A 57,671-nucleotide genomic window follows, 5' to 3' on the forward strand; every position below is an offset into this window, starting at 1 on the left:
ACACGAAGTCACGAGCGAGGGGCCACTTTTTTGTGGAGGAGCCTGCGACGGAACAAAAAAGTGGTGCCTCGCGAGCCGGCGCCGAAGGCGCCCAATAGAAGCAGCGCTGCATCGCCGACCGACGCCCACCCGCCCGCTCCGCTCACGACCCAGGCCCGGTTGCGGGGTTCGGCTTGCGTCTCGGGCTTCCCGCCCGCTCCGCTCACGACCCAGGCTCAGGCTTGAAGTCCGGCTCACGTCCCGGACTCCTCGGCCCCTTATGCTCACAACCCCGGCCCAGGTGCGGGGTTCAGCCCACGACCGGCGCCTTCCGGCCCCCCGCGCTCACGACCCCGGCCCAGGTACAGGCTTCAGCCCACAACCAGCACCTTCCGGCCCGCTCCGCTCACGACCCCGGACCGGATGTGGTGTTCGGCCCGCATCCCGAGCTCCTCGGCCCGCTGCGCTCACAACCCCGGCCCAGACGTCGAGCCCCGCCCACGACCGGGGTCCGGGGTCCGGGGTCCACCAACCCGCCCCGCTCACACCTCGGCCGACTACGCACACCGGCCCCACAACCTGGTCCGGGGTTGCCCGCCCCCAACCCCGTCACGCCCCGCCCGCGATTCGCCGCCGGCCCGCCGAACAGCCGGCAGTTCCCCCTGGCCGGCCGGGTCCGCCGGCCCACAACCCGGCCCGACCCGGCCGGCCCCGCTCACATCCCGGCCAACCGGGTCCCACGACCCCGGCCGGCCCGCCCCGCCGGCCGCACCCGCGACCCAGCCCTCAGTCCTCCAAGTTCACCGAGCGCACGAACGCCGCGCCGATCTCCTCCGCGATGGCGTTCAAAATCTGCGGCTCCACCGTCGTGTCGACCGTGAGGCCGACCAGCGCCTCGCCGCCCTTGGCGGCGCGGGCCACCTGCATGCCGGCGATGTTGACGCCCGCCTCGCCGAGGTGGCGGCCGATCACGCCGACCACGCCCGGCTTATCCGCGTACCGCAGGAAGACCATGTGCGCGGTGAGCACCAGGTCCACGTCGAAGCCGTCCACCTCGACGATCTTCTCGATGTTCTTGGGCCCGGCGAGCGTGCCGGAGACCGAGATCTCGCCGCCGTCGGCGAGCGTGCCGCGCACGGTGACCAGGTTGCGGTGGTCCGGGCTTTCCGAGCTCGTGGTCAGCCGGATCTCCACGCCGCGCTCCTGGGCCAGCAGCGGAGCGTTCACGTAGGAGACCGACTCCTCCACGACGTCCGCGAACACGCCCTTGAGCGCCGCGAGCTCGAGCACCTTGACGTCGTGCTGGGTGATCTCGCCACGCACCTCGACGTCCAGTCGAACCGCGACGCCGCCCGCGAGGGCGGTGAAGATCCGACCCAGCTTCTCGGCCAGCGGCAGGCCCGGACGCACGTCCTCGGCGATCACGCCGCCCTGCACGTTGACCGCGTCCGGCACCAGTTCGCCGGCCAGCGCGAGCCGCACCGACTTGGCCACCGCGACGCCGGCCTTCTCCTGCGCCTCGTCGGTGCTCGCGCCCAGGTGCGGCGTGGCCACCACGTTGTCGAACTCGAACAGCGGGCTGTCCGTGCACGGCTCCTTCGAGAACACGTCCAGGCCGGCGCCGGCGACCCGGCCCTCCTTGAGCGCGGACGCGAGCGCGACCTCGTCGACGATCCCGCCGCGCGCGGCGTTGACGATGCGCACCGTCGGCTTGACCTTGCGCAGCGCCTCGTCGCCGATCAGACCCAGCGTCTCCGGGGTCTTCGGCAGGTGCACGGTGATGAAGTCGGACTGCTCCAGCACCTCGTCCAGGGTGAGCAGCCGCACGCCCATCTGCGCGGCGCGGGCGGGCTGCACGTAGGGGTCGTAGGCCACGATGTTCATCCCGAACGCGGACATGCGCTGCGCGACCAGGACGCCGATCCGGCCCAGGCCGACCACGCCGAGGGTCTTCTCGGAGAGCTCGACGCCGGTGTACTTGCTGCGCTTCCACTCGCCGTTCTTGAGCGCGGCGCTGCCCTGCGGGATGTTGCGCGCGACCGAGATGAGCAGGCCGCAGGCGAGTTCGGCGGCGGTGACGATGTTCGAGGTCGGCGCGTTGACGACCATCACGCCGGCCTTGGTGGCGGCGGGGACGTCGACGTTGTCCAGCCCCACGCCGGCGCGCGCGACCACCTTGAGGCGGCCGGCCGCGGCGATCGCCTCGGCGTCCACCTTGGTCGCGCTGCGGATCAGGATGGCGTCGACGTCGGCGATCGCGGACAGCAACTCACCGCGGTTCGCACCATCGCAGTGACGGATCTCGAAATCGGGTCCGAGGGCATCGACGGTGGCCGGGGACAGCTCTTCGGCGATGAGAACGACGGGCTTGCTCACGGTTTTCCTTCGCGTGCTGCGATGACGGGTGGCCGCGTGGAAGACGCACGACGGGGTGGCCTGACGCGTGGCCGATCCTACCGCCGCCCTTGTGAAGGACTTCACAGATGTCCGATGTGTGGACTCCCAACCCGCAGGTCAATACCTGACCCATCGTCAGATCCACCCGGTCGAACACCCGGAACCCATGCCCCGATCAGTCGGCGGCCAGGAACCACCCGATGGTGACCCGCCGCTGCCCGTTCAGGTCGAGGATGACCACCTCACCCGAGCCGGGACTGGGCAACGGCGCGGTACCCCCGTAGGGCAACGTGCGCGCTTCCCCGTCGTCCACCTGCACCTCGGCCACCGGCGCGTCCTGCGAACCGCGTCGCCAGGTCACCCACCACACCGCGTCGGCGCCGCACTGGAATTCCAGGTGCACCCGGGAAACGAACAACCAATCGGCCGGCGTCACGAGATGGCAGCGGGTCGCGTCGCGACCGACGGCCAACGTCGCCCCCGGTCGACTCGGCGCGCTTGCCATCAGCATGGCAACCGTCGCCGCGTCGTCCGCCCCCGAAGTCGACGCCATGTTGAGATCGAGCACCGGTCTCCTCCCCCACGCTCCTGGTCGTCAGTCAATGCCGCGCGCCCCGACCTGCGGCCCACGCGGTTCGCGTCGTCTCAGTCGATCGATCCACCGCGGCGGGCACACGGGCACGGTTCGCGTCCCACAATGCCGCAGGTGACCGCGGTCTGGGCGATCAGGTCCCAGCCTCCGTGGACATGCGGGGTCGTGTCCAGGTAGTCCGGCCCCAGCAGATGATTCAATTCCGGGCAAAGCAGCGAGCTGTAGAAGTCGCGACGCAGTTCGGTCTTGCACCGCTCGACGGTGGCCTTGGCCATGTAGAGCATGTCGCACAATTCGTCGGTGGTCCTGGGCCGCTTGGTGGCGCGGCCGTGGATCCAGTCGCAGGACATCGCCGCGAGCACCTCCAGGCGCACCCCGCGCAGCTTGTTGCGCAGTTCCTCCGGTCCGACGTCCACGGTCGGCGGTGCGTTCCCGTCCGGCGAGGCGGACGCGCTGGGCCGGATCGGCTGCATCGCCCGCCACCCGAGCAGCACGCTGCGCCGCCGGGCCAGATCGCTGACCAGGATGTTGCCGCTGGTGCGCGCGGGCAGCGGCAGGATCGCGCCGTACGGCATGTCCTGCGAGGTCTCGCCACGCTTGATCCGCACGATCGCCACCGGGGTGTCCCGTTGGCCGCGCGGCCACTCCACCGTCCAGCCCCGGTCCTCGCTGTACTCGAAGACCAAATGCCTGCGCGAGACGAACAGCCAGTCGTGCGGCGTCAACAGCGGGCGGCACGCACTGGGATCGCGACCCACGAACAACCGCGTGCCGGCCACCCCGGGCGTGCGCACGCTCTTGGGGCTCGGCAGCGGATCCCGCTCCGCCTCGCGGCCGTCCTCGATCGCGACGAACGACATGTTCAGTTCGAGCATGATCCCCCCGCCCCCTCCCCGGTCCTACCGCTCACCTGGTACCCGCGTGCGGCGCATCCGCACCACACGGGCAGGGGCCGCGCCCCGTTATGCCGTGCGTGACCGCGGTCTGCGCTATCAGGTCCCAGCCCCCGTGCACGTGCCGCACGGTATCGAGGTAGTTCGGACCGAGCAGGGCGTTCAGTTCGGGGCACAGACCCGAGCTGTAGAACTCGCGGCGCAGCTTGGTCTTGTACCGCTCGACCGTGGCCGCCGACAGGTGCAACAGCTCGCACAGTTCCTTGGTGGACTTGGCGCGCTTGACCGGGCGACCGTGCACCCAGTCGCAGGACAGCGCGGCCAGCACCTCCATCTCCGTCTCGGAGAGGCGGTTCTGCAGGACGAACGGCGCGACGTCCTGGGTCTCGGGCACACCCACGTCCGGTTCGGTGGGCTCCTCGCCCGGGCGTTGGGGCAACGACACCCGCCACTCCACCAGGACCCGCCGACGTCGGGCCAGGTCGGTGACCACGACTCGGCCCGGGCGCAGCGAACCCAGCGGCAGCGTGGCGCCGTAGGGCACCGGTTCGGACACGCCCTCGCGATCGATCTGGACCAGCGCGACCGGACGCGGGTGCGAGCCCTGGAGCCACTCCACACTCCAGCCGCGCTCCAGGGAGTAGACGAACTCCAGGTGCACACGCGATACGAAACGCCAGTCCTTCGGCGTGACCAGGCCACATCGCGACGGGTCCCGGCCGATCGCGATCTTCTTGCCGGGCTCGCTTTGCACCTTCACCGTGCGCGGCCGGGCCAGGTCCGACTCCTGCTGGTCGGCGTCGTCCGACGTCGCCACGGTGAGGATCAGTTCGAGCATCGCCATCCGTCCGGTCTCGTGCCCCGCCCTGGGGCATCGCCCATCTTCTCCCGGTGAACCGTCACCAGGCCGTTCCGCCGTCCGACCGTAGGGCCCCGGGGGTACCCGACGCATCCTCCGGTTGTTCCCGAGGGTCCGCGCCGGAGCGATGTCCTTCGGGTACGGGCAGTGCATCGCATTCGACCACGACCGCCGTCGCGTCGTCGTCACCACTCTCGACGGCCGTCCGGGTCAAGGTCGTTGCCGCGTGGAAGGGGTCGCCGTGCACCAGGTCGGCGACCGTCTCGTCGGGCAGGTGGCCGACGCCGTCCGTGGCGAGGACCACACGGTCGCCCTCGTGCAACTCGATGCGTTGCAGTTCGGGTTCGGGCACCTGCGAGCCGCCCAGGGGGGTGGAGGTGAGCAGCCACGGTCGGCCGAACTCGGCGGCGTTGCCCTGCTCGGTCAGCCGGAACGCCTGCCCGCCGCGCACCAACCAGCACACGCTGTCGCCGCATCCGGCCAGGTGCAGCCTGCCGTGCTGCAGTACGGCCGCCACCACGGTGGTGCGCATGCCCTCGTACTGGGCGACGCCGTGCCGGCGCACCGCGAGGTCGGCCACCGCGATCGCGGCGCTGAGCCGGTCGCTCCAGCCCGCGGACAGGTCGGCGGCGGCCAGTTCGGCCACCAGCGTGCGCACCGCCACATCGGCCGCGTACCAACCGGCGGGGTGGCCGCCGAGGCCGTCGGCGACGATGAACACTTCACCCGTCGCGGCATACCGGTCGTCGTTGTCCCGGGCGGTCAGCTCCGGCCCCAGCCCGCGCCGTTCCCGCCGGGCGGCGCGTCGGCGGCCGGGATGCGAGGAGGTCGACCACGCCGACGCCTGGACACCCAGTGGCGGTCCACTGCGGGCCTGCGGGTCCTCCCCGGCCGCTTCGGCCCGCCGCAGGCTGTCACTGCGCGACGTGGTCGGCACGTCCAACTCGTCCGCATCCTCGACCGGCTCGGACACCGGCTCGGGCATCGGCACGGCGGCCGGCAGCAGTTCGGTCTGCGGCTCGGGCACCGGCGGCGGCGACGTGGGCATCGGCGGCACCGCGGGGGGCGGCGGCACCGGGTGCCCGGCCGCGTACGTCGTGTCGGCGGAGCCACCGACGACCGTGGGCGGCGCGGGAACCGACGGCGGCGGCGCCGGAATCCGCGCGTCCGGGCGGACCGCCCGCGGCGTCACCGTGTGCGGAACCGGGTCGGCCGCACGGTCGTCCCCCTCCGTCCCGGTGGCAAAGGTCTCGGCGGGCCGAGGCGCCTCGTCCCACAACGACCGCGACGCGGCGGCCGCCTTCGGCTCGGGGTCGGCCTCCGCCTCGAACTCCGGCGCGGCGCCCGACTCACGCCCCGGATCGGACGCGTAGTCCCCGTCCGGCGCCGACTCCCCGTCCTCTCCCTCGAACTCGTCGTCGAAGGTGGTCGACCCGGAGGTCGGCTCGTACGTGGGCCGCGGCTGCACCGGTTCGACCCGCTCCACCGGCTCGCGCACCGGCGCGTCCTCGAAGTCGAGATACAGATCGCCGAAGATGTCGTCGTCCGCCGCCGGTGGCCGTTCGGCGCGCAATTCGTCCTGCCGCAGCGTTCGTTCCGGGAAGCCACCGCGAGCCGGCACGGTCGTCTCCCGACCCGAGTCCCCTCTGCCCTTCATGTGTCTCACGCTCCACGATGTCGGACCGGAACGGCAAGTCCGGTGCGGCGATAGCACTGCCTCGTTCAAGCATGCTGCCTCGGATGCGGCCCTGGCATGTGAACCGGAAGGCCAATTCCTTCGGGTTTCTCGGTACGAGGCGGCCGGGGCCGACCCGAACCGACCGCGCTGCGGCCCGAGCCCCTAGCGGCGTCCGGTGCGAACCGCCTCCGAACCGTCCGCGAGCAGACCGGCCAGCGCGCTGCGGCCCCGGGACAGCCGGGCCTTGATGGTGCCCTCGGGCGCACCCTCGTGCGCGGCGATCTCGGCGACCGACAGGCCGCCCATGTGATGCATCACCACCGCGCGCCGCTGGGCCTCGGGGATCTGCCGCAACGCGGTCACCAGGGCGACCGATTCGGGGCCGGGCGCGGGCAGGTCGCCGTCCGGGCCGTGCCGGATCCAGCTCTTGAGCGCGGTACGAGTGCGCCGCCAGCGGCTGACCGCGATGCGTTGGCCGACCAGTCGGATCCACGCGACGGGGTTCTCGTAGTCGCTGATCCGGTCCCAGTCCTTCCAGGCCCGGATATAGGTCTCCTGCGCGGCTTCCTGGGCCTCGCCGAGATCACCGGTCAGCGCGTACAGGTGTGCCACGAGGGCGCCGTAGCTCTCGGCGTAGAACACGTCGAAGTCGGCTCGACCGCCCGTGTCCCGTCCCATCGTTCCCCCGCGTCCCGTCGCGGCGTATTCGTCCTGCCGTGACCCGGTACCTTATCCGGCCCGAGACGCCCACCCGATGTCGGTTCGGCCGCCTCCGGCGTCTCTCCCCCACCCACGCACACGACCGGGTGATCGGTTCCGCGAAGCGGCCACCCGATCGCCCACGACCAACAGCACCAAAACCACCAACCCACCCCCCACCAAGACCCGTCGCCGCCGCCGTCGCGCACTCATCGCCCGGATCGACGCCCCACCACCCCCCACCCGCGCACCCAGAACCCGCCCGACATCCCGCTCCAACACACCGAACGCAACCCCCAACGCCTCCCCGTCCATCACGCCCCCCGTACCCACACCCACGCCTGGTACGGCACACACGCCCACCACGCCCCCAAGGTTGCGCCCCCACCCACGAGGACGCCCCACCGACGACGCGGCCACCCACGGCCGCCCGCGAACCAACCCTCCGCCTGCGGTTCCCCTGCGGGTGGCTCGGGTTGCGCACCCACCCGCTCCACCCGTTACCCCCCGCTCGAACGCTGCGGTTCTACGAGCACCGGAGCGACCCGGTCAGGCCCCCAAGCCACCATCGTGGCCCTGGTCCACCACGATCAACCGGCTGCGGCAACGCATGGGGCCTTCCCCGGGCCCCCGAGTACGGCTGCGGCCCGGCGCGTCAGCGCCCACGACCCGGTCGAGACCTCGTGATCGACGCGCGCAGCGCGGAGAGCGGCGGAGCCGCAAAACGTTGACTTCGTGGCCCGGAGCGAAGCGCAGGGACACGAAGTCACGAGCGAGGGGCCACTTTTTTGTGGAGGAGCCCGCGACGGAGCAAAAAAGTGGTGCCTCGCGAGCCGGCGCCGAAGGCGCCCAATAGAAGCAGCGCTGCATCGCCGAAAGCCGCCCACCCGCTCGCTCCGCTCACGACCCCGGCCCGGTTGTGGGGTTCGGCTCGCGGCTCGGGCCTTCCCGCCCGCTCCGCTCACGACCCAGGCTCATGTATGAGGCTGGGCTCGCGTCTCGGGCCTTCCCCCGCTCCACTCACGGCCCCGCGCGGTTGCCGGGTTCGGCCCGCGGCTCGGGCCTTCCCGCCCGCTCCGCTCACGACCCAGGCTCATGTATGAGGCTGGGCTCGCGTCTCGGGCCTTCCCCCACTCCACTCACGGCCCCGCCCGGTTGCCGGGTTCGGCCCGCGTCTCGAGCCTTCCCGCCCGCTCCACTCACGACCCAGGCTCATGTATGAGGCTGGGCTCGCGTCTCGGGCCTTCCCCCACTCCACTCACGGCCCCGCGCGGTTGCCGGGTTCGGCTCGCGGCTCGGGCCTTCCGGCTCGCTCCACTCACGACCCCGGTCCGGTTGTGGTGTTCACCTCGCGACCGGGGCCTTCCCCCTCGCTCCGCTCACGACCCCGGCCCAGGCGTGGGGTTGAGCCCACCTCTCGGGCCCACCCCCTCGCTCCGCCCACGACCCAGCCCGGTCATGGGGTCGAGCCCACCTCTCGCGCTCACCCCCTCGCCCCGCTCACACCCCCGACCCGGCCACCAAGTTCAACTCACGACCGAAGCCATCCACCTCACTCCGCCCAAGCTCCGGCCCCGCGTCCCACCCTCGGCTGACGCCCCCACCCACCCCCACCTCACTCCCGCCCCAAAGCCTCCTGCGCCCTCCGCTCCCCCGTCGTGAAGTTGTTCCCCACCGTCAGATCGAAGCCCGGGATCTCCCCCTCCCGTCCATGCACCCCGGCCCAGTCCGCAGCGATCGTCTGCATGTACCCCCGCCCCCACGCGTGCTGATCCGCGATCGCCCGGTCCGCCGTCGCCGACGTGTCCACCGCAGCCTGTTGCGCGCTGTAGTCGGTGGTCAGCGCCACGATCCGGGACAGCGGCTCGGACACCATCGTCGGCAGTGGGCTCATCTTGATCGCGCCGCCGACCACGGCGTTGGCGACCTTCCCGTTCCACGCGACCTGGTCGTTGTACTCCTTGTCGCTGAGCACCTGTTGGTTGCGGATCGCCTCCGTCCGCACCGCGTCCAACGCGCCGACCACCTGCGCCGACTGGGCCAGGTGCTGGTCCGCGGTCAGGCCGGCCGGCGGGTCGCCCTTGGAGATGCGTTCCAGGCCCACCGCGATGTACGAGTGCTCGGCATCCGACATCGCCTTGAACGCCTTGGGGTCCTCCGCGACAACGGCCATCGTGCGCAGCAGGTCGTGGTCCGGGGTGCCGCCGAGGAACGTCGCCCGGGCCTCGCCCGAGTTCGGGAACAACGGGTCCGGGCCCGCCGACCCACCCGCGCGGTCGTTGCGCAACTCGTTGTGGATGTCCGGCATGTACGAGGCCATCGCGTTGCCGAAACTGTCCCGGTAGTCGGCGAAGTGGCCGCCCGCACCCTCCTGGCCGATGATGTGCACCGCCTCGGCCATGATCCGGGCACCGCCGTCGGTGTGCGCGCCCCCCGCGCCCGCGCCCGCCGGATGCCCGGTGGTAGCCGCCTCGAACGCCTTCCCGAACGAGTCGGCCGGCGAGCCCACGCCGGTGTCCGCGCCCCAGTCGCGCTCCTTGAGCAGGTAGTGCAGGTTCCCGCCGGCGGGATCGAGCACCGTCTCGGCGGCGCCCGGGTTGCGCCCGAGCGCGTCCATCAGCCCCTCCAACGAGTCGTACCCGCGCCCCTCGTGCCCCTGCGCGTCGTCCATCAGCGGGAAACGCTCGCGGATCACCGGGACCGCCTCGTGCAGGCCCGGCTCGGACCGGTCGAAGGCGACCATGTCCTTGCCGATGTCGCCGAGGAACTGCTTGTCGTAGTCGCCCTGATGCAGCATGTTGCCGAGCAACTGGTAGCCGTACAGGTAGTGCTTGGGCATGTCGTTGAGCACGAACGTGCGGCTGCGGCCGGCCTCCTTCAGGCCCTCCACCCAGCTCTGCGTGACATGCGGCTCGCCCTTGGGCTGCGTCGCGGTGGCCAGGTTGGTGCCCAGCGCGTCCTGGATCGCGCGCAGGTCGTCCATGGTGGCGCCGTCGGCGTCGTGGCCGGTCCACTTCTGGCCCCGGTTGACCACGCCGGCCTGGAGTTCGAGCAGGCCGTTCGGGCCGAGCGTGTTCATCAGGTTGGTGGCGAAGATCGACGACTTCTCGTTCCCGTGCAGCAGGTTGCGCAATTCCTCCAACTCGGCCGGGCTCAGCGTGTCGATCCGCTTGGCCAGCGCCGCCGCCCGGACCGAGTCCGGGAGTTCGCCACCGCCGATCGCCTTCGCGTTGAACGAGGTCGCGCTCGCGCCGATGTCGCCGCGCAGCGCGGACGCGGCGCGGGCGTCCGCGTCGGTCGCGTCGTCCAGGGCGGTCTTGAACTTGCGTTGGAAGTCCTCGGACAGTCCCTTCATCCGGGTGCCGTGCGCCTCGATGTCCTGGGGATCCGGCTGGTGTCCCTGCGGCTTGAGCGGGCCCCAGCTCAGCGACCCGTCGTCGTGCACCACCAACTCGTGTGCCTGCGCGTCGGCGATCGCGTCGGTGAGCTTCTTCTTCGCCGCGCCGATGTCGTCGGCGGCGTCGCGCAGGATCGCGCAGATCGCCCGGTATTCGGTCTTGCCACCCTCGAACACCTCGTCTAGGCCCCGGTATCGGGCCAGCGTGGCCTGCGCGGCCGGGCCGTCCCACTCGCCGGTCACCGTCAACGACCGCGAATCGACCCGGACCAATTGTTGTTTGCGATCCAGCCAGGACGCGAAGTCGTAGAACTCCTGGGCGGATTCGCGCAGAGCCTCGGTCTTGAGATCGCGCAGTTGGGCGAAGCCGACCATGCTCAGATCACCTTCCCGCCGGCGAAGGAGGTGGTCACCGCGTGCTCGTTGCGGTCGTAGTTGTCCGCCATCGTGTACAGACCGTCCGAGATCTCGGACAGATCGCGCCGCAGCCGAGCGGTCTGGTCCTTCCACCGACCCTCGTTCAGCGGGCCGACCAACTGCCAACCGCCGAAGGCGGCCTTGGTGTCGAGTGCGTCCGGTACCGGCAGTTCGGTATTGATCTCGCCGCCCATGAGCAGCAACGTCTTGGCCGAGTTTCGCAGTTGCTGCGCCTCGACCTTGGTGTGGTCCATCGGCCCGCCGGCCCCGCCACCGGGCGGTATCGCGCTCCGAGGCATGCCGGGGTTGAGAATCGCGTCGATCCGCGAGGTGTCACTCATGATCACCGAGTCAAGCGACCCCCGGATGGCGCTCGACACCGACGCATGGTGAATCCCCCGTTAACGGAGCCGTCCCCATCCGGAAAGTGCCTGCCCCGAACCGAACCGAACCGAACCGAAACCGAACCGGAAAGTGCCCCGGACCGAACCGGTCCGGGGCACTCACAGGACTACGAGAACCGCCTTGCCCCGCAGCACACCGAGAAAACCTGCGCGAAAGCAAGCAAGCAGGCAAGCGGCAACCAGGCAAGCAGGCAACTCGTCGAGGATCAGCCCTCGTTCGTCACCCAGCTCATCATCTTGCGGAGCTCCTTGCCGGTGGTCTCCAGCTTGTGCTCGGCGTCCGCCTTCACGTACTCCTTGTACTTCGGCAGACCCGCCTCGTACTCCGCCATCCACGCGGTCGCGAACGAGCCGTCCTGGATCTCGGCGAGCACCTTCTTCATCTCGGCCTTGGTGTCGGCCGTGATGATCCGGGGACCGGTGATGTAGTCGCCCCACTCGGCGGTCTCCGAGATGGACCAGCGCATCTTCTCCAGGCCGCCCTCGTACATGAGGTCGACGATGAGCTTGAGCTCGTGCATGCACTCGAAGTAGGCGATCTCCGGCTGGTAGCCGGCCTCGACCAGGGTCTCGAAGCCCGCCTTGACCAGCGCCGAGGCGCCGCCACAGAGCACCGCCTGCTCACCGAACAGGTCGGTCTCGGTCTCCTCGGTGAAGGTGGTCTTGATGACGCCGGCGCGGGTGCCGCCGATGCCCTTCGCGTAGGAGAGGGCGAGCGCCAGGCCCTGGCCCGACGCGTCCTGCTCGACCGCGACGATGCACGGCACGCCGCGACCCTCTTCGTACTGCCGGCGGACCAGGTGACCCGGGCCCTTGGGCGCGACCATGCACACGTCGACGTTGGCCGGCGGCTTGATGAAGCCGAACCGGATGTTGAAGCCGTGCCCGAAGAACAGCGCGTCGCCGTCCTGCAGGTTGGGCTCCACGGCCTCGGCGTAGACCTTCGCCTGGACCGGGTCGGGAGTGAGGATCATGATGACGCTGGCCTCGGCCGCGGCCTCGGCGGGGGTGACCACGCGCAGGCCGGCCTCCTCGGCCTTGGCCCGGCTCTTCGAGCCCTCCAGCAGACCGACCCGCACGTCGACGCCGGAGTCCCGCAGCGACAGCGCGTGGGCGTGGCCCTGGCTGCCGTAGCCGAGCACCGCGACCTTGCGGTTCTGGATGATGGACAGGTCGGCGTCGTCGTCGTAGAACAGCTCGGCCACTTCGGGGTTCTCCTTCAAGACAGGGTGCTTCCGGGGCCACGCCCCGCTCGTCATCTTTGCAAATCACGAGCGAGACGCGTGCCGCGGTTTGAAATGTGGACCGTGACGGTCCGTCAGAGCCAAAGTCCGGACATGTCCGCCTGGATCAGGGTCCGAACATATCCGTCAGGCCGAGCGTTCGACCGACCGCAGCGAACGGTCGGTGATCGAGCGACCGCCGCGGCCGATCGCCACGACGCCGGACTGGACGAGTTCCTTGATGCCGAACGGCTCCAACATGCGCAACATCGCGGCGAGCTTGTCGGGGCCGCCGGTGGCCTCGACGGTGACCGCCTCGGGCGAGACGTCGACCGTCTTGGCGCGGAAGAGCTGGACGATCTCCACCACCTGGGAACGGGTCTCGTGATCGGCGCGCACCTTGACCAGCAGCAGTTGGCGCTGCACCGACGCGGGCGGGTCGAGCTCGACGATCTTGAGCACGTTGACCAGCTTGTTGAGCTGCTTGGTGACCTGCTCCAACGGCAGTTCCTCGACCACGGTGACCACGATGGTGATCCGGGAGATGTCCGGATGCTCGGTGGTGCCCACCGCGAGCGAATCGATGTTGAAGCCCCGACGCGAGAACAGCGCGGTGATCCGGGCGAGGACACCGGGCTTGTTCTCGACGAGGACCGAAAGGGTGTGCTTGGACATGATCGCTGGACTCCTATGCCTTCCTGATGCCCTGTCGGCCTGTCAGTCGTCCGTGTCGCCGAAGTCGGGACGCACGTCGCGCGCGGCCATCACCTCGTCGTTGGAGGAACCCGCCGCGACCATCGGCCAAACCATCGCGTCCTGGTGCACGACGAAGTCGATCACCACGGGCGCGTCGTTGATCGACATCGCCTTGTGGATGATCTCGTCGAGCTGGTCCGGGCTCTCGCAGCGCAGTCCGACGCAGCCCATCGCCTCGGCGAGCTTGACGAAGTCCGGCAGCCGGCGGCTCTGCAGGTCGGTGTTGGAGTAGCGCTCGTTGTAGAAGAGCGTCTGCCACTGGCGGACCATGCCCAGGGTGCCGTTGTTGATGATGGCGACCTTGATCGGGATGTCGTTGACCGCGCAGGTGACCAGTTCCTGATTGGTCATCTGGAAACAGCCGTCGCCGTCGATCGCCCACACCGTGGTGTCCGGCATGCCGGCCTTGGCGCCCATCGCGGCCGGCACCGAGTAGCCCATCGTCCCGGCGCCGCCGGAGTTGAGCCAGGTGTACGGCTTCTCGTAGCGGATGAACTGCGAGGCCCACATCTGGTGCTGACCGACGCCGGAGGCGAAGATCGTGTCCGGACCCGAGATCGCGCCGAGCCGCTCGATCACCAGTTGCGGCGACAACGAGCCGTCCGCCGGCACGTCGTAGCCCAGCGGGTAGGTGTCGCGCCAGCGGTTGAGCGCGGTCCACCACTCCTGGTAGTCGCCGAACCGGCCGGCCTCGTGCTCGGCCTGGACCGCGACCACCAGGTCGGCGATCACCTCGCGGGCGTCGCCGACGATCGGCACGTCCGCGGTGCGGTTCTTGGAGATCTCGGCGGGGTCGATGTCCGCGTGCACGATCTTGGCGTGCGGCGCGAACGTGTCCAGCCGGCCGGTCACCCGGTCGTCGAAGCGGGCCCCGAGCGCGAAGATCAGGTCCGACTTCTGCAGCGCGGTGACCGCGGCCACCGTGCCGTGCATGCCCGGCATGCCCAGGTGTTGCGGGTGGCTGTCCGGGAACGCGCCGAGCGCCATCAGCGTGGTGACCACCGGGGCGCCGGTCAGCTCGGCGAGGATCTTCAGCTCGGCCGACGCGTGTGCCTTGAGCACCCCGCCGCCGACGTACAGCACCGGACGCTTGGCCTCGCTGAGCAGCCGGGCGGCCTCGCGGATCTGCTTCGCGTGCGGCCGGGTGACCGGACGGTAGCCGGGCAGTTCGGGGGTGCCGTTCCAGATGAACTCGGTGGTCGCCTGGAGCGCGTCCTTGGAGATGTCGACCAGGACCGGGCCGGGGCGGCCGGTGCCCGCGATGTGGAACGCCGCGGCGATCGTCGGGGCGATCTCGGCCGGGTCGGTCACCAGGAAGTTGTGCTTGGTGATCGGCATCGTGATGCCGCAGATGTCCGCCTCCTGGAAGGCGTCCGTACCGATCGCGGCGCTGGCCACCTGACCGGTGATCGCCACGATCGGCACCGAGTCCATGTGCGCGTCGGCGATCGGCGTCACCAGGTTGGTCGCCCCCGGGCCCGAAGTGGCCATGCACACCCCGACCTTGCCGGTGGCCTGCGCATAGCCCTCCGCGGCGTGCCCGGCCCCCTGCTCGTGCCGGACCAGGATGTGACGCACCTTCGTCGAGTCCATCATCGGATCGTAGGCGGGAAGAATCGCGCCCCCGGGAATGCCGAAGACCGTGTCCACCCCTGCGGCTTCCAGGGAGCGGATCAGCGCTTGGGCTCCTGTCACCTGATCGGTCATGCTTTCGTCTCTTCTCGATCTGAAGTCGGCATATCGAGTGGGGCGCGAGGCCCGGACCCGTCGGACTACAACAAAAAACCCCCCGTGCCGTTAGGCAAGCGAGGGGGGCGCGCGAACCGACTCGGTGGTCAGTTCACGCGCTTCTCAAGTACGAGGATGCGGGTCTGCATGCCCGCGACTCTCTCCCCGGGCACCTGTACGTGTCAAGCCGACCCTTCGGGCGTCTCAGTATTCGGGATTATTTGTCCAGGACTGACGGCGCGTCACGGATTTCGGCCAACCCGCGACCCGGGACGAACGCGTCACATCTGCGGTCTGGGCACCTGGACCGGCAGGGCCGGGCGGACCTCCGGCAGCGGCTCGGGCCGCGGGCCGCGCACCGCGCTGTTGCCCGGCGGCGCCTGGCCGAGCACCTCGAAGATCGCGTCCCCGGAGACCGCCGGATGGAACCAGGTTCCCTGTCCGCGCTGGCACCCCATCTCGCGGAGTATGTCGACCTGCGCGTGGCTGTCGATGCCGGCCGCCACCAGGGTCAGTCCGGAGTCCAGGCCGAGCCGCACGATGGTCGAGGTGAGCACGGTCAGATGCGGACACGTGCCGACCTCGGCCACGAACGAACGGTCGATCTTGAGCGCGTCCACCGGCAGTCGGCGCAGGTAGGTGAGCGAGGAGTGCCCGGTGCCGAAGTCGTCCAGCGACAACCGCACCCCGAGCCGGCGCAGCACCGCGATCCGGCCGAGCAGGAGTTCGTCCCCGTCCGGCAGCACGTTGTCGGTGATCTCCAGGGTGAGCGCCCCGGCGGGCAGGTCGGCGCCGAGCAGGGTCTCCTCCAGCACGTCCAGGAAGCCCGGCCCGGTGAGTTGGCGCGCGGCCAGGCCGACCGTGACGCCGATGTCGTGGCCGGCCAGCCGCCAGGTCGCGGCGGCCAGCGTGCTCTCCTCGAGCAGCCTGCGGCCCACCGGCGAGAGTCGGCCCTCGGCGCCCGCGGTCAGCCGCACGTGGTCCGCCCGCCCCGGCACGACGCCGTCCTCGACCCGGCACAGCGCGGCCTCCACGTCGCGCACCCGACCGGTGTCCAGGTCCACCACCGGCTGGTAGGAGATGGCCAGCCGGCCGTCCCGGTCCATCCGGCGGCGGCCGGCGGCCCGAGCGGCGCGGCGCTCCACGTCCGCGTCCATGTCCGGGGTGTAGACCTCGACCCGGCCCTTGCCGCCGTCCTTGGCCCGATACATCGCGGCGTCCGCGTGCCGCATCAGGTCGGCCGGGGCGATCCCGGGCGCGGAGAAGGCGATGCCGATGCTGGCCGCGACACGCACCTCGCCGTCGGCGATCCGGTACGGCGCGGACAGCGTGGACAACAACCGCTCGGCGATCTCCCGGATCGCACGCGGGGAGGGATCGCCGACCAGGAGCGCGGCGAACTCGTCGCCGCCGAAGCGGGCCACCGTGTCGCCGATCCGGACCGCGTGTTCGAGCCGGCGGGCGGCCTGCACGAGCAGTTCGTCGCCCGCGGTGTGCCCGTAGTTGTCGTTGACCGCCTTGAACCCGTCCAGATCCAGGAACAACACCGCGATCGTCGGGGTGATCCCGCGCCGCTGGGCCAGCGCGTGCTGGATCCGGTCCTCGAACAGGGCCCGATTGGGCAGGTCGGTGAGCCGGTCGTGGAACGCGTCGTGTTCGAGCTGGGTCTGCAGCTTGATTCGATCGGTGACGTCGCGACTGTTGAAGATCAGCCCGTCGCCGTAGCGGTTGACCGCCGATTCGGTGTGCAGCCAGGTGCCGGCGGCCGAGCGGATCCGACACTCCACCCGCACCATCGCGGTGTCCGCCTCGCCCATCGGCACCACGCCGTCCAAGAACGCGCGTAGTTCGCGTTGTACGCGCGCGCTCTCCTCGGGATGGATGAGCAGTTCCAGCCGGGTGCCGACCAACTCCTCCGGCTCGAAGCCGTAGACCCGGCGCACCGCGTGGCTGACGTACTGGAGCACACCGTCGCCGGCGGCGATCATGATCACATCGCTGGAGCCCTGCACCAGGGACCGGAAGTGGCTCTCCTTGGCCGACAGTTCCTGGGCCATGAAGACGTTGTCGACGAGCGTGATGCCCTGCCGCAACACCAGCGTGACCAGGACGGTCGCGCCGACCCCGAGCACCACCTTGTCCGGGGCGTGCCCGGCCACCGCGCCGCCGAGCACGCCCGCCGTGCACACCGCGGCGGCGATGTACGGGGTGAGCGCGGACAACATCGAGATGGTGCGATGCCTGGGCCGCTCGTGTGCCTCGACCCGCTCGCCGGTCCACGGCGCGATGGCCAGCAGCAGACTGCCCGCGAACCAGCCCGCGTCCAGCAGACCGCCGGAGCGATATCCGCTGTTCAACCCGGGGGTGGTCCACAACGCGTCGCTCATCACGGTGACCGCGAGGCCGACCAGCGCCAGATTCAGTGCCGCGCGATCTCCCGAACCGGCCCGAAATCGCAAGCCGAGGACCATGCTGATCATCAGGATGTCGAGCACCGGGTAGGCGAGGGTGAGCACGATCTTGAGGATGTCCGAGCGGTCCCCGTTGGTACTGCGGGCCAGCGCGAGACTCCAGCCGAGCGTGAACAGCGAGCCGGCGATCAACCAGCCGTCCAGTGCCATGCAGGTCCAGGCCGCGATGCCGCGCGGGCGCTGGGCCACCAGGATCAGGCCGACGATGGTGGGCGGCGCGAACAGCAGGAAGATCACGTCGGTCGGGCCGGGCGTGGGCACCGGGGCGTCCAGGACGACCTCGTACCAGCCCCAGATCCCGTTGCCGAGCGAGACCATCGTGGCCGAGAAGGCGAACAGTGCCCAGGACAACCGGGCCCGTCCGAATTCGTGCACGGCCTTGAGCGCGCAGGAGATCGCCGCCACGGCCGCGGCGGCGGCCAGGCCGAAGTCGCCCATCGCAAGCGACAGCGTCGGATTGCCCCAGCCCTGGAGCGCACCGATCGCATACACGAGACACAGCGGCGCGATCAGGTACTTGAGCTGCCGCTGGGTAGGGGTGTCGGCCAAGATCAGCAGCCGCACCGGGTCGTCGTGGCTCGGCCACTCCGGCAGTGGTCCCCCGGCATTCCGCACTCCCCTCTGCCCGAAGTCGCCCGCACGGCGCTTCAGGCACTGCACCGGCCCTCACACCCCAGCCGTGAAGCGGGGCGGTCGGCGCCGGCGCGACGGGGGTGCGACACCCGACCGTGCGCGTCTCTCAACGCCCCACGACTCGGACGATACACCAACCCGTCACTGTGAGCTTGTCTTACTCAACACAGAGTAACTAATGATGGTCGGCATGGGAGTCCCTTCCCGCGCATTTGTGACAAACTCCCGACATCCGGCGGAAAAAGGGGCCCTGATCAGGGCAAACCTGGGAGTTTCAGCGGTCGTCGGGCGGTCCGGGGACCGGCCGGACGGCTTCCCGGAGCCCTGACGGGGGCTCGCGGGAGCCTCGTCCGACCGGGCCGCGCGGCAGCACCGCGGCGGCGATTCGATCGCTCGCGGGGAGCGCGATGGGGTCGGATCGGGGTCCGGAGAACTCGGACGGCCGAGCGTGGGAGCGGCGCGAGGGGGAGCGGGTGGGTCGCGCGGGAGTGGCTGCGACCGGCGCTCGTCGGCCGGCCCCGGACCGGATGCGCCCCCGGGCGCTCCGGTTCAGTCGCGCTTGAGCAGGACCGCGCCCGGTTCGCGGGCGACCTCGGTGAAGCCCTGCCCGATCAGATGATCGATCCAGTAGCGGGCCCAGTCCTTGTTGTCGCCCCACACCTCGATCGCCGCGTAGCCGGGGCCGGGCAGGATGGTCGGGAAGTCGGTCACCCGGCGCACCCGCGAGACCAGTTGCGGCGAGAAACTCATCGTGGCCGACACCGTCGCGTCCCCCGGGACCTGATCGAGCACCTTGTGCGCCGAGTGCACCCGGTCCTGGACCATCCAGGTGCGCTTGTGCAGCAGGTCCATCAGCGGGAAGTCGCGCATGAGCGCCAGCGACACCGCGAGCGGGACGATGGCGGCCTTGGCGGCGTACCGGCGCAACCAGTCCGCCCGCGACGCGCGCAGTTTGACCACGCCGTCCACGAAGGCCGCGAACACGATCGGCATCAGCACCGCGCTGTAGTGGAAGTAGGTGCCCCAGTAGAACTCGTTGCTGGAGGTGAACCGCCACAACATGGTGGGCACGATCATCGCCAGGATCGGCGAGCGCAGCGCGATGAACCCGGTGGGCAGCAGCAGGGTGAACAGCGTCATCCATTTCGCGCTGGGCAACACCATCGACTTGGGCAGTTCGATGATCAGCTCGGTGATCGGCACCTGGCCCAGCGACGTGTTGGGATCCGCGTTGCCGGAGCGTTGCGTCGAGTCGAGATTGCCCCAGAACGCATAGGTGTCGTTCGGGTTGATCGCCGGCAGCAGCACGAAGATCGCCAGCGCGAACGCGGAGACCCCGATCAGCACGTGCGCGGCGGCCAGTTTCCAGCGGCGCAGCAGCACCAGCGGCACGGCCGCGGCGGCCAGGGTGAGCCCCAGGTCCTCCTTGACCAGGATCAGCGGCAACCACCAGGCCAGTGCCTGGACGTGTCGGCCGAGCAGGAAACGGTCGAGGCCGAAGGCCAGCAGCGGTACCGCGAACGCGATCTCGTGGAAGTCGAACGAGACGGCCGACTGGATGCCCCAGGACAGCCCGTAGGCGATACCGAGCCCGGCGGCGCCGAGCGTGCCGAACGCGCGGGCGGCGATCCGGGTGATCGGTACCACCGAGGCGGCGACCAGGAACGCCTGGGCGATCAACAGGGTGCTCGGGCCGGGGAAGATCCGGTAGATCGGGCCGAGCAGCGCCAGGATCGGGTGGAAGTGCTCGCCGAGCACGTTGAAGTCGGGCGCCCGGATGTCCGATACCGGCGCCTCGAAGTTCGAGTACGCCTTGACCACCTGTTCGAACAGGCCCAGGTCGTAGGCGTGCGTTTCCATCCGCCGGTGGCGCAGCAGCGAGTGTGCGGCGTAGATCAGGAAGAAGCACACGGCGAGCAGGTACGGCAGCGCGCCGGGGCCGATCCGCTGCCGGGCCCGTTGGACCACGGTGCGCAGACCGACGTCGTGTTCACCCGTTCGGGGGGCGATCACCGCCGGTTCGACGACCGTCGAGGCGCCCGGCGCCGGATTCGCGTCGGCGGTGCCCGATGCCTCGAACCGCTCGTGAACAGCGCCGGGCGCCGTCCCCCTGTCTTCCATGTGTCTCCGTCCGGGTCGGGCATGCGCGGGCACACCGTACCGGTGTCGGCCCTGTCCTGAAGCAGAGCGCAACCTGAGCCGTTTGGTTGCTCAATCCCGCACGATGTTTGCCGGGGCCACCCCTTCGGACCAGCGTTCGAGCTGCGCCCGGATCAGCCGCAGGGCGCGCGGCAGGAAGGCGGACGAGCTGCCGCCGACGTGCGGACTGATCAATACGCCGGGCGCGAAGCGCAGCGGATGCTCGGCCGGCAGCGGCTCGGGTTCGGTGACGTCCAGGGCCGCGCGGAGCCGACCGGTGCCCAGTTCGGCGAGCAGCGCGTCGGTGTCCACGACCGCGCCGCGCGCGACGTTGACCACGAGCGCGCCGTCGGGCAGCCGGGCCAGGAAGTCGGCGTCGACCAGGCCGCGGGTCTCCTCGGTGAGCGGGACGGTGAGGATCACCACATCCGCGTGCGGGAGCAACTCGGGCAGGTCGGCCATCGCCCGGACCGGTCCGTGCGGGCCCGGGCGGGCGCTGCGGGCGATCCGGACCACGTCCACCTCGAAGCCCTGGAGCCGGCGGTCCACCGCCTCGCCGATCGCTCCGTACCCCACGAGCAGCACCCGCTTGTCGGCCAGCGCGGGATAGAAGCCCGCCCGCCACTCCCCCGCGTCCTGGCCGCGGACGAACGTGGGGATGTCGCGCAGCGCGGCGAGGGTGAGGGCGAGCGCGAGTTCGGCGGTGCTCGTCTCGTGGATGCCGCGGCCGTTGCAGAGCAGCACGCCGGGCGGCAGGAACGGCAGGACGTGTTCGTAGCCGGCGGTCAGCGTCTGGATCACCTTCAGCCGGGGCATGTCCGCGATCCGGTCGAGTGTGCGGCGGTCGAACATGTAGGGCAGGACGTAGAACTCGACGTCGGCGGCGGTGTCCGGAACCGGGCCGTCGAGGCCGTCGTAGACGTCGATGAGCGATCGGGCGCCGTCGCCCGGGGCGAGTCGGCCCGGGAGCGGGGCGAGTTGCTCCAGGGAATACGGGACCCAGATCCTGCCGTCGGTGACCATGGCAGGAACTCTAAATGCCGTGTCGCACCCCACCCCCACGGGCTCGGCCTTAGGGTCGGAGCATCCCGAGAAGGTGGTGTTTCCGGTGCGCACACGCCGTCCGAAGCCTCGTTGGCCCTCCCTGGTGCTCGCCGTCGCGCTGGCGGCCGGACTCACCGCGTGCGGCTCCTCCGGCGACTCGTCGGACAAGAAGGGCTCGCCCGGCCCTTCCACCGCGCCGGTGGCCGGCACCCAGCCGCCGTACGTGCCGGCGGGGCCGACCGCGGCCAAGGTCGCCGAGCCGATCGTGGCCGGTGAGATCGCCCGGGACCTGAACACGCCGTGGGGTGTGGCGCTGCTGCCGGACAAGGACGCGCTGGTGTCCTCGCGCGACACCGGCACCATCACCCGGCTCGGTCCGGGCACCGTGACGCCGGTGGTGGTCGGCACGGTGCCGGGTTCGGTGCATCGCGGCGAGGGGGGTCTGCTGGGGATCGCGGTGTCGCCGACGTTCGCGAGCGACCACTTCCTGTACGCCTATCTCACCACCGAGCAGGACAACCGGATCGTCCGGATGACCTATCTGCCGGAACAACCGCTGGGCCCGCCCGAGGTGCTGCTCGCCGGGATCCCGGCCGGTTCGAACCACAACGGCGGCCGGATCGCGTTCGGCCCGGACGGCATGTTGTACGCGGGCACCGGCGAGGCCGGGCAGAAGCCGCTGGCCCAGGACCGGAACTCGCTCGGCGGCAAGATCCTGCGGCTCACGCCCGAGGGCCGCCCGGCGCCCGGCAACCCGTTCCCGAACTCCCCGGTGTGGAGCCTGGGCCACCGCAACGTCCAGGGCCTCGCGTGGGATTCGACCGGCCGGCTGTGGGCGAGCGAGTTCGGCCAGGACACCTGGGACGAGTTGAACCTGATCCGCTCCGGCGCCGACTACGGCTGGCCGGCGGTCGAGGGCACGAGCGACAACCCCGCGTACGTCAACCCGGTCGCCCAGTGGGCCACCGACGACGCCTCGCCGAGCGGCATCGCGATCGTGGGCGACGTGGTGTACCTGGCCGGCCTCAAGGGCGAACGCCTGTGGGAGGCCCCGATCGTGGGCTCCACCGTGACCGAGCCCAAGGCGTACTTCCAGGGCAGGTACGGCCGGCTGCGCACGGTCGTGGCCGTCGGCGCGGGCGAACTGTGGCTGGTCACGAGCATGACCGACGGTCGGGGAACGCCGCGCAAGGGGGACGACCGGATCCTGCGCCTGGTCTCGGGCTGAGGCACCCGCTCCGGCCCGGCCCGGGTGGGCGGCGTGGTTGTGCCGGTTCGGGCGACGTCCGAGGCGGACGTTAGCGTATGCCGCACGAGGGAGGGATTCCGTGGACCGGAGCCTGGTGTTGGTGCTGCGCGAGCTTTCCGAGGCCGATGTGGCGGATGTGTTCACCCGGTTGACGGGGGTGCGCGGGTTCGGCGCGTCGGTGCCGCACGAGGTGTGCCTCTCGGACGCGTTGGTGGACACGATCGCCTACTGCGCGCGTGGCTGGGAGGTCGCCGAGACGGCGGCCAACCCTCGGCTGACGCCGAGTCAACTGTGCCGACTGATCGAGGCCGGCGGCGATCCGGTGGTGGCCGCGGCGTTCCCGCCGGGCGAGGAGAGCGATCCGGGCGGCGACGAGGTCGGCGATCTCGATCGGGCCCGACGGGAGTTGCGCCGGCCCGGCGTCACGGCCGAGCGGGCGCTGGCGCTGTTGCAGGCGTATCCGGTGTTGGCGCACACCGCTCGGCGGGGCGGCTCGGCGAGCGTGTTGCACAGCCCGGATCTGCCGGTGACCCGGACCGAGGCGCTGGACCAGGTCGGCCCCGCGCTGCGGGCCGGGGTGCTCGCGCCGCGCGAGATCCTGGCCCGGATGCGGCCCGCCCGGGTCGCCGCCCAGGTGCTCGCGGTGGTCTCCCGGGAACACTCCTACGTCACCGGCGAGACCACGATCCACGACGTGCTCAGGCCGCAGATCATCGCGACGCTGGGCGCCGATCCGGCCGCGTGGGCCCAACTGGCCCGCAGGCTGGGGCGGTTCGGCGGCACCCTGCCGGAGCTGTTCGCCGAGGCGAAGGCGCACGCGGACAAGCCGACGATCGCGGTGCCGGCCGCCGTGCGCCCGTCGGTGGTCTTCCTGCTCCGCCGGCTGGACGCGGACGAACTGACCGCCCTGATACCGCATCTGGACGACGCGGCGGCGGCCGCCCTGCTCCCGGGCAACGTCCCGCCGTTGCCGAATGTCGCCGAGGCCGCACTGCGCTGCGCACATCCGGCGATGCTCGCGGCGCTCGCCGAGCACCAGACCATCGGGCGGCACTACGCCCGGCTGCTCAAGGACCTCGGTGACGACCGCTTGGACCGTCTCCTGGTCGAGAACCGCTCCGGCGTCACCGCCGAGTTGCGGCGCGAGATCTACGCCGGCCGGCGGGCCGGTCGCCCGCGCGTACCGATGCATCCGGACCTGCGGGCCCAACTGATCAACGAACCGCACTTCGGTGGCGAGCCCGAGTCCTACGCGATGTCCGGCGACCCCGGTGTGGTGGACCACGCGCTGCCCAAGTGCGGGGAGCGCAAGCTGCGTCGGATCGACTGGATCGACATCGTGTTGAGCCTGTGGGAGCGGGCCGACGCGAAGGTGACCGGCGACATCCTGGCCAACCACGGCGCGCTGTTCCCGGACCTGATCCGCAGCACGGCGCAGGCCGCGTTGGCCGCCGACGACCCGACGGCGCTCCGGGAGTTGCGTGCGCGCTGGGATCGCGGGCCGCGGGCCGAACCGCCGGTCCCCGAGCATCGCCGGCCGGCCGTCGACCGGGTGCGCGACACACCGTTGGACCAGTGGCACTCCTGGCTCTCCGCCGCGGTCGTCGCGGGCGAGTTGGACACCGAGGAGGTCGTCCGGCACGCCCGGCCGGCCCGGCACGCGTTCGAGGCGCTGGTGGCGATCGACACCTACCACTGGGCTCCCGGCGACCCGCGCCCGGCGCTCGCGCACCTGGCCAAGCGCATCGGCGCCAACCCCGAGGCGTGGGTCGTCCTCACCGGGCTGATCGCCGAGTTCGAGGGAACGCTCGCCGAACTCGCCGACCTGTCGTCCGCCGCGGCGGGGTAGACCGAGGCCCGGCCTTCGAGACCCGCCGGCTCGTCCGGTCCGGCGGATCGGACGGGCCTAGCCGTCCACCAGGTGCAACCGGTGGGCCACCGCGGCGGCTTCGCCGCGGCCGGTCACCTCCAGCTTGGCCAGGATGTTGGATACGTGCACGCTGGCCGTCTTGACGCTGATGTACAACTCCTCGGCGATCTGGCGGTTGCTGCGGCCGTCGGCGACCAGTCGCAGGACGTCGATCTCGCGGGGCGTCAGGGTCGGCAGCGGTGTGCCGGCGTCGCCCTGGGTGGTGGGGGCCATCCGGGCGCGGCGGGTGAGCAGGTCGATGAGTTCGCGCAGGGTCTTGGCGTCCAGGAGGACGGCCACCTCCGCGGCGGTGGCCAGCGGGAGCGCGGCGGCGTCGCGGTCGCCGGCGGCGAGCAGGGTCTCCGCGTGCCGGAAGCGGGCCCAGGCGGTGCGGTAGACCTGCTCGGTCATTTCCCAGGCGCAGACCACCCGACCCCACAGCTCGGCGTCGTCGGTGCCTGCCGCGCGGGCCAGTTCGGCCTTGACCTGCGACGCGTACGCCGCGTCCAGCGCGCAGTCCACCGCGAGCGTGCCGGCCATCGCCGCGATCCGGTCGGCGATGTCCTGACGGGCCTTGAGCTCGGACTCGCGCGGGCGCACGGTCGAGGTGCGCGCGTCCGCCTCGTTGGCCGCCGCGTCGGCGAGCAGTGGCCACATGTAGCGCTGATGGCCCGGCGGGCAGCCGACCCCGTCCAGGGCCGCGACCAGCGCCTCGCGGGATTCGTCCAGCCGGCCCTGCGCCTCGGCCACCCGGATCTCGGCGCGGGCCAGCGGGATCGAGTATTGCGCCTCGACGTAGCGCGAGCCGGCGGCCAGCCGGGAGCGCTTGAGATGCGCGCTCGCCCCGCGTACGTCACCGCGGGCCAGGCACAGGTCGACCAGTTGAAGTTCGAGGTGGCGGGTGGTCTGCGGCCCCGGGTCCAGGTCGAGGGTCTTCTCCACCAGCGTCTCCAGGTCGGCCCAGTCGCCGGCCGAGAGCAACGACTCGGCGAGGTTGCCCAGCGCGAACGAGCCGGAGGTGCGGGTGAGTCCGCGCTCGGCGGCGACGTCCATCGCGCGCCGCGCGGCCACCGCGCTCTCCCGGTGTCGACCCAGACCCTCCAGGAGCGACGCCTTGTTGCTCAGCACATGCACCAGGCTGTCCGGCTCGCTGCTGTCGATCGCGCCCTCCTCGGCCAGCGCGATCTGTGCCATGCCCTCCTCGACCCGTCCGATCTGCACCAGGCCGCAGGCGAGCGTCTTGCGGGCCTCCGCCTCGATGTCGCGGCCGGCCATGGCCCGGGCGAGGTCCAGCGCGGTCATCGCCTCGGCGATCGCCTCTTCGCCGTCGCCGTCGAGCATCCGGTCCCGGGCGATGTGCGCGAGCACTCGGGCCTGCTCCATCGACGGTGGCAGACCCGCCAGGATCTCTCTGGCCCGGTGCAGTTCGGGCATGCCCGACGAGCGGCACAGGATGCGCAGACTCCGGGCCTTCTCCCGCCACAGGAACGCGGCCAACTCGGGTTCGGCGACCGGGTCCACCAGTTGGATCGCCCGCTTGCAGAAGTGGATGGCCAACTCGCGCTCGCTGCCCAGTCGGGCCGCGGTGACCGCCTCCATGTAGATGTCGATCAGCCGGCGACCGCTCAGTTGCTCCGGATCGGGCACCTGCTCCCACAGCAGCAGTGCCCGCTCCAGCAGCCGGGTGCGTTCGTCGAAGGCATACCGCTCGCGCGCCGCCTCGGCCGCGGCGAGCACCGCCGGCAGCGCCTTGACCGCCTTGCCGGCGTGGAACCAGTAGGTGGCGATCCGACCGCGCAGCTCGTCGGCGCCGACCAGGTCCGGGCAGCGCTCCAACGCCTCGGCGAAGGTGGCGTAGAGCCGGACCCGCTCACCCGGCATCAGATCCTCGCGGATCGCGGTGCGCACCAGTGCATGTCGGAACTGGAACTCCTCGCCGATCGGCACCAGTACGTGTGCCGACACCGCCGTGCGCAGCGCCTCCTCCAGCCGATCCGGATCCAGCCAGGAGACCTCGGTGAGCAGCCGGTGCCCGACGGTGACCCCGCCGATCGCGGCCAGTCGGATCACCTTCTGGGTGTCCTCGGACAACTCCTCGATCCGGATCAGCAGCAGGTCGCGCAGCGTGTCCGAGATGCCGGTGAGTTGGCCGTCGCGGATGCTGCAGGCGAGTTCCTCGACGAAGAACGCGTTCCCCTCGGACTTCTGGAAGATCTGTCGGATCAGCCGGCGCGGCGGGTCCTCGCGCAGGATGCCGCGCAACTGGTCGCCGACCTGGGCCCGGGTGAGTCGGGCCAGGTCGATCCGGGCGACGTTGTGCACCCGGTCCAACTCGGCCAGGAAGGAGCGCAGCGGATGCCGACGGTCCACCGCGTCCGCCCGGTACGTGCCGACGATCAGGATCCGACCGGTGCGCAGCAGCCGGAACAGGAAGCCGAGCAGTTCGCGCGTGGACGAGTCGGCCCAGTGCAGGTCCTCGATCGCGATCACCAGGGTGCGGTCGCCGCCCAGTCGCTCCAGCAGGCCGAGCATCAACTCGAACAGCCGGACCCGGTCGAACTCGCCGTCGCGCGCGATGGTGCCCGGCGCCAGGTCGGGCAGCAGCCACGCCAAATCGCGCTCGCGACCGGCGACCGCCTCGGCCAGCTCGGGGCCGATCCGGCGGGAGAGGGTACGCAGTGCCGCCGAGATCGGCGCGAACGGCAGGCTCTCCGCGCCCAGCTCCAGGCAGCCGCCGACGGCGGTCACCGCGCCCTGTGCCTCGGCCCGCTCCAGGAACTCCTGGAGCAGGCGCGTCTTGCCGACGCCGGCCTCGCCCCCGACGAGTACGACGCCCGGCGTGCCCTCGTCGGCTTCGCGCAAAGCCTGGAGGAACCGCGCCATTTCCAATGACCGGCCTACGAACACGGGAGAAACAGAAGTACTCGCCACAGTGCCGAGCATGTCATGTTCCTTCGCTTCGCAGCCGGGGTTTTCACCCCCGGCGAAACCCGTTTGCGCAGGTCAACAAGGGGGTTTCGAACAGCGTGGCGGGCATCACGTGCTCACCGTGCGCGCAGGTGCAGGCCGGCTACCCGCCACCCGATCAAGCCGCGATCGGAACTGAGGCCGCCGGCGCCCCGGCCGGTTCGGCGCTCCTCGCGCCGGGCCACCCGGGCCGCCTTGGCCGCGAGCCGGCCGGCGCGCTGTGCCTCGCGGACGGCCCGGTCCCGGTCGGCCATCGCCCGCAGCTCGCGCGAACGGGCCTGGAACAGTTCGTACTCCATGGTGTCGACCTCCTGGTCACCCGAGCCGGTCGCTCCGGCTCGTGGTACGAGCTTCGCGTCCCAGGGGGTCCGCCGGCATCGGGCGGATGCCGTATCCCGGGTGCTCAGCTCGTCCACGATCGATCCAAGGCAATCGAGAAGAACCCGATAAGGGGGTCGTACAGACCTGGGGAGAACCCCGGTCGAACATCGCGGCGTCCCGTCGAGGTGTGGGACACACACGAAAGGGCCCCCGATCGCGATGCGATCGAGGGCCCTCCTCGGGGTGAGCGGCCGCCGGCCGGTCAGGAAACGCCCAGGCGCTCCAGGATCAGCTCACGCACTCGTGCCGCGTCGGCCTGTCCGCGCGTGGTCTTCATGACCGCGCCGACCAGGGCCCCGACCGCCTGCACCTTGCCGCCGCGGATCTTGTCGGCGATGCCCGCGTTGGCCGCGATCGCCTCGTCCACGGCCGCGCCGAGCGCCGAGTCGTCGGAGACGACCTTGAGCCCGCGCGCCTCGACCACCGCGTCCGGCTCGCCCTCGCCGGCGAGCACGCCGTCGATCACCTGGCGGGCCAGCTTGTCGTTCAGCTCGCCGCCCTTGACCAGCGCCGCCACCCGCGCGACCTGGGCCGCCGTGATCGGCAGCGTGGCCACCTCGACGCCGCGCTCGTTGGCCCGCCGGGACAACTCGCCCAGCCACCACTTGCGGGCCGCGTCCGCGTCGGCCCCGGCGTCGATGGTGGCCAGGATCACGTCGAGCACGCCGGCGTTGACCATCGACTGCATCTCGAAGTCGTTGACGCCCCACTCGGCCTGCAGCCGGGCCCGGCGCAACGACGGCAGCTCGGGCAGCGTGCCGCGCAGTTCCTCGACCCAGGCACGCGAGGGCGCCACCGGCACCAGGTCGGGCTCGGGGAAGTAGCGGTAGTCCTCGGCCTCTTCCTTGATGCGGCCGGCGGTGGTGCTGCCGTCCTCCTCGTGGAAGTGCCGGGTCTCCTGCACGATGGTGCCGCCGTCGGTCAGCACGGTGGCGTGCCGCTGGATCTCGAACCGGATGGCCCGCTCGACCGAACGCAGCGAGTTGACGTTCTTGGTCTCGCTGCGGGTGCCGAACTTCTCCCGGCCCTTGGGGCGCAGCGACAGGTTCGCGTCGCAGCGCATCTGGCCGAGTTCCATCCGGGCCTCGGACACCCCGAGCGCGCGGATCAGCTCGCGCAGCTCGGCGACGTACGCCTTGGCCACCAGCGGGGCCAGTTCGCCCGCGCCCTCGATCGGCTTGGTGACGATCTCGATCAGCGGGATGCCGCACCGGTTGTAGTCGAGCAGCGAGTAGTCCGCGCCGTGGATGCGACCGGTCGCGCCGCCCATGTGCAGCGACTTGCCGGTGTCCTCCTCCATGTGCGCGCGCTCGATCTCCACGCGCCAGGTCTTGCCCTCGACCAGGACGTCGAGGTAGCCGTCGAACGCGATCGGCTCGTCGTACTGCGAGGTCTGGAAGTTCTTCGGCATGTCCGGATAGAAGTAGTTCTTCCGGGCGAAGCGGCACCACTCGGCGATGTTGCAGTTGAGCGCGAGGCCGATCCGGATCGCCGACTCGACCGCGACCGCGTTGACCACGGGCAGCGCGCCGGGCATGCCCAGGCAGGTCGGACACACCTGGCTGTTGGGCTCCGCGCCGAACTCGGTCGAGCAGCCGCAGAACATCTTGGTCGCGGTGCCCAGTTCGACGTGGACCTCCAGGCCCATCACCGGGTCGTAGGTCTCCAGCGCGTCCTCGTAGGACATCAGGCTGGTGGTACTCACAGGGCGTCGGCCTCCGTCAGCTCGTCCTCGACCTCGCGCATCGCGCGGATCAGCAACGCGAAGCCGGTGACCACCGCGGCGGCGCTGATCACCGCGTCGGCCAGCTCCAGCTTGTCGTTCTTGCCGCGGGCTTCCTTGATCTGCTTGATCACGCCGATCGCGCCGAAGAGCTGCATGCCGACGCTGAAGACCTTGGCGACGTTGCTCTTGGGGGCTTTCTTCTTCTTGGCCATATCGACTCCTCGAAAAGTCAGAGCGCGGGTGCGCGGTCGAGCAGCGGGGCACCCCAGCGGGACAGGTAGGCGGCCTCGACGGCGGCACCCACCCGGTACAGCCGATCGTCCGCCATCGCGGGCGCGATGATCTGCAGGCCGACCGGCAGGCCGTCCTCGTCCGCGAGGCCGCACGGCAGCGACATCGCGGCGTTGCCCGCGAGGTTGGACGGGATGGTGCACAGGTCCGCGAGGTACATCGCCATCGGGTCGTCCGCGCGCTCCCCGATCGGGAACGCGGTGGTCGGCGTGGTCGGCGAGATCAGCACGTCCACCTGCCCGAAGGCCGCCTCGAAGTCGCGGGTGATGAGCGTGCGGACCTTCTGCGCCTGGCCGTAGTACGCGTCGTAGTAGCCCGAGGAGAGCGCGTACGTGCCGAGCATGATCCGGCGCTTGACCTCGGCGCCGAAGCCGGCCTCGCGGGTCAGCGACATGACCTCCTCGGCCGAGCGGTCGCCGTCGTCGCCGACCCGCAGGCCGTAGCGCATCGCGTCGAAGCGGGCCAGGTTGGACGACGCCTCCGAGGGCGCGATCAGGTAGTAGGCCGGCATCGCGTAGGTGAAGTTCGGGCAGGAGATCTCGACGATCTCGGCGCCCAGTTCGCGCAGCAGCTCGACCGCCTCGGCGAACCGGGCCAGCACGCCCGCCTGGTAGCCCTCGCCGCCGAACTCCTTGACCACGCCGATCCGCAGGCCCTTGACGCTGCCGCTGCGCGCGGCCTCGACCACGTCGGGCACCGGTGCGTCGATCGAGGTCGAGTCGAGCGGGTCGTGCCCGGCGATCGCCTCGTGCAGCAGCGCCGCGTCGAGCACCGTGCGCGCGCACGGGCCGCCCTGGTCGAGCGAGGAGGAGAAGGCCACCAGGCCGTACCGCGAGACGCCACCGTAGGTGGGCTTGACGCCGACCGTGCCGGTGAGCGCGGCGGGCTGGCGGATCGAGCCGCCGGTGTCGGTGCCGATCGCCAGCGGCGCCTGGAAGGACGCGATGGCGGCGGCCGAACCACCGCCGGAGCCGCCCGGGACCCGGCTGGGGTCCCACGGGTTGCCGGTCGGACCGTACGCGGAGTTCTCGGTGGAGGACCCCATGGCGAACTCGTCCATGTTGGTCTTGCCGAGGATGACCACGCCCGCGTCCTTGAGCCGGCGGGTCAGCGTCGCGTCGTACGGCGGCTTCCAGCCCTCCAGCATCTTCGACCCGCAGGTGGTCGGCACGCCCTTGGTGGTGAACACGTCCTTGAGCGCGAGCGGTACGCCGGCCAGCGGGCCGAGCCGGTCGCCGCGGGCGCGGGCGTCGTCGACGGCCTTGGCCGCGGCGAGCGCGCCGTCCGCGTCCACGTGCAGGAACGCGTGCACCTTGGCGTCGACGGCCTCGATGCGGTCCAGGTGGGCCTGGGCGACCTCGACGGCGGTGACCTTGCCGTCGGCGATGGCGGAGGCGGTCTCGGCCGCCGTCCAGCGAATGGTCTCGGTCATGGCCGTCACTCCTCTCCCAGGATGCGGGGCACCCGGAAACGCTGCTCTTCGGCGGCCGGCGCACCGGACAGCGCCTCCTCGGGGGTGAGCCCGGGGCGGATGACGTCCGGCCGCATGACGTTCGTCAGCGGCAGCGGGTGCGAGGTCGGCGGGATGTCGTCGGCTGCGACCTCGGCGACGCGGGCGACCGCGCCGATGATGTCGTCGAGCTGCGCGGCGAGGTGATCAAGCTCCTCGGCCCCGAGCTCCAGCCGCGACAGCCGGGCGAGGTGGGCGACCTCCTCGCGCGTGATGCCAGGCATGCAGGCGGGTTCCTTCGGTTTCGTCGGGTGTGGAGGGCCCAGTCTATTGGCCGGGGGCGCGGGATTTTTGTTCCCACCTGTCGGCCGGGGGCGCGGGGTTTTGTTCCCGGCCGCCCACCCGCGGCGTCCGGCGGGGAGGCTGCGGGGGTTCGGGCGGGTGGGTGGCCCACCGGGACCTCTTGATCCACTTCGTGCCGGGTTCGGGCGGCTTCGGGCCGGCCGCTCGGGTACGCGGGTGCGAATAATTCCGGCCGGACGGCACATCTCGTCGAACGACTCGGAAGTAACTTCACTCAAATGCCAACTTCCGTTACCGACTGGGTAAGAGAACTTTGCGAAGCCACTCTCCGGTCTGCGTCCCCCCGCGTCGATCGGCCCTTCGCACGACTCTTGGGCCCGGCGTCCGAGAGCGCGCTCGTCAAGGACTCGGGGCTTGGGAGGGGACACGATGGCCGCCATCGTGCTGGTACACGGGATCGCGCAGGAATACAGGTCGGCCCACACGCTCGAGGAGGAGTGGGTGCCACGACTGGCCCGGGGAGTGAAGGCCGCAGGTTTTCCCGAGGTCGCGGACCGTCTGTGGAAGTACCGCCACACCCGTCGCGGGATCGACGCGCGGATGGCGTTCTATGGTGACCTGCTCCGCCGACACCCGTCGCAGGGCGAGATGATCGACGAGGACATCCAGCACGAGGTGACCGCGCGCATCGGTCGCGAATGGCTGGATCGCGCCGCGCTCCGCGGTTCGGTTCCGCCGGAACGGCAGCGCGCGGCAAGGGAGATCGCCCGCCTGGAGGGCGGGCCGGGGGAGACGGGTCGCACCGTCGTGCTCTCCCCCACGTGTGGGCTCGCCGGGTTGCGCTGGTTCGCCGCCGACGGGCCGGGCTCGGCCGGTGGCTTCGTGAACAAGGCGCTGACCCAGTTGACCCGATATCTGACGGACGATCAGACCCGGAATCGGGTGCTCGATCGGGTGGGTACCGAGATCGGTTTCGACACCAAGGTGGTGATCGGGCACTCGCTCGGAGCGGTGGTCGCCTACGAACTCGCCCACCGGCTGCGCAGACCGCTGCCGCTGTTGATCACGCTCGGGTCTCCGCTCGGCCCGGACACGGTCGTCGACTCGTGGGTGCGGCCCCAGCCCGCACAGCCGCCGGCGTTCGTCGAGAACTGGGTGAATCTGGCCGATCGCGACGACCTCGTGGCGGCGGATCCCACGCTGGGGCGGATGTTCCCGGTGCCCACCGAGGGCGGGCCGGTGATGCGGGGCGGTTACACCGGCGAGCATGGGGCCGAGCCGCACAAGGCGTGTTTCTACCTTCAGCGACGCGAGATAGGTCGGAGTGTGGGGTTGGCCTTCGGAACATGAAACGTGCTGCCGGGCGGGCTGCGCAGCCTGCGATCCTGCCCGCGGCCCGTTGTCCTCGGGCGCCGGACGGGCCACGTGGCCTCGAACGCCGGCCGGGCCGGATCTCGGCCCGGCCGGCGTTCGAGGTTGCCGGTGTCCGCTCGGCGGTCAGATGCCCAGTCGAGCGGCGAGGCCGTCGAGGATGCAGTCGAGGGCGGTCTCGAATTGGCGGCGCGGGTCGTCCTTGTGCCGGGCGGTGCCGAGGTAGTCGTGGAAGGCGGGGTAGCGGCCCGTCTTCATCAGGTAGGTCATCTCCGGGGCCAACTGCGTGCGCAGCGCGTGGACATCGGCCGCACCCCGAACCTCCATCAGCCGCAGGGTGGCCACCTCGGCGGCGGTGCGGCCCTGGACATACGCGCCGACCGCGTCCACCGCGACCATCGCGTCGTCCGGCGACAGGTCGAGCTCGGCGAGCGCGGCCATCCCCCACTCGACCGCCGCCAGCCGGTTCGGGGTGAGTGAGATCGCCGCCCGGGCCGACGGCAACTGCACCAGCCACGGGTGCCGCAGCACGACGTCGCGGGTATCCGTGGCCAACCCGCGCAGCGTCGCGCGCCACCCCGCGCCGGCTTCGGGCGCGGTCAACTCGCCGTAGACCCGATCGACCATCAGCTCCAACAGGTCGTCCTTGCCCGACACGTACCGATACGCGGCCATCGGCGCGACACCCAACTCGGTCGCCAGCCGCCGCATCGTCACCGCCTCGATGCCCTCGGCGTCGGCGACGCCGACCGCGACCTCGGCGATGCGATCCGGGCTGAGCACGGCGCGCGGAGCCGGCGGCGGGTTCTCCAGCCGTTCCCACAGCGAGACGCGCGGCTCGCCGCCCGCGCCGGCGGCGTCCGGTCGCGCCTCGGCCGACGACGACTTCTTCTGCTGGCCGGCCATGACGGTCCTCCGGGGGCTGCGCCGCAACGATGTGTACAACGTATCAAGAGTAGACGACGTACACCTGTCTGTGTACGTTGTATCTCACCGGATACGTTGTACACATCCCATCGAGGAGCACCCATGCCCGCCACCACTCCCCTGCGCCTCGTGATCCTCGTCGGCAGCACCCGGGAGGGCCGCTTCGCGCCCACCGTCGCCGCCTGGATCCGGGCCCGGGCCGCCGAGCACTCCGACCTCACCGTGGACGTGGTCGACCCGGTCGAGACCCCGCTGCCCACCGTCTTCCCGGCCTTCGGGCAGCCGCCCGCGCCCAACACCGCCGAGTTGCTCGCGAAGGTGTCGCCCCGGCTGGCCGCCGCCGACGCGTTCGTGATCGTCACACCGGAGTACAACCACAGCTTCCCGGCCGCGCTGAAGAACGCGATCGACTGGCACAACCCGGAATGGCACGCCAAGCCGGTCGGCTTCGTGTCCTACGGCGGGCTGTCCGGCGGGCTCCGCGCGGTCGAGCAACTGCGGGTCGTACTGGCCGAGTTGCACGCGGTCACCGTCCGGGACACGGTCAGCTTCCACGGGCACTGGGACAGGTTCGACGCGGCGGGCGACGCGATCGACCCCGCCGCGAACGCCGCCGCGAAGACCATGCTCGACCAGCTCGTGTGGTGGGCGCACGCACTGCGCGAGGCCAAGGCCGTCCGCCCGTACGCGGCCTGACCTCGCGCCCGCACCGTCGAACCCGACCGAACTCACCACGGGGGCAACGCCATGCCACAGGAAACCGACACCCCGCCCGGCAGGATCCCCTTCGCCGTCCTCGGCCCGATCCTGGGCATGTTCCTGGGCATGCTCGACGGCACCATCGTGGGCACCGCGTTGCCCACCATCGTGGGTGACCTGGGCGGCCTGGAGCACCTGTCCTGGGTGGTGACCGCGTACCTGCTCGCCGCCGCCGTGACCACCCCGATCTGGGGCAAGGTCGGCGACCTGTACGGCCGCAAGGGCGCGTACCTGGCCGCGATCGGGCTGTTCCTGGTCGGCTCCGTGCTCTCCGGCCTGGCCCGGGACATGAACGAGCTGATCGCCTTCCGCGCCGTCCAGGGGCTGGGCGCGGGCGGGCTGATGGTCGGCGCGTTCGCGCTGATCGGCACGCTGGTGCCGCCCCGCGACAGTGGTCGGGTGCAGGCGCTGTTCGGCGCGGTCATGCCGATCGCGCTGGTCGGCGGGCCGCTGCTCGGCGGCTTCCTCACCGATCACCTGAACTGGCGCTGGGCCTTCTACGTCAACGTGCCGTTCGGCCTGCTCGCGCTGGCCATCGTCGGCGTCGGCATCCGCCTCGACACCGTGCGGATCAAGGCCCGGATCGACTACGCCGGCGCCGCGCTGCTCACCATCGCGATCGTCGCGCTGACCCTGCTCGCCGGCTGGGCGGGCACCACCTACGCGTGGACCTCCCCGCAGATCCTGGGACTGGCCGGGCTCGCCGCCCTCGCCTTCGCCGGCTTCGTCCCGGTCGAGCGGCGCGCGGCCGAACCGATCATCCCGCCCCGGCTGTTCGCCGACCGCAACTTCGCCCTCGCCCAGGTGCTGAGCTTCCTGGTCGGCGCGGTGATGATCACGGCCACCAACTACCTGCCGCAGTACATGCAGTTCGTCCGGGACGCCTCGCCCACCGCGGGCGGCCTGCTGCTCCTGCCGCTGATGCTGGGCATGCTCGGCGTCCAGGTCACCGTCGGCCGGCTGATCACTCGTACCGGCCGCTATCGGGTGTATCCCATCGCGGGCGGCGCGGTGATGATCGCCGGGGCACTCGTACTGCTCGGCCTGGGTGTGCACACCCCCACGGCCGCGGCCTCGGCGCTGACCCTGGTGATCGGGATCGGCGTGGGGTTGGTGATGCAGAGCACCATGGTGCTCACCATGAACAGCGCCGACCCCCGCGACCTGGGCGCGGCGAGCGGCACCGCGACGCTGACCCGCACGATCGGCGGCTCGCTCGGCGTCGCGCTGCTGGGCGCGGTATACGCCCACCGCCTCCAGGGCAGCCTGGGCCCGGACCGGGACGGGACCGGCCCGACCCCGGCCATGTTGCGCGAATTGCCCACCGCCGCCCGGGACGCCTTCCGCACGGCGGTCGCCGGCGGCCTGCACGGCGTGGTGATCGGGCTGGCGGTGTTGTCCGCACTCGCGTTCGCGTTGTCCTGGTTCGTCCGCGAGGTCCCGCTGCGCTCGGCGGCCGAGGCAGCGGGCGGGGCCGCCACGAAGAACCCCGTCGCGACACCCGCCGGGGCACCGACCGGCGCGAACTAAGCTTCCGGGCGTGGACACCCCAGAACGTACTTCTCCCTGGTCACCCGGCAGCGCCACCGGGGTCGGTTCCATGCCCGGCGAGGACATCCGCGAGACGGTCCGGATGGTGCTCGGCCTGCTGACCGACCTGCCGCACCTGCCCGAGTTGCCCGCGCGTGGGCCGGGCGCCGACCTGACCGGGCGCTCGGCCGGGATGCTGGTCGACCTCTACACCGACGTACAGCCCTCCGGGTGGCGCTTCGTGGACCGCCCCGGGCGCGACCACCGCCGGGCCCGCTCGTACCTGGGCCAGGACCTGGACGCGCTGGAGGAGTTCACCCAGGGCTGGACCGGTCCGCTCAAGATCCAGGTCGCGGGCCCGTGGACGCTCGCCGCCACCATCGAACTGACCTACGGCGACAAGGCGTTGGCGGACCCGGGCGCATGCCGGGACCTGGCCGTGTCGCTCGCCGAGGGCATCCGGTTGCACGTGTCCGAGGTGGCCCGCCGGATCCCCGGCGCCGACCTGGTGCTGCAACTGGACGAGCCCGCGCTGCCCGGCGTGATCGCCGGCGACGTGCCGACCGCGAGCGGGTTCGGCCGGTTGCGCGCGGTGGACAAGGCGGTGGTCCGGGACACGCTGCGCGATGTGATCGCGGGTGCGGGCGTCCCGACGATCGTGCACTGCTGCGCCCCCGGCACGCCGATCACGCTGCTGCGTCAGGCCGGCGCGGCGGGCGTCTCGCTCGACGTCTCGCTGTTGCAGCGATCCCAGGACGAATCGATCGGCGAGGCGGTCGAGGCCGGCTTCCGGCTCTTCGCCGGGGTGGTCCCCAGCCTGGCCCCGGAGAGCGACGCGTCCGAGGTCAAGCCCGGTGTGGGGTCGCGCCCACTGTCCGACCCGCCCGGTACCGTCAGGTCTGTCGGAACGTTGTGGAACAGGCTCGGTTTCCCGCCGGAGTCCCTGGCCGAAGCCGTCGTGGTGACCCCCACGTGTGGCCTCGCCGGTGCCTCTCCGGCGCATGCCCGAGCCGCCCTGTCCCACGGCGTGGCTGCCGGCCGGGTGCTTCGGGACGACCCCGAAGGCGCCATGTAGCGACCCGCGGCGCGCCAGGTGCCGCGGCCGCGACCCATTCGAACTGGTGGCGCTGGAGGGCGACGACGTGGCTGGTGCGACGACCGGAGTGGACGAGATCCCGGCCGAGGTGCGCGAACGCGCCGCGACGCTCGCCCGCGAGCTGGAGGAGCACCGCTTCCGCTACTACGTGAAGGACGCGCCGGTCGTCAGCGACGGCGAGTTCGACGCGCTGATGCGGGAGCTGGAGGCGATCGAGGAGCGGTATCCGGCGCTGCGCACGCCGGATTCGCCGACCCAGAAGGTGGGCGGCACGTATTCGACCGACTTCACCTCGGTGGACCACCTGGAGCGCCTGCTCAGCCTCGACAACGCGATGAACGAGGAGGAGCTCGACGAGTGGGACGACCGGCTCACCAAGGAGTTGGGGACCGGGTCGTTCCACTATTTGTGCGAGCTGAAGATCGACGGGTTGGCGATCAACCTGCTGTACGAGAACGGCCGGTTGGTTCGGGCGTTGACGCGCGGAGACGGCCGGACCGGCGAGGATGTCACGCCGAACATCCGTACGATCGCCGAGATCCCGACCCGGTTGCGGGACGACGGCGGGCACGACGTACCCGAACTGGTCGAGATCCGGGGTGAGGTCTTCTTCCCGATCGAGAAGTTCGACGAGTTGAACGCGCGGCTGGTCGAGGCCGGCGAGAAGCCGTTCGCCAACCCGCGCAACGCCGCCGCCGGATCGTTGCGGCAGAAGGACCCGCGGGTCACCGCGTCCCGCCCGCTGCACATGATCGTGCACGGCATCGGTGCCCGGCGGGGCTTCGACATCGACTGCCAGTCGCACGCGTACGAGCGTCTGCACGCGTGGGGGCTGCCGACCGCGCAGCACAACAAGGTGGTCGACACGATCGACGAGGTGAAGGAGTTCGTCCGGTACTACGGCGAGCACCGCAACTCGGTCGAGCACGAGATCGACGGCATCGTGATCAAGGTCGACGAGATCCCGATCCAGGGCCGGCTCGGCGCGACCTCGAAGGCGCCTCGGTGGGCGATCGCGTTCAAGTACCCGCCGCAGGAGGTCAACACCAAGCTGCTGGACATCGAGGTGGGCGTCGGGCGGACCGGGCGGGTCACGCCGTACGCGGTGATGGAGCCGGTGACGGTGGCGGGGTCGGTGGTTGCTCGCGCGACGCTGCACAACCAGCAGGTGGTCAAGGCCAAGGGTGTGCTGATCGGCGACACGGTCGTGCTGCGCAAGGCGGGCGACGTGATCCCGGAGATCCTGGGTCCGGTGGCCGACCTGCGCGACGGCAGCGAGCGCGCGTTCGAGATGCCGGCCGCGTGCCCCGAGTGCGGGTCCGAACTGCGCGCGATGAAGGAGGGCGACATCGACCTGCGCTGTCCGAACGCGCGGTCGTGCCCCGCCCAGTTGCGCGAGCGGATCTTCTACCTCGCGGGCCGCAAGGCGTTCGACATCGAGGCACTCGGCTACGAGACCGCGGTCGCGCTGACCCACCCGGCCGCCGGTCCGTCCGTACTCGACACCGAGGCCGATCTGTTCGACCTGACGGCCGAACAACTGCGCGACGTGCAGATGTTGCGCAAGGTCAATCGCAAGGGTGCGGCCGAGGACGAGAAGGAACTCGTTCCCTACTTCTGGTCGAAGGCCACGTACGACAAGGAGGGCAACGTCAAGAAGCCCTCCGAGCCGAAGGCCAACACCGTCAAGCTGATCGAACAACTGGCGAAGGCCAGGACCCAACCGCTGTGGCGGGTGCTCACCGCGTTGTGCATCCGACACGTCAGCGACACCACCGCCCGGGCCATCACGAGCGGCTTCCACGACCTCGACCGTCTCGCGGCGGCGTCCGAGGAGGAGATCGCCGCGGTCGACGGCGTCGGCCCGATCATCGCCAAGGCGGTCACCGAGTGGTTCGCCGAGGACTGGCATCGCGAGATCATCGAGAAGTGGCGCGCGGCGGGCGTGCGGCTCGCCGAAGAGGGCGCGGACGAGGAGAAGCCGCCCGGCCCGCTTGACGGGATCGTGACGGTCGTCACCGGCACTCTCACCGGCTACACCCGGGACAGCTCCAAGGAGGCCCTGGAAGAGCGCGGCGCAAAAGTGACAGGCTCGGTCTCGAAAAAGACCGACTTCGTCGTGGTCGGCGACAACCCGGGCTCCAAATACGACAAGGCCGTGCAACTCGGGCTGCCGATCCTCGACGACGAGGGCTTTGCGGTACTCCTGAACGAGGGCGCCGAGGCGGCCCGTGCGTGGGTGGCCGAGCGCGCCGGCTGATTCCCCTCCCCCGCACCGCCGGAACGACCTACCCTGAGCGGGAGCTTGCCCACCCGGCGGGCTCGGTGCCCCACAGGCGTACCCGTCCCGGCGCCCGGGATGCCGCCCGACGAGGCCGCAGGGAGCAGGCGCATGGGTCGGATCGGCAGGACTGACCTGTCGCGACTGGCACGACCGCGGGCATTCTTCATCCACACCGGGATCGTGGCGTTACTGGGCCTGTGCGCGCTCGTCGTGCCGCCCACGCTCGCCGTGGCCGACGGTCGGTGTCCCATCCCGCTGACACCCGGCGTGTGGATCATGCTCGCGCTGGTGTCGATCGACGGCGGGTACACCGCGCTCACGCGCCGGGGGTTGTACGTCCCCGGCGCGATGCCGTCGATCGCCATCACGTTCGGCCTGTTGCTCGTGCACGGGTGGCAGATCGCGGCGCTGTGGCAGGCCGTGCCGATCCTGGTGTCCGGCCTGCTCAGACGTGATTCGTGGTGGCGGATCGGCTACACGATCGGCCACTACGTACTCTCCTTCATCGCCGCCGACCTGGTGCTGGGGTTGTTCGGCATCGACCCGGGCCCGGACGAGACACGGGCGCTGCACGTGGCGGACTTCCCCGTGGTCGCGCTCGCCGGGCTCGCGATGTCGGCGGTGTCGCAGATCTCCGGGTGGTTCGTCCGGGCCAGTTGGCGGGGCACGAGTGTGCTCGCGCTGGCCCGCGCCGAGATGCGCGCCCGGGCGGTCTCGCACGGCGCGCTGATCGGGCTGTCCCCGGTGATCGCCGTGGTCGCCGCCGAAGAGCCTTGGCTGCTCCCGCTGTTCGTGGTCCCGCTGCACACGCTGTACCAGAGCACGATGGTGCGCTTCGACCGCGAGCAGGAGTCGCGGCACGACGCGCTGACCGGACTGCCGAATCGGCGGCTGCTGTTGGAGCGCGGCGAGGAGGCACTCGGGCGGGCCGGCGGGCGCGGTGGGCGGGTCGCCCTCCTGCTGCTCGACCTGCACCGCTTCCACGAGGTCAACGACACACTCGGACACGTCGCCGGCGACCGGCTGTTACAGCAGGTCGGCGCGCGCCTGGAGACGCTGGTCCGCCCCGGCGACACGGTGGCCCGCCTCGGCGGGGACGAATTCGCCCTGTTGCTGCCGGGGTTGGACATGGGCACGGACCGACAGACCGCGCAGGAGGTGGTCCTGGGCCTCGCGCATCGCATCGTGGACCGGATCGGCGAGCCGTTCGACCTGGACGAGTTGACCCTGGACGTGGAGGCCAGCGTCGGTGTGGCGATCTTCCCCGATCACGCCTCGGACGTGCTCGGACTGCTGCAATACGCCGACGTGGCCATGTACTTGGCCAAACGCTCGCGCAGCGGCGTGGAGTTGTACGACGACTCGCGTGACGTGAACACCCGGGACAAGCTGCTGCTGCTCGGTGATCTGCGCCGGGCGTTGGACAATCACGAGGTCGAGCTGCATTACCAGCCGAAAATTCGGCTCGCGGACGGTCGGGTGGACGGCTGCGAGGCGCTCGTGCGCTGGCGCCATCCGACCCGGGGGCAGGTCTCCCCCGAGGAGTTCGTGCTTTTGGCCGAACAGACCGGGCTGATGCCCCGACTCACCCGCTACGTGGTGGACGTCGCGCTGGACCAGGTGGCGCGCTGGCATGTGGAGGGCATCGACGTCCCGGTCGCGGTGAACATCTCCGCCCGGGACATCCACGTCCCCTCCTTCGCCGACTCGGTGGCCGCCGGCCTGCGCGAACACGACGTCGCGGCGGGCGCGTTGCAGTTGGAGATCACCGAACGGGTGCTCCTCGAAGAGCCGCAACGGGCCGCCGAATCGCTGGAGGCGCTGCGCCGGTTGGGCGTGCGGCTGTCCCTGGACGACTTCGGTACGGGCTATTCCTCGCTCGTGCATCTGCGGCACATCCCGGTCAGCGAGATCAAGATCGACCGCTCGTTCGTGGCCCGGTTGACCATGAACGAGGAGGACGCCGCGATCGTCTGCTCGATCGTGCAACTGGCCCACTCCCTGGGCCTGCGCGTGGTCGCCGAGGGCGTCGAGGACGAGGCCACCTACCAACGCCTGCGCGAACTCGGCTGCGACGCGGCCCAGGGCTGGCTGATGTCCAAGGCCCTCCCCAGCGCCGAGGCCACCGCCTGGCTCCTCCGCCACGGCGCCGGCGCCCACGCGACCCCGGCGGTGCCGACGGAGATCCTCAACCACCGCCGGGCCGACGTCGGGTGAAGCCGGGCGCCGGCAGCCCCGGTGGGGGCGGGGCGGCCGGCGCTGCGGGGTGTTCGTTACGCCTCGGGTTCCGGTCGGTCGTCGAGGAAGGCGCGCAGTTCGAGTTCCGCCGCCACGGAGTCCGCGAGCCAGGTCAGCCGGGCGTCCTCGGCGGCGAGGCCGTGCCGGGCCGTGTCGCACCAGTCGTGCCGGTCGAGGAGTGCGAGGCAGGAGGCTCGGATCTGCTGCCAACGCGCCTCGAATTCGGGCCGTTCGGGCTTCTCCTTGGTCAGGTAGTGGGCGATCGTCGCGGCGAGGAAGTAGTGCCGGGCCGCCGGCTCGACGCGTTCGAGGTGTCGGACGTACGCCTCCAGCACGGGGGCGCTGTGTGGGTAGTGGCGCAGGGTCTCGCCCATGCCTTCGGAGTAGGTCATCGTGTGCAGGATCAGGGTCGCCTGGTCGAACAGTTCGGCATCGTTCCCGAAGTCCGCGACGGCTTCGTGCAGCCTGGCGATGTGTGCGACCCGGCCGGCGAAGTAGGCGTTGAGAAAGTCACCGTCGGCGGCGCGGCGCAGCAACCAGGGCCGGACGGCGGGGTGTTCGTCGGTGAGCCGACACAGGGACTCCACCACGTAGACCCGGCCCCATCCGGTGACCCGTTCGGCCAGCCAGATCAGTGCGGTCGCCCCGTCGGGCAGGCGTTCGAGGGCATGAGCCGCGAGCGGACCGAACGTGAGGGAGAGCAGTCCGATGGTCTGGATCAGCGGGATGTCGTCCGCCGTGCCGACTTCGGCGAGCAGGGCAAGCCCGATGGTGACCGGGTCGGTATCGGTCCCGTGCCGCACCAACCACCGGCCGGCCTCGCGGCCCCGGATCTCCCCGGCCCGGCGGGCGGCGGCGGCGATGTTGTCGTTGTGGTGGATGGGTATGTAGAGGCCCTGGAAGCGGTCGGCCAACAGCTTCGGCGACGCGTTCGGATCCGCGAAGTGTTCGTCGAGGATTCGGGCGACGTCGGCCCCCACGAGGGTCCGGTCTCGTGGCGCTTCAGGAGATGCTTCCCGCTGTCGCCGTTCCGCGTCGGGATACGGCTCGCCTTCATGTGGAAGGGGCTGGTCCGGCGTCTGTTGATGGAGCCGGAGCGCATGGCTGAACAGCGTGATGGGGGTGCCGGGCAGTCCAGTCCCGGACGTCTCGCTCACAGGCGGACGGAGCACTCGATTCTGGAGATCATGCGCCCGATCTTGCCACACCCGCGCGGGGAAAGAGCCTGATGATCCGTCAGGCCGTGTGCAGGGTGGTCAGCAGGGCGGACCATGCGGCGGGGGCGATGGTGAGGTGTCCGAGGGCGGGGGCCTTGCTGTCTCGGACCGGGACGGCGGCGAGGGTGGAGGCAACCTCGACACAGTTGCCACCGTTGTCGCTGCTGTGACTGCTCTTTCGCCAACGGTGAGGCGTGGGACCGGTCATGGGCTCACGGGGTCCTTTCGTGGACGATCCGGGCTCCGCCGCCCGGAAGTAGGCGGCGGAGCACGGGGGTTCATCGGGTCGCGTGCAAGGCGGTCAGCAGGACGGACCAGGCGGCGGGGGCAATGGTGAGATGGCCGAGCGCGGGGGCCTTGCTGTCGCGGACGGGGACGGCGGCGAGGGTGGTGGCAACCTCGACACAGTCACCGCCGTTGTTGGTGCTGTAACTGCTCTTCCGCCAACGGTGGGGCATTGTTGCGTTTGTGATCATGGGCTCACAGTTCCTTCAGCACGGAAGCGATCAGGTCGATTGACCGCGTGGGCGAAAGGGCCTCGGCAACCAGCAGATCGTAGACGCGCCGAGCCGCCTTCACATCCACCGGAGCTGCCAGGATCTGGCCCTGCAGAAATCCATCCACGTAGACCACGTCTGGTCCTTCATCCAGCGTAAGCGCTGTGAACGGCCCGCCAACCCCTGCGTGACCCCCCGATTCGTATGAAAGCACCTGGATCACGAAGCGAGGTTGCTCGGCCAACTCAAGCACTCGTTCGAGCTGTTCTCGCACCACGTCACGCCCGCCCCAAACACGGCGCAAGACGTTCTCGTCGAATACAGCGCGGAACTCGGGAGGCTCCTCGCGTTCGAGAGTGCGCTGGCGTTGCAAACGAGCACTGACCTGCTCATCCAGGTCGTTCAGGTCAAGACGTCCAGCCGCCAGCACAGCGCGGGCGTACCGCTCCGTCTGAAGCAACCCGGGCACGACCTGCACCTGAAACGACTTGATGATCGACGCGGCCTCTTCGAGTTCGACGAACGGCCTGAACCACGCCGGATATGCATACCGGATCACCAACGGCCACAGTCGCTGGAACCGATCGCCCGTGCCGAAGAGTTCGTCGGCCAGCTTCGAGAGGGCTTCCGTTGGCAGGCGCTTTGCCGACTCGATCTTGTTGAGCAGCGATGGGGCCATCCAGGCTCGTTTGGCCATCGCGCGTTGGGTCATCCTGAGCTTTTCGCGCTCGCGCCGGAACTCGGTCGCATAGAACGTGAGTACGGACGCCGAGGGGTCCAGTTCGGTGGCGGCGGACACAGTGCCCCCAGAAATCGTTGAAAGCGAACGAAGTCAACCCCGGCCCCTGTCGATCGTAGGCCCTGGTGATCACTCTTGGCATACAAACAACTGCATTGAGCTGTATGTCAACGAAAGGCACCTTGTCATGAACCACCCGCTCCGGAAGCCCACCGGCTCGCATCTCACCGACGCGGACACGGAATCGATCCCCGAGCCGCCCGGCAGCGGCATCACCATCGCCGTGTACCGGGTCGGCCCGGAAGGGGTCAGCGTCGTCGTACCGCCGGAACGGCACAAGCGGTCCTCGCGCGATCCGTGGCCCGTCCCGGACCCGCCGTGCACCTGCTCGGCGAACTGTCCGATGGGGTGAACTCCCCTACGCCGGGATTCCCTTCACCACAGGGCCCTTCGCCCCCCGTCCGGCCATGGGGCGGCGGCGGACCCGCGCGGATCGGGCGTCGACGGGCGACCGAGGAGGCGCGGGCGGGGTCGGGTCGCGGTGGTCGCGGCCCGGCCCCGGGCAACGACCGGCAGGTTCGCACCCTGCACGACTGCCACTTCGGGTGATTTCGCGTGAAGGCCCCCACCGGGGGCGAGAATTGTGCCGGGCCGGTCGCCGGTGCGTTCGGGCTCGTCTTCGGCTCCGAGCTGTCGTCCTTGTCCCTTGTCGGGATCGCCGTCACCTCGCTCGTGATCCCGGACCCGGGCTCCAAGGACGCGGCCGACCGGTCCGCAACGCCACACCCCCATCGGGAGCAACTGCCCGGGACCGAGCCCCATCGCGGTCCCCCGGCCGGCGAAGGGGATCACACCGCACGGCCCCATCGAAACCGAGGCCGCACGATGCCTCACCGACAACAAGGACGTTGAGACGAGATGCAGGTGATCCGAGCGGCGCGGGCCTTCGACGGCGAGCGCATCGTGAACGGGCCGGTAGCGGTGTTCGTGGCCCAGGGACGCATCGTCGGCCTGGAGCCGGCTGGGGCTCCCGTGCCGGACGGCTGGCAGGTGGTCGAGCATCCGGGGGCGACCGTGCTCCCGGGCCTGTTCGATCTGCACAGCCACCTCGGCGGGGACGGCCTGGACGGCGCACTCGACCGACTGCCCGACTACTCCCCCGACCGGCTCGACGCCGTGATCACCGACTCGCTGCGGCGGCAACTGGCCGTCGGCGTAACCGTGGTGCGCGATCTCGGCGATCGCGACTGGTCGGTGCTGCGGCGGCGCAATCGGGCCGCGGACGGCACGCCCGCGCCGAGGATTCTGGCCGCCGGGCCGCCGATCACCAGCGTCGGGGGGCATTGCTGGCGGCTCGGCGGTGAGGCGGCGGGTCCCGATGGGCTGCGTGCGGCCGTTCGGGAGCGGGCCGAGCGCGGTGCGGACGTGGTCAAGGTGATGGGCAGCGGGGGCACGATGACCCCGGGTACCGATGTGATGCGCTGTCAGTTCACCCTGGCCGAGCTGCGCCTGATCGTGGACGAGGCGCACGCCGCCGGGCTGCCGGTGACCGTGCACGCACACGGCCTGTCCGCCGTCGAACAGGCTCTCGACGCGGACGCCGACGGCATCGAGCACTTCACCTGCCTGACCGACCGGGGCGTGCGGATCTCCGACGACCTGCTGCACCGACTCGCGGTACGGCGGATCGCCGTGTGTCCCACGCTCGGAACGAACCCCGACGTGGTCCCGCCGCCGGCGGTCCGCGAGATGCTGGAGCGCATCGGGGCGACCCCGGAGGTCCGGTTCGGCCACGTGGCTCGCGCGCACCGGGCCGGGGTCCGCATCGTCTCCGGAGCCGACTCGGGGATCAGCTCGGGCAAGCCGCACGGGAACCTGCCGACGGCAATCGCCGATCTGGTCGCCGGTGGCGTCGCGGCGGCCGAGGCCATCGCCTCGGCCACCTCCGTCGCCGCCGATGCGACCGGGCTCGGCGACCGCAAGGGCCGACTCCGCGCGGGCCACGACGCCGACCTGCTGTTGTGCGCGGGCAATCCGCTCGACCGCATCGAGGCGCTCACCGCCGTCACGGCGGTCATGGTCGGCGGCGTCTGGGCCGATCTCGCCTGACGCCGCCGCGACGGCGGATCAGCTCGGCGCGTGCGTCGGGCGCGGCGGGATCGGCCCGGGTGCGATCGGCGGCCTGCGGGTGCCGCGACGTCGCCGCCATGCCAGGCCCGCGACGAGCAGCACGACGAGCGCGCCGAGCACCGAGAGGAGCCAGACCGGGATCCCGGCCACCTTCAGCAACTCGTCCCGGTAGGTGGCTCGTTGATAGCCCTTGTCGTGGGCGGCGACGAGCAGTTCGTGATCGTCGGTGATGGTGGCGGGGGTCGGGAAGTCCTGGTCGAGCGCGGTCAGGAAGGCCGGCTTGCCATCGATCGGGGCCAACCCGACCGGTATCCCGGTCGATCCACCGCTGCCGGGGCGACCTGCGTACAACACCTGCGGAGCCCTGCCGCCGATGTCCGAGCGCGGCTCCATGCGGTGCGCGGCGACCACGTACAGCCGCAAGTGTTGGGGCACCTTGGCCAGTTGGGACAGGCGCATCGGGTAGACCAGTCGATCCGAGGCGAAACTCAGGTGCAGCGGATCCAGCGCGCCGCGCAGGGTCGCCGGCCGGCCGGTGCCGCCGGCGGGCGCCTCGGGCGCGAGCCGGATCGCCACGTACTCCCAGCGCTGCCGCACGTACGGCTCCAGCGCGGTCGCGAGCGCGGCGGGCAACTGGAAGCCGTTCTGCGTGAGCCAACTCCCCAACGCCTTCGGGTCGTCGGCCGCAAGCCGCGCGACGTCGAACGGGCCCAACCGCTCGCGCCCGACCACCTCGACCCCGCCCGATCCCGGCGGGGCCGCCGCACGGGACGACCTGTCGCCCTTCGAGTCGTCGTCGAAGGGCCATTCCCCCGACCTCGGCCAGAAGTGGTGCCGAACCCGCTCGACCGGCGCCACCACCCGCTCGAACTCGCCGAACTGCGCCCCGTTCCCGAGCGTCACGCTCGCCCGCGTCGGCACCGGCATGATCCACGCCGCCTGCTCCGCGTCCCCCGACACGGTCAGCCGCATGTCGATCTCCTCGGTACGCCCGTCCCAGCGCACCACCGACGTCTCCTGCCCGACCGCCAACGTCCGCCCACCGGCCGGCACGGCCGCCCCGCACCCGCAGGCCCACGCCGGCTGCGCCACCATCAACACCTGGATCGACACCACGGCCAACAACAACCGCAGTGCCCGATCCCACCAGGCCCCCCGCACACCCACCACGTCACCACTCCCCGTCGCAACACCGAACACCGTTGCGACGCGCCGCACACCGATCCGGTTCCGCCGACGCCCAACGCGGAGCGGAAGCACCGAGCCGCATTCGACAACCTTCGGATGACCACGATCAACTTTCGTTGCTCCCGCCCCCGCGCCCCGGCCGGCATCGTCGGTGACGCCCAGACAGCCCGCACGGCGTCGAAGGCGGTGCGGGCACGCCGTGCGGGCACGCATCGGCCCCCGGGTACCACCCCCGGCCCGGGGGCCGACCCCGCCATCGGCGAGGGTGGCCCCGGTGCCCCGTCCTCACTTCCCGCCGCAGACCCGCTCCCGCGTGGCGCTGTCGACGACCGCGGGCAAGCCGCCCTCGCCCACCTGCGGACTTGCCAACGTGCCCGGCGCGGGCGGCTTCTCGTCCAGGCGGAGATACACCTCCCGGCCCCACGGGCGATCCCCGGCACGGACGTGGACGGCGCCCCCCACCTCGTACGTCCGCACCGCTTCCCGTCCCTTCACGAACACGAAGGTGACCGGCTCGTCGTCGCTGCTGCGAGGCAGCCGTACCGATTCGCCGTACTGCCGCACCATGGTGTCCTCGGCGGCGCCCAGATGGACGGTGTCCCAGGCGAAGTCCGTCACATCCCGCAGCCGCAGCACCCCATCCCGACAGATGTCCCGCTGCGCCCGCTCCCGGAAGGAACGCTCGTCCTCCTGCCGAAACACCTCCGACACCAGGGACCGAAAACTCCCCGACGCCGCGTACAACCCGCCCACCAGCACAAACGGCGTAATCAGCACCCCGATCAGGCACCCGATGAGCGGCGACTTCCAATCCGCCGACTCCCCGACCTCTTCGCCCTCGTCGTCCGCTCCGATCTCGAATTCCGCGTCGTCCAGCTCCTCAGACATCGAACGACTCCGTCTTGCCTTTGCGATCCGCGTCCCAGGTGCGACCGGGTGGTACGTAGTCGCTGTAGGTAAGTTGCCCGTCGGCCCCGACCACCACGGTCTGCCCGTTGCGCACGGCGTGTTCCACCATGTCCGCCAGTTCCTCGGTCGACTTGCCGTTCGCTTCGACGGCGACCCGTCGACCGACCTCGTTGTTGAAGAGGTCCATCGACTCGGAGGTGCGCTTGAGTGGATCCGGGTCCGCGCCCATCTCGTGCGCCGTCGTGTACCGCGCGGTCCATTCCGGCCCGAAATTCCGGACCAACAACGCATTCCAGTAGGTGTGTCGAAACGCGTCGGCATGGCCTTCGAGCTCGCCCTGGCCGGGGAATCGCTTGCGGCACTCCTCCCACGCCTGATTGCCGATCAACATGTACAGGGCCCGCTCCTCGGTGGAGAGTTCAAGCAGCATGGCTTGCTCGGATGCGGGCCGCCGGTCGTTGAGATGGGGAATCCGACTCTCAATCGGGTTGGGCGCGAAATCGACCAACTCCTGGTCACCGACCTGGTATTGCGTGGCTATCTCGTTCAGCGGCACCCGCATGGTGCGTTCGAGCGCGTAGTCGGCCTCGACGGCCTTGGCTCGCGCCTCCGCGAGCAGCCGATTGAACTCCTGGGCCAGACCCGCGCGTTGTGCCATGTCGGCATCGGTCAGCCGGCCCGTCGGGCCGCAGTCGTAGGACTGCGGGATGAGCAGTTCCGGCCGCATGGCCGACTGCTCGACCAGGACGGGGTCCATCCCCAACTGCGCGGCGATCTCCAGACAACGACCGGCGGTCGCCTGGGCGGTGGCAAGCGCGTCGGCATAGCCGTACAGGGCCTGCACGATGACCCCGACGCGATCGGAGAGCTCGGTCAACCGGGCCCGCCGAACGCCCAGTTCGGCCCGGAGGCCCTCGGCGGCGGTGCCCTTCCAGGTGGCCGACGTCTGTTCCACGACTCGGCCCAGGGTCTCGTTGGCGCGGCCGGCGCCCATGCAGTTGAGCAGGAGGTTGCCGGCGGCGGTGCGCACGGACATCGGGTCGCCGGGGACCAGGGCCCGGACGTCGCTCACCGGTCCTCGAACATCGCGGCGATCCGGGATCGCGCGGGCGCGGGCGGGACCGCGAACGAATCCTTGTTCCGGATCTCCGTGGAGGTGTACTGCGCCGCGTTCGCCCCCAGCCCGCGGCGAGCGCCCTCGACCTGTTCGGCCACGGTCGCGTATGCCTTCGCCACGTACTCGAAGGCTCGCTCGGTGGTGGCGGCGGAGGTGGCCGAGTACGTGTCGGGATGCGGCATTCGCACCACCAGGTCGCTGCTCGACCGTAACGCCCCCGCTGCTTCGCCCAGTTGCGCCCCGGCCTGGGTCAACTGCTCGGCGTCGACCTCGAAAGCTTGGGACATTCTTTCCTCCCCCGTGGTTGGTTCACCAGTCGGGAGAAAAGCTAGCGGGCCGGCCCCGCGGCCGGGAAGGACGGCTGCGGGACGGACGGCGGCCCTCCGCCTACGCCGTCCCGTCGATCGTCGCCGAGCCGATGACGCGCGTGCCGTCGTACAGGACCACCGCCTGTCCCCGGGCGATGCCTCGGATCGGCTCGGCCAGGCGCACGCGGACCTCGTCGCCGACCGCCTCCGCGATGGCGGGCGTCTCCTCGCCGTGGGCGCGGACCTGGGCCGTGCAGGTCACCTCGCCCACCGGGGCCGGGCCGCACCAGCGGGGGCGGATGCCGACCAGGCGGTCCACGTCGAGGGCCTCGACCGGGCCGACCGTGACGGTGTTGTGGACCGGCGAGATGTCCAGCACGTAGCGCGGCTTGCCGTCGGCCGCGGGGCGGCCGATGCGCAGGCCCTTGCGCTGGCCGATCGTGTAGGCGTAGGCGCCGTCGTGTTCGCCGAGCTTGGTGCCGGTCGCGTCCACGATGTCGCCGCGCTCGGTGCCCAGGTGCTTGGCCAGGAAGCCCTGGGTGTCGCCGTCGGCGATGAAGCAGATGTCGTGGCTGTCCGGCTTCTTCGCCACCGCGAGGTCGCGCCGCTCGGCTTCCAGCCGCACATCGCCCTTGGTGTCGCCGCCCAGCGGGAACATCGCGTGCGCGAGTTGGTCGGTGTCGAGCACGCCCAGCACGTACGACTGGTCCTTGCCCATGTCGATCGAGCGATGCAGCTCACGCGAGCCGTCCGGGTGCTCGACGATCTGCGCGTAGTGCCCGGTGCACACCGCGTCGAAGCCGAGCCCGAGCGCCTTGTCCAGCAGCGCCGCGAACTTGATCTTCTCGTTGCAGCGCAGGCACGGATTCGGCGTGCGCCCGGCCTTGTACTCGGCCACGAAGTCGTCCATGACGTCCTCGCGGAAACGCTCGGCCATGTCCCACACGTAGAACGGGATGCCGATCATGTCCGCGGCCCGCCGCGCGTCCCGGGAATCCTCGATCGTGCAACAGCCCCGGGCCCCCTCGCGCAGCGTCGCGGGTTTCGCCGAGAGCGCGAGGTGGACACCGACCACGTCGTGTCCGGCCTCGACCGCTCGCGCGGCGGCAACGGCGGAGTCGACTCCGCCGGACATGGCGGCGAGCACCCGCAGGCGGCCGTTGGCAGGAGGAAGCATGTGATCAGACATAGCGCCTCAAGAGTACGTGGTCGCACCGCCGACCCCCGAGGGGATTACCCGACCGGGCCCGAGAGCCCGGGCCCTACCGCCGCGCCGCCACCGAACCCGCCGATCGGGCCCGGGTGACCACCGGCAGGATCGCCTCCCCCAGTTCCGCGACCTCGGCCTCGGTGGTGGTGTGCCCCAGGCTGAACCGCAGCGACCCGCGCGCCCTGGCGCTGTCCGCCCCCATCGCGAGCAGCACGTGACTCGGCTGGGCGACGCCCGCCGAGCAGGCCGAGCCGGTCGAGCACTCGATCCCGCGCGCGTCGAGCAACAACAGCAGCGAGTCGCCCTCACAGCCCGGGAAGGAGAAGTGCGCGTTGCCCGGCAACCGGTACGCCGGGTCGAGCCGCCGATCCCCGTTGAGCTGCGCGTCCGGCACCGCCGCCATGATCCGCCGCACCAACTCGTCGCGCAGCGCGCCCACTCGCCGCGCGTACTGTGCCTGTTCGCGCACCGACTCCTCGGCCGCCACCGCCAATGCGGCGATCGCCGCGGTGTCCAGCGTGCCCGAGCGCACGTCGCGCTCCTGGCCGCCGCCGTGCAGCACCGGCACCGGCGTGATGCCGCGCCCGAGCACGAGCGCGCCGCAGTTGCCCGGGCCGCCCAGCTTGTGCCCGGTGACGGTCATCGCGTCCAGGCCGGTCGCCGAGAAGTCGACCGGAATCTGGCCGACCGCCTGCACCGCGTCGGAGTGGAACGGGATGCCGAACTCGTGCGCGATCTCGACCAGCTCGGCGATCGGTTCGACCGTGCCGACCTCGTTGTTGGCCCACATCACCGTCACCAGCGCCACCGACGCCGGATCACGCTCGATCGCCGCCCGCAGGGTGTCCGGTTGCACCCGGCCGTCGGCGTCCACGTCCAGCCACTCGACCACCGCGCCCTCGGCCGACTCCAGCCACAACACGGGGTCGAGCACGGCGTGGTGCTCGACCGGACTGACGAGTATCCGCCGTCGCGCCGGGTCCGCCGCCACACGGGACCAGTAGATCCCCTTGACCGCGAGGTTGTCGGCCTCGGTGCCGCCTGCGGTGAAGACGATCTCGCTGGGTCGCGCGCCCAGCGCATGGGCCAGCGACTCGCGGGACTCCTCCACCGTGCGGCGCGCGCGTCGGCCGGAGGCGTGCAGCGAGGACGGGTTGCCGAGTCGGGCGAGCTGTACGGTCATCGCCCGGATTGCCGAAAGGCGCATCGGGGTGGTCGCCGCGTGATCGAAGTAGGCCATCGCACTGCGAAGCTTAGTCGGGTACGCGTGGGCGCCGGCGCGGGCGGCCGTACACCCGTCCGTAACGGGGCCCTCCGGGCAGGAATCGGCCGAGCCACAAGCACCGGGACACCGGCATCGCGGGCGCGTACGCGACGAGTCGCCGACGCGGGCGCTCGTCCTTCGGATCCGGTCGTCTCGGCCGGTGGTCGTAGGTCGACGGCTGCCGGCTCTCCCACACATCCTGGTGCAACGCGTGTCGAGCCGAATCGGGCCCGGTCCACCCCTGTGAGTGGTGGCACCGCGCCTGCCGGTGAAGCGGTGAAGTCGCCCGTACCGGGTCGAGCCGAACTCCTGCGGGCCCGCGGCCACCCCGAGCGTGCGGCGCGCCCGCCGTCGGCTCGCCGGCCCTCGACCCACTGCTCGACCTACTCCTCGACGCTGGTGCCCGAGTTCCGGCGCCACGCGCGCGGCGCCCGCCACCCGCGCCGGAGCGCGAGTACCCGGAGCAGGAACGCGAAGGTCACCGCCGCCGTCGCGGTCACCGGCCCGAACAGGTCGAACTCGATCAGCGCGGCGGTGATGCCCGCGCCGAGCAGCGCCGGGAAGGTGTAGATCTCCTTGTCCCAGCGCAGCAGCGTGGGCACTTCGCGCGCCAGCACGTCGCGCATCGCGCCGCCGCCGACGGCGGTGGTCACCCCGAGCGCGGCGGCCGGAATGGGATTCAGGCCGTACGCGTACGCCTTCGCGGTGCCGGTCACGCAGAACAGGCCGAGCCCGGCCGCGTCCAGCACGTCGATCGCGGACATGATGCGTTCGACCTGGGGGTGCAGGAAGAAGACCAGGCCGGCGGCGAGCAGCGGGGTGGTGAAGTAACCGAGATCGGTGAAGGCCGCCGGAGGCACCGACCCGATGATCACATCGCGGATCACCCCACCGCCGAGGGCGGTGACCTCGGCGAGCAGGGCGATCCCGATGACGTCGAAGTTCTTCCGGACGGCCATCAGGGCGCCGGCCGCCGCGAACACGAAGATGCCGAGCAGGTCCAGGACCTGCTGAAGCGTGTGGTGAAAGATCTCGGGCGGCACCTCGGGCGACATAACGGATGTTCTACACCGCCGGGTACGGCCCGCTACTCATGGGGCCGGTGAGGGCGGTGTGTCCTTCCCGTCGGACTCGACGGCACCCTCCGCCGCAGGCTCCCCACCGGCCTCGACGGCCGCGACGGCCTCGGGCGCCGACTCCGCCACGGGCGTGTCCGTCGCGGACGCGTCCTCCGCAGGCGCGGCCTCGGCAGCCACTTCCTTGGCAGGTGCGGCCACCTCAGGCGCGTCCGCCACCGGCGCCGCCGGCTTCACCAACTCGACGACCTCGCCCCCGCCGCCCACCCCCGCCGGCATGTTCTCCGGGAAGTGGCAGGCCACCTGGTGCCGCCCGACGATCTCGGCCAGCGGCGGCTCCTGCGTCTTGCAGATGTCCTGCACCTTCCAGCACCGGGTGTGGAAGCGGCAGGCCGGCGGCGGGTCCATCGGGCTGGGCACGTCGCCCTTGAGCAGAATGCGCTCGCGGGTCTCGCGCCGGGCCGGATCCGGCACCGGGACGGCCGACATCAGCGCGACGGTGTACGGGTGCTTGGGCGAGGAGTAGAGATCCTCCCGGTCCGCGATCTCGACGATCTTGCCGAGATACATCACCGCGACCCGGTCGCTGGTGTGCCGAACCACCGACAGGTCGTGCGCGATGATCAGGTAGGTCAGCCCGAACTCGCTCTGCAGGTCGTCCAACAGGTTGACCACCTGCGCCTGGATCGACACGTCCAGCGCGGACACCGGTTCGTCGGCGACCACAAGTTTGGGCCGCAGCGCCAACGCCCGGGCGATGCCGATCCGCTGCCGCTGCCCACCGGAGAATTCGTGCGGGTAGCGGTTGTAGTGCTCGGGGCTGAGCCCGACCAGCTCCAACAACTCCTGCACGGCCTTCTTGATGCCGCCCTCGGGGGTCACCTTCTGGAGCCGGAACGGCAGCCCGACGATGGTGCCGACCGTGTGCCGGGGGTTCAGCGAGGACTGCGGGTCCTGGAAGATCATCTGGAAGTCGCGCCGCAGCGGCCGCAATTGCCCTCGGGAAAGCCCGGTGAGGTCGCGCCCGCCGAACTCGATGGTGCCTTCGGTGGGTTCGAGCAGCCGCATCACCATCCGCCCGGTGGTCGACTTGCCGCAGCCGGACTCGCCCACCAGACCCAGCGTCTCGCCCTCACGGATGTCGAAGTCGAGCCCGTCCACGGCCTTGACCGCTCCGGCCCGGCGCCGAGTCATCCCGGCCCGGATCGGAAAGTGCTTGCGCAGCCCACGCACCCGCACCAGCACGTCCCGCTCCCGCGCGTCCGACTCCGGCGCGTCCAAAGAATCGGCGGCCTGCGCAGCTTTCACGTCGTCTCCCGCTCGGGCGCCCTCGGTCACTTCAGCGTTCCCGTTCCCTTTGCTTTTCGCCGTCTCGCTCACAGGCGCGGCCTGATGTCCTCGGTCCAGATCCGCTCGCGCTCCTGGACGTCCAGGTGGCACGCGGTCCGGTGGCCCGGCTCGATCTCGACCAACTGCGGGACCTCGGTCTTCTCCCGCCCGTCGTTGTGGTCCGCGTACGGGCAACGGGTGCGGAACGCACAGCCCGAGGGCAGCGAGATCAGACTCGGCGGGCTGCCCTTGATCGGCATCAGCCGTTCCTGGCGATCCCGGTCGAGCCGGGTCAACGAGCCCAACAGGCCCCAGGTGTACGGGTGTCGGGGCTGCTCGAACAGGGTCCGCGAGGGGCCGTGCTCGACCGCCCGACCGGCATACATCACCAGTACGTCGTCGGCGAGCTCGGCGACCACGCCCAGGTCGTGCGTGATCATCATCACTGCGGAGTTGAACTCCCGTTGCAGGTCCCGGATCAGGTCCAGGATCTGGGCCTGCACGGTGACGTCCAGCGCGGTGGTCGGCTCGTCCGCGATCAACAGTTCCGGGTCGCAGCTCAGCGCCATCGCGATCATCGCCCGCTGGCGCATGCCGCCGGAGAACTGGTGCGGGTAGTCGTCCACGCGCCGGTCCGGACGCGGGATGCCGACCCGGCCGAGCAGGTCGATCGCATGCGACCGGGCCTGCTTGTTGGAGACCTCGTTGTGCACCTGGTAGGCCTCGATGATCTGGTGGCCCACCGTGTAGAACGGGTGCATCGAGGACATCGGGTCCTGGAAGATCATCGCCATCCGCCGGCCGCGCATCAGCCGGACCTGCTCGGGAGTCGAGCGCACCAACTCCTGGCCGTCCAGCCAGATTTCGCCGCCGATCCGGGCACTGGTGTTGCCGTGCAGGCCCATGATCGCCAGCGAGGTGACGCTCTTGCCGGAGCCGGATTCACCGACGATGCCCAGCGTGCGCCCGCGGCGGAGCGCGAAGTCCACCCCGTCGACACTGCGCACCAGGCCGTCGTCGGTGGGGAAGTGCACGGTCAGGCCGCGCACTTCGAGGAAATTGTCCTTCTCCGGCGGCGGACCGGCCGGGGCGAGCTTGGGTGTTTCGGCCGCGGTTTCCCGCTTGCGGCGCGGTAGCAGTCGGGGCATCAGGTCCTCACCCGGGGATCGACGACCGCGTAGAGCAGGTCCACGACGAGGTTGGCCAGGATCACGAAGATGGCGGCGATCATCGTCACGCCGAGCACTTCGGGCAGATCCTGTTGCGTGATCGCCTCGACGGCGAACTTGCCGATTCCGTCGAGCGAATAGACCTGTTCGGTCAGGATGGCGCCGCCCAGGAGCAGGCCGACGTCCATGCCGAAGATGGTCAGGATCGGCGTGAGCGCCGCGCGCAGGCCGTGTTTGACGATGACGTCCCGTTCGCGCAGGCCCTTGGCCCGGGCGGTGCGGATGTAGTCCTCGCTCATCGTTTCGAGCATGCCGGCGCGGGTGAGTCGGGCGTACAGCGCCGCGTACAGGAACGCCAGGGTCAGCCAGGGCAACACCAGGTTCCAGGCCCAGCTACCGGGATTGTCGAAGAACGGCACGTAGTGCACGCCCTTGAAGATCGGCCATTGATAACTGAACAACGCCAGTGCCACCAGGCCGGTGAAGAACGGTGGCAGGGACACGCCCGCGAGCGCGAAGCCCATCGAGAAGCGGTCCAGGAGGCTGCCGCGTTTGAGCGCCGAGATCACCCCGATCGAGACGCCCGCGAGCAGCCAGAGCACCGCGGCGCCTGCGGCCAGCGACAAGGTGACCGGGATCCGGTCCTGGAGTCGCGGCCACACCTCCAGGTTGTTGCGGAAGGAGAAGCCGAGGCAGGGCGGCGCGCAGTGCACCTTGCGCACGCCGGTGTCGTAGTCCTTGCCGGCGACCATGCCCTTGACGAACTTGCCGTACTGCTCGGGCACCGACTTGTCCAGCCCGAGGCTGTGCTTGACCTGCGAAATGGCCGCCGGGCTGGGTGACTTGCCGACGTACCGCGCGGCGAGTTGGTCGCTTGTGGCGCCTCCCAGACGCGGTATGAGGAAGAAGATGGCGAAGACCGCCATGGTGACGATCAACAGGAGCACCACCGCTCCCGCCAGTCGCCTGAGCAGATAGAAAATCATGAGCCGGCGACCCGGTCCGGTGCGGGGAGCGGGATCACCACTCCCCGCACCGGAACTGACGGGCCTTCACCTCTCCTTCGGGCTACTGACCTCGTCGCAGGCTTACTGGATACCGATGTTGAGGTAGTCGTACATCCCGGAGTACGCGGGAGTGACGACCAGGTTGGTCACGTTCGGCGGGCGGTAGAGCAGCGACTTGGTCCAGGCGAACGGGACCATCACCGCCGACTCCATCACCTTCTGGTCCAACTGCTGCCAGATGGCCGCGCTCGCGTTCGGGTCGATCGTGCGGGTGGCCTGGTCGATCAGACCGTTGACCGCCGGGTCGTTCAGCTCGGACAGGTTCGTGCCACCGGCGGGCTTGATCGCCCGACCGTCCACGATCTGCTGGAAGAAGCCGAACTGGGTGGGGAAGTCGGGGCCCCACTGCATGAACATGATGCCGACCTTGTTGTCCGCCACCCACTTGGGCACACCGGCGAACTGGGTGAAGTAGTCACCCGAGGGGTACTGACGGATCTCGATCTTGATGCCGACCTTTTCGAGCGCGTTCTGCACCGACGTGGCGCCCGCGACCTCCTTGGGCCGGTTGCTGCGCGCGGTGAGGATGGTGCTGAAGCCGTCCGGCTTGCCGCACTGCTTGAGCTCGTCCTTGGCCTTGGCCACGTCACCGGTGTGCTTTTCGCCGTTGGGGTACATGTCGGCGACCTTGGAACCGGCCAGCGTCGGCGGCATCAGGTTC

The 57,671-nt window shown here is 70.7% G+C and carries 45 protein-coding genes and 1 pseudogene (1 of these 46 running past the window's edge); 10 read left to right on the forward strand and 36 right to left on the reverse strand.

All coding sequences use genetic code 11. The features are described from left to right. Positions 1 to 765 precede the first annotated feature (765 nt). From serA to ACFXMF_RS06105, 14 genes and pseudogenes are all read right to left on the reverse strand, one after another. Positions 766 to 2,355, reverse strand: a complete 1,590-nt coding sequence (gene serA / locus ACFXMF_RS06040; protein ID WP_360310719.1) for a phosphoglycerate dehydrogenase — start codon at positions 2,353 to 2,355, stop codon at positions 766 to 768. Between the two features lie 196 nt (positions 2,356 to 2,551). Continuing rightward, the gene (locus ACFXMF_RS06045) at positions 2,552 to 2,944 is read right to left on the reverse strand and encodes a hypothetical protein (protein ID WP_360310721.1); all 393 of its coding nucleotides are present in this window, start codon (positions 2,942 to 2,944) and stop codon (positions 2,552 to 2,554) included. Between the two features lie 77 nt (positions 2,945 to 3,021). After that, positions 3,022 to 3,843, reverse strand: coding sequence for a hypothetical protein (locus ACFXMF_RS06050; protein ID WP_360310723.1), 822 nt, complete (start codon positions 3,841 to 3,843; stop codon positions 3,022 to 3,024). Positions 3,844 to 3,874: 31 nt separating this feature from the next. Beyond that, positions 3,875 to 4,705: a hypothetical protein gene (locus ACFXMF_RS06055; RefSeq protein ID WP_020553308.1), complete on the reverse strand. Its 831-nt coding sequence runs from the start codon at positions 4,703 to 4,705 to the stop codon at positions 3,875 to 3,877. A gap of 55 nt (positions 4,706 to 4,760) precedes the next feature. Next, entirely contained in the window at positions 4,761 to 6,377 is a 1,617-nt protein-coding gene (locus ACFXMF_RS06060; protein ID WP_379992258.1) for a PP2C family protein-serine/threonine phosphatase, read from the reverse strand. Positions 6,378 to 6,560: 183 nt separating this feature from the next. After that, complete coding sequence (locus tag ACFXMF_RS06065) at positions 6,561 to 7,076, reverse strand: SigE family RNA polymerase sigma factor (protein WP_360310727.1); 516 nt, start codon at positions 7,074 to 7,076, stop codon at positions 6,561 to 6,563. Positions 7,077 to 8,712: 1,636 nt separating this feature from the next. After that, the gene (locus tag ACFXMF_RS06070; RefSeq protein WP_360323948.1) at positions 8,713 to 10,869 is read right to left on the reverse strand and encodes a DUF6571 family protein; all 2,157 of its coding nucleotides are present in this window, start codon (positions 10,867 to 10,869) and stop codon (positions 8,713 to 8,715) included. Between the two features lie 2 nt (positions 10,870 to 10,871). Further along, the gene (locus tag ACFXMF_RS06075; RefSeq protein WP_360323946.1) at positions 10,872 to 11,252 is read right to left on the reverse strand and encodes a hypothetical protein; all 381 of its coding nucleotides are present in this window, start codon (positions 11,250 to 11,252) and stop codon (positions 10,872 to 10,874) included. Between the two features lie 269 nt (positions 11,253 to 11,521). Then, positions 11,522 to 12,520, reverse strand: a complete 999-nt coding sequence (gene ilvC, locus ACFXMF_RS06080; RefSeq protein WP_360323944.1) for a ketol-acid reductoisomerase — start codon at positions 12,518 to 12,520, stop codon at positions 11,522 to 11,524. Positions 12,521 to 12,685: 165 nt separating this feature from the next. After that, complete coding sequence (gene ilvN / locus ACFXMF_RS06085; RefSeq protein ID WP_360323942.1) at positions 12,686 to 13,213, reverse strand: acetolactate synthase small subunit; 528 nt, start codon at positions 13,211 to 13,213, stop codon at positions 12,686 to 12,688. Between the two features lie 42 nt (positions 13,214 to 13,255). Further along, positions 13,256 to 15,028: pseudogene (locus tag ACFXMF_RS06090) on the reverse strand (acetolactate synthase large subunit); the annotation flags it as partial. Between the two features lie 275 nt (positions 15,029 to 15,303). Continuing rightward, the gene (locus ACFXMF_RS06095; protein ID WP_360323940.1) at positions 15,304 to 18,057 is read right to left on the reverse strand and encodes a diguanylate cyclase domain-containing protein; all 2,754 of its coding nucleotides are present in this window, start codon (positions 18,055 to 18,057) and stop codon (positions 15,304 to 15,306) included. Between the two features lie 618 nt (positions 18,058 to 18,675). Further along, a complete protein-coding gene (locus ACFXMF_RS06100) occupies positions 18,676 to 20,247 on the reverse strand; it encodes a DUF2079 domain-containing protein (RefSeq protein ID WP_379989824.1) in 1,572 nt (523 codons plus the stop codon). Positions 20,248 to 20,337: 90 nt separating this feature from the next. After that, positions 20,338 to 21,288 carry a 2-hydroxyacid dehydrogenase gene (locus ACFXMF_RS06105; RefSeq protein WP_360323936.1) on the reverse strand — a complete coding sequence of 317 codons (951 nt, stop codon included), beginning with the start codon at positions 21,286 to 21,288 and terminating at the stop codon, positions 20,338 to 20,340. 85 nt (positions 21,289 to 21,373) lie between these two features. Here ACFXMF_RS06105 and ACFXMF_RS06110 point away from each other — a divergent pair, with 85 nt between their 5' ends. Beyond that, positions 21,374 to 22,537, forward strand: coding sequence for a PQQ-dependent sugar dehydrogenase (locus ACFXMF_RS06110; protein WP_379989825.1), 1,164 nt, complete (start codon positions 21,374 to 21,376; stop codon positions 22,535 to 22,537). Positions 22,538 to 22,637: 100 nt separating this feature from the next. After that, a complete protein-coding gene (locus ACFXMF_RS06115) occupies positions 22,638 to 24,407 on the forward strand; it encodes a hypothetical protein (RefSeq protein WP_360323934.1) in 1,770 nt (589 codons plus the stop codon). A gap of 57 nt (positions 24,408 to 24,464) precedes the next feature. Here the strand turns inward: ACFXMF_RS06115 and ACFXMF_RS06120 are convergent, their stop codons facing one another. The 6 genes from ACFXMF_RS06120 to gatC all read right to left on the reverse strand — a co-directional run bounded on the left by ACFXMF_RS06120 (position 24,465) and on the right by gatC (position 31,566). Then, the gene (locus ACFXMF_RS06120) at positions 24,465 to 27,410 is read right to left on the reverse strand and encodes an AAA family ATPase (RefSeq protein ID WP_360323932.1); all 2,946 of its coding nucleotides are present in this window, start codon (positions 27,408 to 27,410) and stop codon (positions 24,465 to 24,467) included. Between the two features lie 101 nt (positions 27,411 to 27,511). Continuing rightward, positions 27,512 to 27,733 carry a hypothetical protein gene (locus tag ACFXMF_RS06125; protein ID WP_379989826.1) on the reverse strand — a complete coding sequence of 74 codons (222 nt, stop codon included), beginning with the start codon at positions 27,731 to 27,733 and terminating at the stop codon, positions 27,512 to 27,514. A gap of 284 nt (positions 27,734 to 28,017) precedes the next feature. After that, entirely contained in the window at positions 28,018 to 29,502 is a 1,485-nt protein-coding gene (gatB, locus tag ACFXMF_RS06130) for an Asp-tRNA(Asn)/Glu-tRNA(Gln) amidotransferase subunit GatB (protein WP_360323950.1), read from the reverse strand. Positions 29,503 to 29,516: 14 nt separating this feature from the next. After that, positions 29,517 to 29,753: a hypothetical protein gene (locus ACFXMF_RS06135; protein WP_360323928.1), complete on the reverse strand. Its 237-nt coding sequence runs from the start codon at positions 29,751 to 29,753 to the stop codon at positions 29,517 to 29,519. Positions 29,754 to 29,770: 17 nt separating this feature from the next. Continuing rightward, a complete protein-coding gene (gatA, locus tag ACFXMF_RS06140) occupies positions 29,771 to 31,264 on the reverse strand; it encodes an Asp-tRNA(Asn)/Glu-tRNA(Gln) amidotransferase subunit GatA (protein WP_360323926.1) in 1,494 nt (497 codons plus the stop codon). Positions 31,265 to 31,269: 5 nt separating this feature from the next. Next, positions 31,270 to 31,566 (reverse strand): Asp-tRNA(Asn)/Glu-tRNA(Gln) amidotransferase subunit GatC, encoded by a 297-nt coding sequence (gatC, locus tag ACFXMF_RS06145; RefSeq protein ID WP_355535084.1) that lies wholly within the window; start codon positions 31,564 to 31,566, stop codon positions 31,270 to 31,272. Positions 31,567 to 32,014: 448 nt separating this feature from the next. Between gatC and ACFXMF_RS06150 the strand changes: the two genes are divergently transcribed. Next, positions 32,015 to 32,935, forward strand: a complete 921-nt coding sequence (locus tag ACFXMF_RS06150) for a hypothetical protein (RefSeq protein WP_360323924.1) — start codon at positions 32,015 to 32,017, stop codon at positions 32,933 to 32,935. A 147-nt stretch (positions 32,936 to 33,082) separates the two neighbouring features. On the opposite strand, the gene ACFXMF_RS06155 is transcribed toward ACFXMF_RS06150, so the two are convergent. Next, positions 33,083 to 33,862, reverse strand: a complete 780-nt coding sequence (locus ACFXMF_RS06155) for a TetR/AcrR family transcriptional regulator (protein WP_360317354.1) — start codon at positions 33,860 to 33,862, stop codon at positions 33,083 to 33,085. A 123-nt stretch (positions 33,863 to 33,985) separates the two neighbouring features. Here ACFXMF_RS06155 and ACFXMF_RS06160 point away from each other — a divergent pair, with 123 nt between their 5' ends. The 5 genes from ACFXMF_RS06160 to ACFXMF_RS06180 all read left to right on the forward strand — a co-directional run bounded on the left by ACFXMF_RS06160 (position 33,986) and on the right by ACFXMF_RS06180 (position 41,769). After that, positions 33,986 to 34,579 (forward strand): NAD(P)H-dependent oxidoreductase, encoded by a 594-nt coding sequence (locus ACFXMF_RS06160; RefSeq protein ID WP_360317351.1) that lies wholly within the window; start codon positions 33,986 to 33,988, stop codon positions 34,577 to 34,579. Positions 34,580 to 34,630: 51 nt separating this feature from the next. Then, a complete protein-coding gene (locus tag ACFXMF_RS06165) occupies positions 34,631 to 36,172 on the forward strand; it encodes an MDR family MFS transporter (protein ID WP_360317349.1) in 1,542 nt (513 codons plus the stop codon). Between the two features lie 70 nt (positions 36,173 to 36,242). Further along, entirely contained in the window at positions 36,243 to 37,247 is a 1,005-nt protein-coding gene (locus ACFXMF_RS06170; RefSeq protein ID WP_360317362.1) for a methionine synthase, read from the forward strand. Then, the gene (gene ligA / locus ACFXMF_RS06175; RefSeq protein WP_379988379.1) at positions 37,174 to 39,528 is read left to right on the forward strand and encodes an NAD-dependent DNA ligase LigA; all 2,355 of its coding nucleotides are present in this window, start codon (positions 37,174 to 37,176) and stop codon (positions 39,526 to 39,528) included. The genes ACFXMF_RS06170 and ligA overlap by 74 nt, the downstream gene beginning before the upstream one ends. Before the next feature lie 204 nt (positions 39,529 to 39,732). Continuing rightward, positions 39,733 to 41,769 carry a bifunctional diguanylate cyclase/phosphodiesterase gene (locus ACFXMF_RS06180; protein WP_360317345.1) on the forward strand — a complete coding sequence of 679 codons (2,037 nt, stop codon included), beginning with the start codon at positions 39,733 to 39,735 and terminating at the stop codon, positions 41,767 to 41,769. 56 nt (positions 41,770 to 41,825) lie between these two features. Here ACFXMF_RS06180 and ACFXMF_RS06185 read toward each other — a convergent pair whose 3' ends face one another. From ACFXMF_RS06185 to ACFXMF_RS06200, 4 genes are all read right to left on the reverse strand, one after another. Next, a complete protein-coding gene (locus ACFXMF_RS06185; protein WP_379988377.1) occupies positions 41,826 to 42,770 on the reverse strand; it encodes a hypothetical protein in 945 nt (314 codons plus the stop codon). Positions 42,771 to 43,026: 256 nt separating this feature from the next. Next, entirely contained in the window at positions 43,027 to 43,215 is a 189-nt protein-coding gene (locus ACFXMF_RS06190) for a DUF397 domain-containing protein (protein ID WP_379988376.1), read from the reverse strand. A 70-nt stretch (positions 43,216 to 43,285) separates the two neighbouring features. Next, positions 43,286 to 43,483 (reverse strand): DUF397 domain-containing protein, encoded by a 198-nt coding sequence (locus tag ACFXMF_RS06195; RefSeq protein WP_360317336.1) that lies wholly within the window; start codon positions 43,481 to 43,483, stop codon positions 43,286 to 43,288. Between the two features lie 4 nt (positions 43,484 to 43,487). Next, positions 43,488 to 44,303: a Scr1 family TA system antitoxin-like transcriptional regulator gene (locus ACFXMF_RS06200; RefSeq protein ID WP_360317333.1), complete on the reverse strand. Its 816-nt coding sequence runs from the start codon at positions 44,301 to 44,303 to the stop codon at positions 43,488 to 43,490. Positions 44,304 to 44,430: 127 nt separating this feature from the next. Here ACFXMF_RS06200 and ACFXMF_RS06205 point away from each other — a divergent pair, with 127 nt between their 5' ends. Both ACFXMF_RS06205 and ACFXMF_RS06210 read left to right on the forward strand, forming a co-directional pair. Next, positions 44,431 to 44,655 (forward strand): hypothetical protein, encoded by a 225-nt coding sequence (locus ACFXMF_RS06205; RefSeq protein ID WP_379988374.1) that lies wholly within the window; start codon positions 44,431 to 44,433, stop codon positions 44,653 to 44,655. Positions 44,656 to 45,161: 506 nt separating this feature from the next. Continuing rightward, positions 45,162 to 46,352, forward strand: coding sequence for an amidohydrolase family protein (locus ACFXMF_RS06210; protein ID WP_379988373.1), 1,191 nt, complete (start codon positions 45,162 to 45,164; stop codon positions 46,350 to 46,352). Positions 46,353 to 46,370: 18 nt separating this feature from the next. On the opposite strand, the gene ACFXMF_RS06215 is transcribed toward ACFXMF_RS06210, so the two are convergent. The 11 genes from ACFXMF_RS06215 to ACFXMF_RS06265 form a co-directional block, all read right to left on the reverse strand. Next, entirely contained in the window at positions 46,371 to 47,543 is a 1,173-nt protein-coding gene (locus ACFXMF_RS06215; RefSeq protein WP_379988372.1) for a DUF2330 domain-containing protein, read from the reverse strand. Positions 47,544 to 47,846: 303 nt separating this feature from the next. Beyond that, complete coding sequence (locus ACFXMF_RS06220; RefSeq protein WP_379988371.1) at positions 47,847 to 48,449, reverse strand: hypothetical protein; 603 nt, start codon at positions 48,447 to 48,449, stop codon at positions 47,847 to 47,849. Then, positions 48,442 to 49,542 carry a DUF6973 domain-containing protein gene (locus tag ACFXMF_RS06225; protein WP_360317319.1) on the reverse strand — a complete coding sequence of 367 codons (1,101 nt, stop codon included), beginning with the start codon at positions 49,540 to 49,542 and terminating at the stop codon, positions 48,442 to 48,444. The genes ACFXMF_RS06220 and ACFXMF_RS06225 overlap by 8 nt, the downstream gene beginning before the upstream one ends. Next, positions 49,539 to 49,874, reverse strand: a complete 336-nt coding sequence (locus ACFXMF_RS06230) for a hypothetical protein (RefSeq protein WP_360317316.1) — start codon at positions 49,872 to 49,874, stop codon at positions 49,539 to 49,541. The genes ACFXMF_RS06225 and ACFXMF_RS06230 overlap by 4 nt, the downstream gene beginning before the upstream one ends. Positions 49,875 to 49,974: 100 nt before the next feature. Beyond that, a complete protein-coding gene (gene mnmA / locus ACFXMF_RS06235) occupies positions 49,975 to 51,072 on the reverse strand; it encodes a tRNA 2-thiouridine(34) synthase MnmA (protein ID WP_360317313.1) in 1,098 nt (365 codons plus the stop codon). 85 nt (positions 51,073 to 51,157) lie between these two features. Then, positions 51,158 to 52,345, reverse strand: a complete 1,188-nt coding sequence (locus tag ACFXMF_RS06240) for a cysteine desulfurase family protein (RefSeq protein WP_360317310.1) — start codon at positions 52,343 to 52,345, stop codon at positions 51,158 to 51,160. A gap of 407 nt (positions 52,346 to 52,752) precedes the next feature. Next, positions 52,753 to 53,424 carry a trimeric intracellular cation channel family protein gene (locus ACFXMF_RS06245; RefSeq protein WP_360317307.1) on the reverse strand — a complete coding sequence of 224 codons (672 nt, stop codon included), beginning with the start codon at positions 53,422 to 53,424 and terminating at the stop codon, positions 52,753 to 52,755. A gap of 36 nt (positions 53,425 to 53,460) precedes the next feature. Further along, complete coding sequence (locus ACFXMF_RS06250; protein ID WP_379988369.1) at positions 53,461 to 54,753, reverse strand: ABC transporter ATP-binding protein; 1,293 nt, start codon at positions 54,751 to 54,753, stop codon at positions 53,461 to 53,463. A gap of 68 nt (positions 54,754 to 54,821) precedes the next feature. Then, positions 54,822 to 55,922: an ABC transporter ATP-binding protein gene (locus ACFXMF_RS06255; RefSeq protein WP_379988368.1), complete on the reverse strand. Its 1,101-nt coding sequence runs from the start codon at positions 55,920 to 55,922 to the stop codon at positions 54,822 to 54,824. Further along, positions 55,922 to 56,929, reverse strand: a complete 1,008-nt coding sequence (locus ACFXMF_RS06260) for an ABC transporter permease (protein ID WP_360317300.1) — start codon at positions 56,927 to 56,929, stop codon at positions 55,922 to 55,924. Before ACFXMF_RS06260 ends, ACFXMF_RS06255 begins: the two co-directional genes overlap by 1 nt. 102 nt (positions 56,930 to 57,031) lie before the next feature. Continuing rightward, on the reverse strand, positions 57,032 to 57,671 hold the 3' end of the coding sequence (locus ACFXMF_RS06265) for an ABC transporter substrate-binding protein (RefSeq protein WP_360317298.1). It continues 1,130 nt past the right edge of the window; 640 of the gene's 1,770 nt are visible here — the last part of the coding sequence; the start codon falls outside the window, past its right edge; its stop codon occupies positions 57,032 to 57,034.

Origin of the sequence: Embleya sp. NPDC059213 (assembly GCF_042754445.1) — a bacterium.
In the GTDB taxonomy this organism is placed as follows: Bacteria; Actinomycetota; Actinomycetes; order Streptomycetales; family Streptomycetaceae; genus Embleya.

Coding starts and splice junctions, on each gene's coding strand:
- ligA (WP_379988379.1), top strand. CDS start 37,174: ATGCCCGAGCCGCCCTGTCCCACGGCGTGGCTGCCGGCCGGGTGCTTC.
- ACFXMF_RS06230 (WP_360317316.1), bottom strand. CDS start 49,874: ATGTCCCAAGCTTTCGAGGTCGACGCCGAGCAGTTGACCCAGGCCGGG.
- ACFXMF_RS06260 (WP_360317300.1), bottom strand. CDS start 56,929: ATGATTTTCTATCTGCTCAGGCGACTGGCGGGAGCGGTGGTGCTCCTG.
- ACFXMF_RS06195 (WP_360317336.1), bottom strand. CDS start 43,483: ATGATCACAAACGCAACAATGCCCCACCGTTGGCGGAAGAGCAGTTAC.
- ilvN (WP_360323942.1), bottom strand. CDS start 13,213: ATGTCCAAGCACACCCTTTCGGTCCTCGTCGAGAACAAGCCCGGTGTC.
- ACFXMF_RS06125 (WP_379989826.1), bottom strand. CDS start 27,733: ATGGAGTACGAACTGTTCCAGGCCCGTTCGCGCGAGCTGCGGGCGATG.
- ACFXMF_RS06050 (WP_360310723.1), bottom strand. CDS start 3,843: ATGCTCGAACTGAACATGTCGTTCGTCGCGATCGAGGACGGCCGCGAG.
- ACFXMF_RS06170 (WP_360317362.1), top strand. CDS start 36,243: ATGCCCGGCGAGGACATCCGCGAGACGGTCCGGATGGTGCTCGGCCTG.
- gatC (WP_355535084.1), bottom strand. CDS start 31,566: ATGCCTGGCATCACGCGCGAGGAGGTCGCCCACCTCGCCCGGCTGTCG.
- ACFXMF_RS06240 (WP_360317310.1), bottom strand. CDS start 52,345: ATGGCCTACTTCGATCACGCGGCGACCACCCCGATGCGCCTTTCGGCA.
- ACFXMF_RS06135 (WP_360323928.1), bottom strand. CDS start 29,753: ATGGCCAAGAAGAAGAAAGCCCCCAAGAGCAACGTCGCCAAGGTCTTC.
- mnmA (WP_360317313.1), bottom strand. CDS start 51,072: ATGCTTCCTCCTGCCAACGGCCGCCTGCGGGTGCTCGCCGCCATGTCC.
- ACFXMF_RS06100 (WP_379989824.1), bottom strand. CDS start 20,247: ATGGAAGACAGGGGGACGGCGCCCGGCGCTGTTCACGAGCGGTTCGAG.
- ACFXMF_RS06065 (WP_360310727.1), bottom strand. CDS start 7,076: ATGGGACGGGACACGGGCGGTCGAGCCGACTTCGACGTGTTCTACGCC.
- ACFXMF_RS06255 (WP_379988368.1), bottom strand. CDS start 55,922: ATGCCCCGACTGCTACCGCGCCGCAAGCGGGAAACCGCGGCCGAAACA.
- ACFXMF_RS06060 (WP_379992258.1), bottom strand. CDS start 6,377: ATGAAGGGCAGAGGGGACTCGGGTCGGGAGACGACCGTGCCGGCTCGC.
- ACFXMF_RS06070 (WP_360323948.1), bottom strand. CDS start 10,869: ATGGTCGGCTTCGCCCAACTGCGCGATCTCAAGACCGAGGCTCTGCGC.
- ACFXMF_RS06055 (WP_020553308.1), bottom strand. CDS start 4,705: ATGGCGATGCTCGAACTGATCCTCACCGTGGCGACGTCGGACGACGCC.
- ACFXMF_RS06155 (WP_360317354.1), bottom strand. CDS start 33,862: ATGGCCGGCCAGCAGAAGAAGTCGTCGTCGGCCGAGGCGCGACCGGAC.
- ACFXMF_RS06190 (WP_379988376.1), bottom strand. CDS start 43,215: ATGACCGGTCCCACGCCTCACCGTTGGCGAAAGAGCAGTCACAGCAGC.
- ACFXMF_RS06220 (WP_379988371.1), bottom strand. CDS start 48,449: ATGTCTGAGGAGCTGGACGACGCGGAATTCGAGATCGGAGCGGACGAC.
- ACFXMF_RS06205 (WP_379988374.1), top strand. CDS start 44,431: ATGAACCACCCGCTCCGGAAGCCCACCGGCTCGCATCTCACCGACGCG.
- ACFXMF_RS06160 (WP_360317351.1), top strand. CDS start 33,986: ATGCCCGCCACCACTCCCCTGCGCCTCGTGATCCTCGTCGGCAGCACC.
- ACFXMF_RS06120 (WP_360323932.1), bottom strand. CDS start 27,410: ATGCTCGGCACTGTGGCGAGTACTTCTGTTTCTCCCGTGTTCGTAGGC.
- gatA (WP_360323926.1), bottom strand. CDS start 31,264: ATGACCGAGACCATTCGCTGGACGGCGGCCGAGACCGCCTCCGCCATC.
- ACFXMF_RS06150 (WP_360323924.1), top strand. CDS start 32,015: ATGGCCGCCATCGTGCTGGTACACGGGATCGCGCAGGAATACAGGTCG.
- ACFXMF_RS06245 (WP_360317307.1), bottom strand. CDS start 53,424: ATGTCGCCCGAGGTGCCGCCCGAGATCTTTCACCACACGCTTCAGCAG.
- ACFXMF_RS06165 (WP_360317349.1), top strand. CDS start 34,631: ATGCCACAGGAAACCGACACCCCGCCCGGCAGGATCCCCTTCGCCGTC.
- ACFXMF_RS06210 (WP_379988373.1), top strand. CDS start 45,162: ATGCAGGTGATCCGAGCGGCGCGGGCCTTCGACGGCGAGCGCATCGTG.
- ACFXMF_RS06105 (WP_360323936.1), bottom strand. CDS start 21,288: ATGGTCACCGACGGCAGGATCTGGGTCCCGTATTCCCTGGAGCAACTC.
- ACFXMF_RS06075 (WP_360323946.1), bottom strand. CDS start 11,252: ATGAGTGACACCTCGCGGATCGACGCGATTCTCAACCCCGGCATGCCT.
- gatB (WP_360323950.1), bottom strand. CDS start 29,502: ATGTCCTACGAGGACGCGCTGGAGACCTACGACCCGGTGATGGGCCTG.